Annotated in this window: 35 protein-coding genes, 2 tRNA genes and 1 pseudogene (1 of these 38 running past the window's edge); 18 read left to right on the plus strand and 20 right to left on the minus strand. The window is 69.9% G+C overall.

All coding sequences use genetic code 11. From position 1 onward, the window contains the following. The 5 genes from ABZT17_RS25980 to ABZT17_RS26000 form a co-directional block, all read left to right on the plus strand. Positions 1 to 974: sugar ABC transporter permease (locus ABZT17_RS25980; RefSeq protein WP_356351995.1), on the plus strand; the 974-nt coding region annotated here is incomplete at its 5' end. Then, on the plus strand, positions 971 to 1852 hold the full coding sequence (locus ABZT17_RS25985) for a carbohydrate ABC transporter permease (protein ID WP_356351996.1): 882 nt from the start codon (positions 971 to 973) through the stop codon (positions 1850 to 1852). The genes ABZT17_RS25980 and ABZT17_RS25985, both read left to right, overlap by 4 nt. Before the next feature lie 41 nt (positions 1853 to 1893). Next, entirely contained in the window at positions 1894 to 3399 is a 1506-nt protein-coding gene (locus tag ABZT17_RS25990) for a glycoside hydrolase family 32 protein (RefSeq protein ID WP_356351997.1), read from the plus strand. Next, on the plus strand, positions 3396 to 4367 hold the full coding sequence (locus ABZT17_RS25995; RefSeq protein ID WP_356351998.1) for a carbohydrate kinase: 972 nt from the start codon (positions 3396 to 3398) through the stop codon (positions 4365 to 4367). The genes ABZT17_RS25990 and ABZT17_RS25995 overlap by 4 nt, the downstream gene beginning before the upstream one ends. 35 nt (positions 4368 to 4402) lie before the next feature. Beyond that, positions 4403 to 6013: a glycoside hydrolase family 13 protein gene (locus ABZT17_RS26000; RefSeq protein WP_356351999.1), complete on the plus strand. Its 1611-nt coding sequence runs from the start codon at positions 4403 to 4405 to the stop codon at positions 6011 to 6013. Positions 6014 to 6274: 261 nt separating this feature from the next. Here ABZT17_RS26000 and ABZT17_RS26005 read toward each other — a convergent pair whose 3' ends face one another. Beyond that, positions 6275 to 10003 (minus strand): helix-turn-helix domain-containing protein, encoded by a 3729-nt coding sequence (locus ABZT17_RS26005; RefSeq protein WP_356352000.1) that lies wholly within the window; start codon positions 10001 to 10003, stop codon positions 6275 to 6277. 420 nt (positions 10004 to 10423) lie between these two features. Here ABZT17_RS26005 and ABZT17_RS26010 point away from each other — a divergent pair, with 420 nt between their 5' ends. Next, positions 10424 to 11632, plus strand: coding sequence for an acyltransferase (locus tag ABZT17_RS26010; protein WP_356352001.1), 1209 nt, complete (start codon positions 10424 to 10426; stop codon positions 11630 to 11632). A gap of 930 nt (positions 11633 to 12562) precedes the next feature. Here ABZT17_RS26010 and ABZT17_RS26015 read toward each other — a convergent pair. Next, positions 12563 to 12922 (minus strand): helix-turn-helix transcriptional regulator, encoded by a 360-nt coding sequence (locus ABZT17_RS26015; protein ID WP_356352002.1) that lies wholly within the window; start codon positions 12920 to 12922, stop codon positions 12563 to 12565. A 661-nt stretch (positions 12923 to 13583) separates the two neighbouring features. Between ABZT17_RS26015 and ABZT17_RS26020 the strand changes: the two are divergent. Beyond that, positions 13584 to 14336: pseudogene (locus ABZT17_RS26020) on the plus strand (IS481 family transposase); the annotation flags it as partial. A 415-nt stretch (positions 14337 to 14751) separates the two neighbouring features. Here the strand turns inward: ABZT17_RS26020 and ABZT17_RS26025 are convergent. Beyond that, positions 14752 to 21447 (minus strand): RHS repeat-associated core domain-containing protein, encoded by a 6696-nt coding sequence (locus tag ABZT17_RS26025; RefSeq protein ID WP_356352003.1) that lies wholly within the window; start codon positions 21445 to 21447, stop codon positions 14752 to 14754. A gap of 632 nt (positions 21448 to 22079) precedes the next feature. Here ABZT17_RS26025 and ABZT17_RS26030 point away from each other — a divergent pair. Next, entirely contained in the window at positions 22080 to 26252 is a 4173-nt protein-coding gene (locus ABZT17_RS26030; protein WP_356352004.1) for a hypothetical protein, read from the plus strand. Between the two features lie 154 nt (positions 26253 to 26406). On the opposite strand, the gene ABZT17_RS26035 is transcribed toward ABZT17_RS26030, so the two are convergent. From ABZT17_RS26035 to ABZT17_RS26045, 3 genes are all read right to left on the minus strand, one after another. Continuing rightward, positions 26407 to 26685 (minus strand): hypothetical protein, encoded by a 279-nt coding sequence (locus tag ABZT17_RS26035; protein WP_356352005.1) that lies wholly within the window; start codon positions 26683 to 26685, stop codon positions 26407 to 26409. An 839-nt stretch (positions 26686 to 27524) separates the two neighbouring features. Further along, positions 27525 to 27598: transfer RNA gene (locus ABZT17_RS26040), tRNA-Ile, on the minus strand. Between the two features lie 177 nt (positions 27599 to 27775). Next, a tRNA-Asn gene (locus tag ABZT17_RS26045) sits at positions 27776 to 27848 on the minus strand. A gap of 143 nt (positions 27849 to 27991) precedes the next feature. Here ABZT17_RS26045 and ABZT17_RS26050 point away from each other — a divergent pair. The 4 genes from ABZT17_RS26050 (at position 27992) to ABZT17_RS26065 (ending at position 34000) form a co-directional block, all read left to right on the plus strand. Further along, positions 27992 to 28297 carry a YtxH domain-containing protein gene (locus ABZT17_RS26050; protein WP_356352006.1) on the plus strand — a complete coding sequence of 102 codons (306 nt, stop codon included), beginning with the start codon at positions 27992 to 27994 and terminating at the stop codon, positions 28295 to 28297. 416 nt (positions 28298 to 28713) lie between these two features. After that, positions 28714 to 30156, plus strand: a complete 1443-nt coding sequence (locus tag ABZT17_RS26055; RefSeq protein WP_356352007.1) for an FGGY family carbohydrate kinase — start codon at positions 28714 to 28716, stop codon at positions 30154 to 30156. Positions 30157 to 30335: 179 nt separating this feature from the next. After that, positions 30336 to 32069 carry an ABC transporter ATP-binding protein gene (locus ABZT17_RS26060; protein ID WP_356352008.1) on the plus strand — a complete coding sequence of 578 codons (1734 nt, stop codon included), beginning with the start codon at positions 30336 to 30338 and terminating at the stop codon, positions 32067 to 32069. Beyond that, positions 32069 to 34000, plus strand: a complete 1932-nt coding sequence (locus ABZT17_RS26065) for an ABC transporter ATP-binding protein (protein WP_356352009.1) — start codon at positions 32069 to 32071, stop codon at positions 33998 to 34000. The genes ABZT17_RS26060 and ABZT17_RS26065 overlap by 1 nt, the downstream gene beginning before the upstream one ends. A gap of 48 nt (positions 34001 to 34048) precedes the next feature. On the opposite strand, the gene ABZT17_RS26070 is transcribed toward ABZT17_RS26065, so the two are convergent. The 5 genes from ABZT17_RS26070 to ABZT17_RS26090 all read right to left on the minus strand — a co-directional run bounded on the left by ABZT17_RS26070 (position 34049) and on the right by ABZT17_RS26090 (position 41214). Continuing rightward, positions 34049 to 35371 carry an RNA polymerase sigma factor gene (locus tag ABZT17_RS26070; protein WP_356352010.1) on the minus strand — a complete coding sequence of 441 codons (1323 nt, stop codon included), beginning with the start codon at positions 35369 to 35371 and terminating at the stop codon, positions 34049 to 34051. 270 nt (positions 35372 to 35641) lie between these two features. After that, positions 35642 to 37549: a DNA primase gene (dnaG, locus tag ABZT17_RS26075; RefSeq protein ID WP_356352011.1), complete on the minus strand. Its 1908-nt coding sequence runs from the start codon at positions 37547 to 37549 to the stop codon at positions 35642 to 35644. Between the two features lie 29 nt (positions 37550 to 37578). After that, the gene (locus ABZT17_RS26080; RefSeq protein ID WP_356352012.1) at positions 37579 to 38844 is read right to left on the minus strand and encodes an FAD/NAD(P)-binding oxidoreductase; all 1266 of its coding nucleotides are present in this window, start codon (positions 38842 to 38844) and stop codon (positions 37579 to 37581) included. A 162-nt stretch (positions 38845 to 39006) separates the two neighbouring features. Continuing rightward, positions 39007 to 40269 carry a deoxyguanosinetriphosphate triphosphohydrolase gene (locus tag ABZT17_RS26085; RefSeq protein ID WP_356352013.1) on the minus strand — a complete coding sequence of 421 codons (1263 nt, stop codon included), beginning with the start codon at positions 40267 to 40269 and terminating at the stop codon, positions 39007 to 39009. 87 nt (positions 40270 to 40356) lie between these two features. Then, a complete protein-coding gene (locus ABZT17_RS26090; RefSeq protein ID WP_356352014.1) occupies positions 40357 to 41214 on the minus strand; it encodes a sirohydrochlorin chelatase in 858 nt (285 codons plus the stop codon). 216 nt (positions 41215 to 41430) lie between these two features. Here ABZT17_RS26090 and ABZT17_RS26095 point away from each other — a divergent pair, with 216 nt between their 5' ends. Continuing rightward, positions 41431 to 42102, plus strand: a complete 672-nt coding sequence (locus ABZT17_RS26095; RefSeq protein WP_356352015.1) for an ElyC/SanA/YdcF family protein — start codon at positions 41431 to 41433, stop codon at positions 42100 to 42102. A gap of 111 nt (positions 42103 to 42213) precedes the next feature. Next, positions 42214 to 44553 carry a molybdopterin oxidoreductase family protein gene (locus tag ABZT17_RS26100; protein WP_356352016.1) on the plus strand — a complete coding sequence of 780 codons (2340 nt, stop codon included), beginning with the start codon at positions 42214 to 42216 and terminating at the stop codon, positions 44551 to 44553. Here the strand turns inward: ABZT17_RS26100 and ABZT17_RS26105 are convergent. Beyond that, positions 44546 to 44980 (minus strand): gamma-glutamylcyclotransferase family protein, encoded by a 435-nt coding sequence (locus ABZT17_RS26105; RefSeq protein ID WP_356352017.1) that lies wholly within the window; start codon positions 44978 to 44980, stop codon positions 44546 to 44548. The genes ABZT17_RS26100 and ABZT17_RS26105 overlap by 8 nt on opposite strands. Positions 44981 to 45107: 127 nt before the next feature. On the opposite strand from ABZT17_RS26105, the gene ABZT17_RS26110 reads away from it, so the two are divergent. Then, the gene (locus ABZT17_RS26110; protein WP_356352018.1) at positions 45108 to 46772 is read left to right on the plus strand and encodes a M4 family metallopeptidase; all 1665 of its coding nucleotides are present in this window, start codon (positions 45108 to 45110) and stop codon (positions 46770 to 46772) included. A gap of 81 nt (positions 46773 to 46853) precedes the next feature. On the opposite strand, the gene ABZT17_RS26115 is transcribed toward ABZT17_RS26110, so the two are convergent. From ABZT17_RS26115 to ABZT17_RS26130, 4 genes are all read right to left on the minus strand, one after another. After that, positions 46854 to 49088: a glycosyltransferase family 39 protein gene (locus ABZT17_RS26115; RefSeq protein WP_356352019.1), complete on the minus strand. Its 2235-nt coding sequence runs from the start codon at positions 49086 to 49088 to the stop codon at positions 46854 to 46856. A gap of 174 nt (positions 49089 to 49262) precedes the next feature. Continuing rightward, positions 49263 to 50207, minus strand: coding sequence for a fumarylacetoacetate hydrolase family protein (locus ABZT17_RS26120; RefSeq protein ID WP_356352020.1), 945 nt, complete (start codon positions 50205 to 50207; stop codon positions 49263 to 49265). Further along, the gene (locus ABZT17_RS26125) at positions 50204 to 51805 is read right to left on the minus strand and encodes an MFS transporter (protein WP_356352021.1); all 1602 of its coding nucleotides are present in this window, start codon (positions 51803 to 51805) and stop codon (positions 50204 to 50206) included. The genes ABZT17_RS26120 and ABZT17_RS26125 overlap by 4 nt, the downstream gene beginning before the upstream one ends. 59 nt (positions 51806 to 51864) lie before the next feature. Continuing rightward, the gene (locus tag ABZT17_RS26130; RefSeq protein ID WP_356352022.1) at positions 51865 to 52803 is read right to left on the minus strand and encodes an MBL fold metallo-hydrolase; all 939 of its coding nucleotides are present in this window, start codon (positions 52801 to 52803) and stop codon (positions 51865 to 51867) included. A 141-nt stretch (positions 52804 to 52944) separates the two neighbouring features. Between ABZT17_RS26130 and ABZT17_RS26135 the strand changes: the two genes are divergently transcribed. The 3 genes from ABZT17_RS26135 to ABZT17_RS26145 all read left to right on the plus strand — a co-directional run bounded on the left by ABZT17_RS26135 (position 52945) and on the right by ABZT17_RS26145 (position 55136). Then, the gene (locus ABZT17_RS26135; RefSeq protein ID WP_356352023.1) at positions 52945 to 53592 is read left to right on the plus strand and encodes a TetR/AcrR family transcriptional regulator; all 648 of its coding nucleotides are present in this window, start codon (positions 52945 to 52947) and stop codon (positions 53590 to 53592) included. 246 nt (positions 53593 to 53838) lie between these two features. After that, positions 53839 to 54363 (plus strand): hypothetical protein, encoded by a 525-nt coding sequence (locus tag ABZT17_RS26140; RefSeq protein ID WP_356352024.1) that lies wholly within the window; start codon positions 53839 to 53841, stop codon positions 54361 to 54363. A gap of 149 nt (positions 54364 to 54512) precedes the next feature. After that, positions 54513 to 55136 carry a class F sortase gene (locus tag ABZT17_RS26145; protein WP_356352025.1) on the plus strand — a complete coding sequence of 208 codons (624 nt, stop codon included), beginning with the start codon at positions 54513 to 54515 and terminating at the stop codon, positions 55134 to 55136. On the opposite strand, the gene cpt is transcribed toward ABZT17_RS26145, so the two are convergent. The 4 genes in view from cpt to ABZT17_RS26165 are tightly spaced (at most 44 nt apart) and all read right to left on the minus strand, a layout consistent with a single transcriptional unit that may run on beyond the window. Continuing rightward, positions 55117 to 55650 carry a chloramphenicol phosphotransferase CPT gene (gene cpt, locus ABZT17_RS26150; RefSeq protein ID WP_356352026.1) on the minus strand — a complete coding sequence of 178 codons (534 nt, stop codon included), beginning with the start codon at positions 55648 to 55650 and terminating at the stop codon, positions 55117 to 55119. The two genes, ABZT17_RS26145 and cpt, sit on opposite strands and share 20 nt — an antisense overlap. Before the next feature lie 44 nt (positions 55651 to 55694). Next, positions 55695 to 56348 carry a response regulator transcription factor gene (locus tag ABZT17_RS26155; protein WP_356352027.1) on the minus strand — a complete coding sequence of 218 codons (654 nt, stop codon included), beginning with the start codon at positions 56346 to 56348 and terminating at the stop codon, positions 55695 to 55697. A gap of 32 nt (positions 56349 to 56380) precedes the next feature. Further along, entirely contained in the window at positions 56381 to 57616 is a 1236-nt protein-coding gene (locus tag ABZT17_RS26160) for a sensor domain-containing protein (protein WP_356352028.1), read from the minus strand. 5 nt (positions 57617 to 57621) lie between these two features. Beyond that, on the minus strand, positions 57622 to 57671 hold the end of the coding sequence (locus ABZT17_RS26165) for a hypothetical protein (protein ID WP_356352029.1). It continues 472 nt past the right edge of the window; only the last 50 of its 522 coding nucleotides appear in the window; its start codon lies beyond the right edge, outside the window; the stop codon is at positions 57622 to 57624.

Here is a 57671-nt window from a genome sequence, read left to right on the forward strand (position 1 = left end):
TGCTGACCGGCGCCCCCGCACGCCGGGTGGTCGTCGCCGAGCCCCGCCGGATCGCGGCCGGTGACCCCGCTCTCGTGCGGCGCCGCGCCCAGGCCCGCCGGGCCCGCCGCGAGACGCTGTTCGGCTACGGGATGGTGTCGCTGTCCCTGCTCGTGGTCGTCGTCTTCACCGTCGGGCCGATCCTGGCCTCCTTCGTCCTCGCGCTGTTCAAGTGGGATGCGATCTCCGACCCGCAGTTCGTGGGCCTGGACAACTTCCGCACGCTGTTCAGCGACACATCGGTCACACACTCCTTGCTGGTGACGGCCGGCCTCGCCGTGATGATCGTGTTCCTGCAGGTCGTCCTCGGACTGGGCCTGGCGCTGCTGGTCGCCCAGCGCGCCTCGAAGATCGTGCAGAACCTGTTCCGGGCGGCGTTCTTCCTGCCGATGCTGGCTTCCGCCGCGTCGATCTCGATCGTGATGGCGTACGTCTTCAACGACCAGTTCGGCGTCATCAACTACTACCTGGGCCTGCTGCATCTGCCCGAGGTGTCCTGGCTGAGCTCCACCGGCGGGGCGACGGCCACCATCGTGATCGTCGCCGTGTGGCAGCAACTCGGCTTCACCTTCATCCTGTTCGTCGCCGCCCTCGGCTCCGTGCCGCGGGACGTCCTGGAGGCCGCGCAGATCGACGGCGCCTCCTCGGCCCGCATGTTCTGGCGGATCAAGCTGCCGCTGATCAGCCCGACCGTGCTGTTCGCCTCGACCGTGGGCCTGATCAACACGATGCAGCTGTTCGACCAGCCCTATGTGATGACCAAGGGCGGCCCGGGCGACTCGACATACACCACCGTCCTGCTCGTCTACCAGACGGCCTTCCAGAACCTGCAGTTCGGCTACGCCTCGGCCATCTCCGTGCTGCTGTTCGCCGTCCTGCTCGTCATCACGGCCGTGCAGTTCACGGTGAGCCGAAAGTGGGTGTTCTACGCATGAGTGCCATTCTCGACAAGCAGCCCGCGCCGGCCCTTCCCGCACCGCGCCGCCGCCGTCGTCGTGTCAGCGCCGGACGGCTGCTGTCCCTCGCCGTGCTGACCGTGGCGGCCGTACTGGTCGTCGCCCCGCTCGTGTGGGCCCTGTCCACCTCACTGCGCACGCCGGCCACCTCCTTCGACCAGCCGCCCAAGTGGTTCCCCACGGATCCGATCTGGTCGAACTACACGGCCGTGTTCGACAAGGTCCCGCTCGCCACGTTCTTCCTCAACAGCGCGATCGTCACCGGGCTCATCGTGGCCGGCCAGCTCATCACCTCGACGATGAGCGGCTACGCCTTCGCCATGGTCCGCTTCCGCGGCAGCAAGCCCCTGTTCTGGGTCATCCTGGCCACCATGATGGTGCCGGTCCAGACGACCATCATCCCGGTCTTTTTGATCATCAAGTACCTGGGTCTGACCGACAGTCGCATGGCCCTGATCCTGCCCGCGGTCGGCGGCGCCTTCGGCACCTTCCTGATGCGCCAGTACTTCCTGCAGATGCCCCGCGAACTCGGCGAGGCGGCACGCGTGGACGGAGCCTCGCACTTCCAGGTCTTCGCCCGCATCTACGCCCCCATGGCCCGCGCCCCGATGGCCACTCTGGCAGTGCTGACCTTCTCCGCCTACTGGAACGAGTTCTTCCGCCCGCTGATCTTCCTGCAGACCACCGACAAGTTCACCCTCCCGCTCGGCCTGGTGAGCCTGCAGGGCAGCAACGGCACCGGCAGCGTCTCGATCGTCCTCGCCGGGGTGATCATCGCCCTGATCCCCAGCGTGCTGATCTTCCTCGCCGCCCAGCGGTACTTCGTCGAGGGAATCGTGGCCGGCTCCTTCCGCTGAGCCCTTCCCCCCGCTCTTTGCACTCCCTGAAAGGCACGCGTGTGTCCACCGCGCCCTCTGACACCCATGACCCCCACCGTCCCGTCGCGCACCTGCGCCCACCGGCCAACTGGATCAACGATCCCAACGGGCTGGTCTTCCACGACGGCACCTATCACGTCTGCTACCAGTACAACCCCTACGGCACCCGGCACGCGAACATGCACTGGGGCCACTTCCGCAGCCCCGACCTGGTCAGCTGGGAACCCCTGCCGATCGCCCTGACCCCCACCCCCGGGGGCGTGGACGAGGACGGCTGCTTCTCCGGCAACGCCGTCTCCGACGGCGACCGCATCGTCGCCTTCTACTCCGCCTACCGCCGCGACCGCTGGGACCAGCCGGTCACCACCGCGACCTCTCACGACAACGGCCGCACCTTCGCCCCCCGCGGGCAACTGCTCATACCCGCGCCGCCCGAGGGCACGACCATGTACCGCGACCCCTACGTGTGGCGGCACGGCGAGGGCTGGCGGATGCTGGTCGGCGCCTCCCTCGCCGACGGCCGCGCCGCGGTCCTCCTCTACGCCTCCCCCGACCTGGAGACCTGGACCTACCTCGGCCCCTTCCACACCGGCGCCCCCGAGCCGGTCGGCCCGCCCGGCGCCGGCCTGCTCACCGGCGAGGGCTGGGAGTGCCCCCAGTACCTCCCGGCCGCCGACGGCTTCGGGCGCGGCGCCCTCATCGTCGCCGCATGGGACGACCACGACGGCCCCCGCTCCGTCCTCGCCCTGGCCGGCCAGGAACACGACAACGTTCTCCACCCAACCGCCCCCCAACTCCTCGACCACGGACCCGACTTCTACGCCCCCGCACTCCTGCCCGCGCCCGGCGGGCGATGGCTGCTGTGGGGCTGGTCCTGGGAGGCCCGCCAGGAGGAGTGGTCGGACGCCGACGGCTGGGCCGGCACGCTCACGCTGCCTCGCGAGATCACCCTGACCGAGGACGGCCGCACACACCAGCAGCCCGCCGAGGAACTGTTCGCCCTGCGCGGCCGGCACACCATCCACGCCACGGGACAGGTACCCGACCCGATTCCGGTGGAACTGGGCCAGGTCGCCCGCAGCTTCGACCTCACAGCGCGCCTGGAAGCCACCGGCACAGCCGGCCTGCGACTGATCACCGCCCCGGACGGCACCGAATACCTCGACATCCAGCTCGACGCCGACGCGGGACGGCTGGTCGTCAACCGCGACCACGCCTCCCTCGACCCGCGCGCCCGCGGCGGCACCTACACGATCCCCTGCCCCAGCGGGCAGCCCGTCGACCTGCGCCTCGTCGTCGACCACTCCATCGCCGAGATCTTCCTGTCCACCGGCGAGGCACTCACCGTGCGCTTCTACCCCGTCGGCGAACGCCACTTCTACCCGGTCCGCGACCACTGGCACCTCGAAGCCCGCGCCACGCGGGGCGCACTCCTCGACTTCACCGTCGACGTCTGGGAGCTCCAGCCGCTCCAGATCAAGGAATCCGCCGTCGCCGCCCCGGGCCGCAAAGGACGTACCTCATGACCACCGTCGTCATCGGCGAGGTCCTGGTGGACCTCGCCTGGCACACCGGCACCGCCCACATCGTCCCGCACCCCGGCGGCAGCCCCGCCAACGTCGCCGTCGGCCTGCACCGGCTCGGGCAACCGGCCACCCTCATGACCTGCTGGGGCGACGACCCTCCCCCAGCCTTCGGCCGGGGGGACCCCCATGGCGACCTGGTCCGCGCGCACCTGGACTCCATCGACGTCCAGGTGCACCGCCTGCCCAGCGCCTCCGGCCGCACCACCATCGCCCTCGCCCACCTCGACGACGCCACCGGCAGCGCCCGCTACGACTTCCTCGCGGCCTGGGACCCACAGGACATCCACCTGCCGGAGCAGGCCATGCTGATCCACACCGGCTCACTCGCCGCTGTCGTGGAACCCGGCGCGACCCGGATCGTCGATACCTGTCGCGCCCACCGCGCCCGCCCGGGCCGCTCCGTCTCCGTCGATCTCAACGTCCGCCCGGCCGTCCTGCCCGACCGCGACGCCTACCGCACCAGAGCCGAACGGCTGGTCGCCACCGCCGACCTGGTCAAGGCCAGCGACGAGGACCTGGCCTGGCTCTACCCCGGCCTCACCCCCGAAGCAGCGGCACGGGCCCTGCTCGCCCTCGGCCCACGCCTGGCCGTCATCACCCGCGGCGCCCAGGGCGCAACCGCCCTCACCGCCGAACACCAGGTCACCGTCCCCGCACCGCCGACGCACGTCGTCGACAGCATCGGCGCAGGCGACGCCTTCCAAGCCTGCCTCCTCGACACACTCCTCCAGCCCGACGGCACCATCCGCCTCCCCGGCACACCCGCCGAACTGGAAGCCGTCCTGCGCCGATGCGTCCTCGCCGGCGCCCTCACCTGCGCCCGCGCAGGCGCGCAGCCTCCCACGGGCGAGGAGATCACCGCGGCGCTGACAGCCCCGTCCCCCTCCCCGGCACCCACCACACGGTGAGCCCCATGCAGCCCCCTCCGCCGAAGGACCCCGCCATGTCCACCACCAGCCCCTGGTGGCGCAGCGCCGTCATCTACCAGGTCTACATCCGCAGCTTCGCCGACGGCAACGGCGACGGCGTCGGCGACATCGCCGGCCTGCGCTCCCGCCTGCCCTACCTGAAATCACTCGGCGTCGACGCCCTGTGGATCAACCCCTGGTACAAGTCCCCTATGGCGGACGGCGGCTACGACGTCGCCGACTTCCGCGCCATCGACCCCCTGTTCGGCACCCTCGCCGACGCCGAACAGCTCATCACCGACGCCCACCGGCACGGCATCCGCATCATCCCCGACATCGTGCCCAACCACATCTCCGACCAGCACACCTGGTTCCGGGCCGCCTTGAGCGCCAGCCCCGGCAGCCCGGAGCGTGAACGCTTCGTCTTCCGCCCCGGCCGCGGCCCCGACGGCGCCGATCCGCCCAACAACTGGGTGTCCTGCTTCGGCGGCCCGGCCTGGACCCGCGTACCCGACGGCGAGTGGTACCTGCACCTCTTCACCCCCCAGCAGCCCGACCTCAACTGGCAACACCCCGAGGTGCATGCCGAGTTCGAGTCCATCCTGCGGCTCTGGTTCAGCCGGGGCGTCGACGGCTTCCGCATCGACGTCGCCCACGGCCTCATCAAGGACCCCGAACTGCCCGACCTGGCGGACAGCCAGACCCCGCACCCCCACTGGGACCGCGACGACGTCCACGCCATCTACCGCACCTGGCGCAAGATCGCCGACGAATACCCCGGCGAGCGCACCTTCGTCGCCGAAGCCTGGACCGACACCCCCGACCGGCTCGCCGCCTACGTCCGCCCCGACGGCCTGCACACCGCCTTCAACTTCGACTTCCTCATGGCCAGCTGGAACGCCAAAGACCTCCGCGCCGCCATCGACGACTCCCTCACCATGCTCAGCAGTGTGGGCGCACCGGCCACCTGGGTCCTGTCCAACCACGACGTCATGCGCCACACCAGCCGCTACGCCCGCAAGCACGTCAAGCGGTGGATACCCAACGTGCTGTACGAACCCGACGGCCCCGCCGACCTCACCCTCGGCACCCGCCGCGCCCGAGCCGCCGCCCTCCTCATGCTCGCCCTCCCCGGCGGCGCCTACATCTACCAGGGCGACGAACTCGGCCTCCCCGAAATCGAGGACCTCCCCGACGCCGTACTCCAGGACCCCGTCTGGGAACGCTCCGGCCACACCAACCCCGGCCGCGACGGCTGCCGCGTCCCGATCCCCTGGTCCGGACAGACCGCCCCCTTCGGCTTCAGCCCCGAGAACGCCTCCACCGCACCCTGGCTGCCGCAACCAGCTCACTGGCGCGAGCGCAGCGTGGAGGCACAGACCGGCGACGAGACATCCATGCTGGAGCTGTACCGCACCGCCCTACAGCTCCGACACGAGCACCCCGCCCTGGGCGCCGGCACCATGACCTGGCTCGACACCCCGCCAGGAGTCCTCGCCTTCCACCGCGACCCCGGTCTCGTGTGCGCCGTCAACCTCTCGACCGAGGCATTCCAGCTGCCCGACCACACCAAGATCCTGCTGGCCAGCGGCCCCTTCCAGGACAACCGACTGGAACCCGACCACGCGGTCTGGATCAAGAAATAGCGGCCTCCATCGGAGGCACCCCTCAATCCGCCAGGGCCTGTCCGGTGTCCACTCCCCGCCGATCGGCCAGGCCCTGGCCCACCACACAGCTCCGCGACCGCCAACACCCAGAGGCTCGGCCTAGGTCAGGCAGGCAGGCAGAGGGCCATAATCTTCGCCCAGACGACGAGCACCAGCCACCCTTTCTCAGCCTGCCCCCACCCACCGAGGTCGGCTCCTCGGCCCGGTGCTCGCATGCGGTGGTGATGCGATGGAGTCCTGTCACGCGGCCGGCCGGCAGCCGGTTTCAGCAGACTGGTCCTGCAGGTAGCGGGACTTTTCCAGCGGAGTGAGAGGGGTGTCGATGGCCTCGCAAATGTTATGGATTGCGCGGGCCGGGTCGGGCAGGTCGACGTTCCACAGCCCGACGGAGCTGCCCGTGCTGATGGCCAGGGTCCGTCCGTCCGGGCTGAACGCCACTGCTGCGAGCGAGCGGGTCGGCAGGGTGATCCTGGTCTGACTGGTGGCGAGGTCCCACAGCTTGACACCGCTTACGCTGCTCGCGGCCAGGGTGCGTCCATCGGGGCTGAAAGCCAGAGACCCCACCTCACCGTTGACACGGAAGCTGTCTCGGAGCTCACCGGTGCGCGCATCCCACATCTTCACGAATCCGCTACTGCCGCTTGCGGCTGCCAGGGTGTGTCCGTCTTTGCTGAACGCGAGGGACAACGGGCTCCCAGTGCGCGGCTCGATGGTGCGCTGTGTGCCGCCGGTCGCGGCGTCGAGCAGTGTGATCTGTTCATCGGCGGCCCCGATGTACACGACAGCAAGGGTGCGGCCGTCCGGGGAGAACGCCACCGTCCTGACGGGTCGACCGTGGCCGGTGTGGGCGGTGCGCATTGCGCCGGTTGAAAGCTGCCAGATGCGCACCGATCCCTCCATGCCGACGATGGCGAGCCGTGTCCCGTCGGGACTGAAGACCGCCGTCTTGACGACGCCCAGAGCACGGCTTTGACGAAGGCGGCCCGTGGCAACATCCCGGACCTCGATCACCCTGTTCCTGATGTCCCTGTTATGACTCCAACGGGAGGCCGATGAGGAGGCCCCGGCGGCTCTGGCAGCCAGGGGTCGACCGGTCGGGCTGAACCCCACAGCCCCGAGTCGGGAAACCGTGGGCAGCCGTTTGTCTCGGCGTGCCACGCCGGTGTCGAGCGCCAGTGTGGCTTCGCGATCGCCGGATGTGGCATCCCAAAGCTGTACCGACCCTAGGCCGGGCGGCCCTTGGTGAACCGTGGCCACCATGCGCCCGTCCCGGCTGAAGGTCATGTCGGCGACGTACGTGCCGGTATGGCCCGGCAGAGTGATCCGCGGATCAGCGGGCAGGCGGTGAACGCGGACGGCGGGGTCCAAGGTGCTGCTGGTGACCAGGGTGCGGCCGTCCGCGCTGAGGGCCACGTTCATGATCCCCCGTCCGTGGTGCCCGGCGGCCACGGTGGCCCGCGTTGTGCCGGTGACCGTGTCCCACAGTCGCACCGTGTCTCCGGGGCCCGGGATGGCGAGGGTTCGCCCGTCCCTGGTGAATGCCACCTCGGTCGACCCACCGGGGCTGTCCCTGATGGTGCTCTGGACGATGCCCGTGGTCACGTCCCGCAGTTGCACCGAACCGTCGGTGCGGACCACCGCGTATGTACGGCCGTCAGGGCTGAAAGCCACCGTGGCGCCCTTCATTTGGCTGTCGTGGACGGTCCGGGTGCGGGTGCTGGCCATGTCCCACACACGGACCGTTCCGCCCAGGCTTGCCGCGGCGAGAGTACGTCCGTCAGGGCCGAAGACGACCGCCTCCGGGTCAGGGGCGCTGAAGCTGTGCCGCTTGCGACCGGTGGCCACGTCCCACACCCGTACAGCCATCAGAGAGGAGGCGGCAACAGTACGACCGTCAGGGCTGAAGTCCATCCCGCGCACCGCACCGTCGGGGACAGCGAGGGTTCTGAGTTTCCTGCCGGTGACCGGATCCCACAGACCTATCTCCGCGTCGGCACCAGCGGCGCCGGCGACGGCAAGGGTGCGTCCGTCGGGGCTGAACGCCATGACTTCGCTGGTGTTGTAACCCCTGAACGTCTGTCGGAGCCGGCCATCGGTCGGATTCCAGATCCGTATTCTGCCGTCTCCGCTGTGGGTGGCGAGGGTGTGTCCGTCGGGACTGAGCGCGATGGAGTGCACGGGTTTGGTGCCGCTGAGCAGGCGCTTGCGCAGCGGTAACGCCGCAGCGGCATACAGGGCGGCGGTGGCTTGGCGGGTCGGGCTGGTTCGGTAGGCATGGACAGCGAGCAGGGAGGCGAGTTCGGGGTCGGAGTCCAGCAGTGCGCTGGACTGGGCGGCCAGTTGTCGGGATTGGGCCAGGTGTTGGGCGGTGACCGCGCTCTGCCATTGCCCCAAGGCGAGGCCGGCAGCGACGAGGGCGAGGCACAGGGCGGCGGTGACCGCGGTGAGCACCAGCCGGTACCGGCGACGGCCCTTCTGCTCGTGGCCGCGGCTGGCGTCGAGGTAGGCGTGCTCCAGATCGGTCAGATCCTTGCACGGTGCGTCACCGAAGTGCTCATGGGCGGTGGCGAGCCGGCTTCCCCGGTACAAGGCGCCTTCTTCGCGGCCCAGTTCCTGCCAAGCGTGGGCCGCTTCGGTCAGGTTTCGGTGCGCGCGCAGGCGTTCGCGGTCGTCCTCGATCCACCCGCGCAGCCGGGGCCAGGCCGCGATCAGGGCCTCGTGAGCCAATTCGACTGTGTCACCGTCCAGGGTGAGCAGCCGCGCCCCGGCGAGTGCCTCCACCACTCGGGCGGTGTCATCACTGCCGGTGTCGGGCAGTTCCGCGCGCTCGACGGGCCGGCGGGTGTCGGGGGTGCCGTCACCGGGGGCGACCATGCGCAGCAACACCCGGCGGGCGGCGGCCGCCTGGTCGTCTGTGAATCGGCCGTAGATCTCCTCGGCAGTCTTGGCGATCGCGCCGTCCAGGCATCCGGCCGCCTCGTACCCCGCCATGGTCAGCGTCTTGCCGCGGCGGCGGCGCCAAGTCTCCAGCAGCACATGGGAGAGCAGCGGCAGCCCGCCTGGCGCGTCGGCGACCTCATTGACCAGCCGGGTGGTGAGGGCGCGTTCCACGGTCAGTCCGGCGGCCGTGGCCGGCCTGACGACAGCGTCCCGCAGTTCCGCCTGGCTCATCGCTCCGGCCAGGACGTTGGCATCGCGCAGTGCGTCGGCCAGGTCACGGTGCTCGGCGCAGCGGCCGTAGAAGTCGCCGCGCACCGCCAGCAGCACCCGCAAGCGGCTCTTGGGCTGCCGGGCTGTCAGCAACAGATCGATGAAGTGAGCGCGCTCAGCCGCATCGTGACAGAGGGTGAAAACCTCCTCGAACTGGTCGACGATCACGAACGTGTCCGCCCCGGCACTGCCGTCGTCAGAAATTACGGGTGTGAGGAGGGATGCGTGGCTGCGGGCTGGGTGTTCGCCCGGTGTCAGGATCCGGATCGCGGCCGGACGCAGGCCCGGTTCCTGAGCTCGCTGGAGGACGGGTATCAGGCCGGCCCGCAGCAGGGAGGACTTGCCGCTGCCGGAGGCACCGAAGACCGCGGCGAACCGCTGACGGCGCAGCAGGTCGACCAGGTCGGCGGTGAGCCCGTCCCGGCCGAAGAAAAGGTCGCTGTCCCCGGTCTCGAACCGTGCCAGACCCCGGTACGGCGTACATGATCCGTCCTCGTCCCGAGAGCCGTCACCGGCGGTCTCCTCCACCGCTTCCTTCCACCGGGACTCCCAATCCACCAGGTCTCCACCGCACGCCCCCACATAGGCCAGGGTTACCGGCAGCGTCGGCAACTGTTCGCCGGCCGCCGCCTGCGACAGCGTGGTCACCGAGTAGCCCGCCCGCTGGGCCAGCGACCGGTAGGTGATCCCGTCCGCCTCAGCCCTCAGCTTGCGTAGCTCGAACGCGAACCGCTGCACCGGCCCCGCCGCCGGATCCACTGGCACCTCACGACGCCCCGCCACGCCTTCACCCCCTCCAGCCGCCCCCGCATCAGAGGGGGCAGCCATTCCACGCACCTCTGTGACACCCCAACGGCTTGCGCGCTTCGTTCCATTGTTCAGCCGCCAGAACGGTACTGCCGAACAATGCTGCGGCCGCTGAACTCGGTGATGCGAGCGGCGGGGGACCTCTCTGCAGACCGCGGGTCCACTCCGCTCGCGGGGAGCTGCCTGGGTCCCCTTCAAGTCAAGACCACATCGGAAGAAATGAATCAGTGCACGGCACTGCGGACCACGCCCGCACCCGCCTTACGACCAACCCGATGAACACCTCACCGAAGAGGACTCTGTCCACGCATGGAACCCCCACCCCGCGTCCCCGCTTCACCGGACCGTTCACTGTCCACTACTGCACGACTGATGAAAATCATCGCGACGGCCGGTCCGTCGCGGTTGGGCTGGCTGGACGCGTTGCGCGGCATCGCCGCGCTCGTCGTGGTGTTCGACCACGCGTCGTACACCTTCATGGCGGACTTCCGGCGGGAGTTGATGCCACAGTTCAACACCAGCCGCTACGGCATCATGGTGTTCTTCCTGGTCAGCGGCTACATCATCCCCGCGTCGCTGGAGCGCCGGGGCTGCGTCCGGACCTTCTGGATCGGACGGATCTTCCGTGTATACCCGTTATGGGCGGCTGTCGTCGCTCTCTTCCTTGCCCTTGACCTCTTGGGCATTGCGGAGATGCCAGACTTCGGTCAGCAGAGTGCGGCCGCCGTGACTGTCGCCCACGCCACGATGCTCCAAGAGTTACTGGGAACACCGAATCTGCTGCTCGTCCTGTGGACGCTCTCCTACGAAATGTCCTTCTACCTGCTGGTAGTCGCTCTTTTCACGGTCCGCCTTCACCAGCGGTCCGCGGCGACCGCGGTCATCCTTGCCACGCTCGCCGCCCTGAGCGTGACGACAGGAGTAGTCCTGCCAGCATCTGCCCTGTCCGGCCTGGTCGGCACCGGCCCACTGATCGCGTTCGCCTCGATCACCATGGGAGCGGCCCTCTGCTGTGCGAGCGCCAGGTCACCCGTGCTCAGATGGTTCGGAGGCGTGCTGGGCGGGGTGCTGGCTCTGGCCCTGGTTCCGTTCAACGGCACGGTCCCGCTGTGGGAGGGCCTGGTGATCCTCGCCGTGATGTTTCTCGGCACCGCCGTCTACCGTGCCGAGAACGGTCAGAGCACCTGGCGCTGTGCGGCCGGCACTGCCGTCATGGTGGTCGCCTGTGCCGTGGGGAGTGCCTTCTGGTACGGCGACGATGACCACTTCACGCGGCGCGGCTGGATAGTCGCGTTCCTGTTGGCTGTGCTCAGTTTCGGCGCCGGACTGGCGTCGCGCCGCCGACACGTCCCCCGGCTGCTGACGGGATTGGGAACGATCAGCTACTCGGTCTATCTGATGCATCCGGTGCTGCTGGCGGTGATCGACAGCACGATGGGCCGACGGCGACAGGACAGTGTCGCGCTCGAGGTGGCGTTCTACGCCGTACTACTGCCCCTGTGCCTGCTGACCTACCGTTACGTTGAAGCGCCGAGCCAGGCCTGGGGCCGCAGGCTGGCCCGCCGCATGCAGCCGCCATGACAAGCGCGCCGCGTCCACGCGTGCCGGCCAGGTGACGTCGAGTTCCTATCGAGCCGATTCGCGGCCGGGCCTCCACACACCAGGACCGGCTGGCTGTGACCGGATCCAACTCGCAGACACAGCTGGTCGGGTACCGCCGACGACAGACCAGCAACTGTCGTAACGAGCGGCTCAGCAACAAAGCGTTCGGAACCCCCTGAGAGGGGGGCGATTCGGGCCTGGCTGAGCCCGCAAGCAAATCAACACGCTTGGGATGGTCTGCTGGCCCCCGGCCTGGCCCCTGGGAGCGCTTCCACGCCTTGGGCGACAACTCCTCCTGCTCGCCTGCCTTGCGCACCATCGCACGGGCGTCGCCGACGACCATGTCGTCTTCAAGTGCCTTGACCGCGACGGTAACCGGTCCGAAGACGGACCAGTGCCGAGAGACGTTGCGATGCGCCGTCCCGACCGCGGTTGCCGCGACCCGTGCGGCTTGACGGTACTCCTTCGCCTCGGCGGGACGGTTGTTCCTCGCGGCTGCGGCGGCGGCCTCCATCGCCAGGCCGCCCCACACCGCGTAGTGGTCCGGCTCGGCACCAGTGATCTTCGGCTCCACCGCGTCCATGCTCTGGGCGGCGACCTGTTCCGCCTCGTCCAACCGGCCCTGGCGCACCAGCAGCCAGCACATGCAGCCGACCCCGGAGCCCGCCGCAAGCATGTCTCCGGCCTGACGGGCATCCATGATGGCGCCACGCAGAGCGGCGTACGCGATGTCGTACTGCCGTACCTGGGTGAGGTAGGTGCCGGCCAGGCGCAGCGCCTCGGTGCGGGCCAACAGGGCCTGCCGGTGCTCGTCCCCGCTGTCGTAGTAGGCGACGGCTTGTGCGGCATCATGCAGCAGGCCCGGCGTTGGGCCGCCACGCTCTTATAGCTGTCGGAGAAGTACAGCACTCATGCGTCTTGCAACGTCCGCCGGAAGGTGCGCAGGTTCGGTTCCTCGGCCACGGCCTCGGCGTCCTGGTCGATGAGCCCGACGGCCGGGGTGAGAGCGGCGCGGAGCTGGATCAGGTTGACGCGGTTCGGCTCCTCGGCCCGCCCGACGGGCTCCGGGGCATCGGACGCCATCAAGGCGGCGGTGGTAACCCCCAGTGCTCGGGCGAGAGCGTGCAAGGTCTCCATGCGGAGAGTGCCGCCCTGTTCGGCCTTGCGTACCGTGCCCGGCGATACGCCTGCGGCGTGGGCCAGTTCCTCCTGGCTCATCCCCGTACGACGCCGGTACTTGCGGACGTTGTCAGCCAGCTCCGTAGTCATCAACTCACCACCTCCCACTCCACGGTACGCCCCGTCGGCACATCAACCGGGGGCGATCCAGCAGACACCCGCCCACAGGGGTGCCCCACCACGTGGCGGGCGGAACTCCGGCAGGATCGGGGCCCGAGCGGGAGGGGGTCCCTCGTCGGTCGGGCAGCTTCGCCGGACCAGGGTTCCCCGGGGGCCGCCAAGGCTCACACCGTGACGCGTGCGCTCGGCCTTGGCGGCCCCCGGGGGTTCCTGGTACGCCTCCGGTGACCGGGCGGCGAGGGACCCCCTCCCGCGACCGCAACCCCACACCACGACGAAGCCGCACCCGTCCACTCGCCCTCCACCCTCTCGGAGAGAGGGCCGGGGTCTGGGGCAGAGCCCCGGAAGTGGTTCGCTGTGCTGGCTGTTGCGCGCCCGGACCGGCGGGGTCGTCGGCGAGCGGGGCGGAGACAGGAGCGGGCGGCGGCCCCAAGGGGCCGGGCGCGCGCGGGCCGCGCCAGCGGGCCGCCTTGATCAAGTAAGGAAACTCTGAACAGCGCACCCACTGGCCGAGTGTCCTACTTCGTTTGATGCTTGACGCGTTGACGTCACTTGATGCTTGACGGTTCCGTCCTCGGTTTGCTGTCTGCGACTGCTGTCGCAGAGGGGGCCGAGGCCGGTGTTAGTGGAGCTGAGCGTGGTCGAGCAGCGCTATCACGCAGTCATGGAGGTGCTGGCCGCCGGCGCGTCCAAGACGGAGGTCGCGGCCCGGTATGGGGTCTCGCGGCAGTCGGTGCACTCCTGGGTGCGCCGCTATGAGCAAGGCGGTCTGCCAGGTTTGGCGGACCGGTCGCATCGGCCCAGGTCGCATCCGTGGCAGATGCCGCCCGAGGTGGAGGCCGCGGTGCTGGAACTGCGGCGGCTGCATCCCCGGTGGGGTCAGCGCCGGTTGCGTCATGAGCTGGGGCGGCGGGGTGTCGAGCCGCTTCCGTCGGAGGCTTCGGTCTATCGCATCCTCGTGCGTCACGAGTTGATCGTGCCGGTGCAGCGACGAAGACGCCGGGAGGATTACCGCCGGCGGGAGCGCCCGGGGCCGATGCAGTTGTGGCAGCTGGATGTGATGGGCGGGGTTTATCTGGCCGACGGCCGGGAGCTGAAGCTGGTGACCGGGGTGGACGACCACTCCCGGTTCGGTGTGATCGCCTCAGTGGTGGAGCGGGCGACCGGCCGGGCGGTGTGTGCGGCTTTCATCGCTGCCCCGAGGGCCTTCGGGTGTCCGGAGGAGGTGCTGACCGACAACGGCAAGCAGTTCACCGGCCGGTTCGGCACTCCGGGCCCGTCGACGGAGGTGCTGTTCGACCGGATCTGCCGGATGAACGGCATCAAGCACCGGCTGACCAAGCCGCGTTCGCCGACGACCACGGGGAAGATCGAGCGGTTCCATCAGCCGAAGACGGTCCCATGCTCGAGAATCCGCAGTTCCTCAGTCACCGATGAACCACATGAAATTTCGCGACCTCGCGCATTCTAGGCAGTCAGCGGAGAAGCGATCGAGAAAGTCTCGCCCGCCCAGCTTCATAGCGAGACCATCTTCGAGTTGCGCAACTTCCGCAACAAGAGTGGGGAGCTGATATCCGCTCAAGACCGTGGTTCCGTGGGGATCTAGGTGCCCAAGGAACGGGAAGTCGGATTTCTTGACTCCACAGAGCACCGGGTCGAACTGCCACGGCACTTCGATCGCTCTTACCAGTTCACCGTGTTGCGATCTAATAGAGACTCTTAGCATTGGTCCACTTGTCCACAAAGAGAAGAGAGAACGATAGGGTGCCTGTCTTCGCGGACAGGCACCCTACCTGCAGCTATAGCAGGTCTCGCGGTAGCCCTGGATGCATGGTCACCAGTTCGCCGAATTCGTACATGTAGTCACCGCCGAGGTCGTGGCCCAAGCCGCGAACCACGGTGTAAATCTGAGTCGGCATACCGTTGAAATCCGTTCCAATTACTCTGCCTGCGTCAATGATGTGACGGACTCGTCCGGTTTCCTGCTGGATCCTACCGACACGGCCCTCGGTCGCGCTTGCCAGTTCTGCCAGGTCGACACCATCGTCGAACAGGGACTTCGTCTCATCGGCTTCTTCCCCACCATGGGTGTGCCGCGGCATCACATGGTCTTCGATCTGCTCCGCGTCGGACTCTGCCTGGCAATTGTGAACCAGGACCGGCGTCTCGCCTGCCAGCACATAGTACGTGTGGAGGGTGCCGACGGTGAGGTCGTAGGTGGTCTGGTGCTGGTGGAAGTTGTGGACCTCTGCCACCGTGACGGTGGTGCCGTCCGTGGTGCGGAGTTTGGTGCCGGGGGTGAGGTCGTGGGCGTTGGTCCACCGGCGGTGGGTGACGTCCCAGAAGGGGTGATGCCAGGTCGTGGTGAGGGACTGCCTGGCGGGTGCGTCAGCCTTTGCCTTCTGCGGCGGTCCACGGACCGGTGCCGTGTCCAGGGTGAGGGTGGTGAAGTCCTTGTCCGTCTTGGTGACGATGACGTTCTGGACCTTCTCCGGGGCCGTGACGCTCGTCTGCGGGTCGGTCGCGAGGACCGTGTCGCCGACCTTGACGCTGCTGATCGGTTTGGACGTACCGTCTGCCAGGCGGACTCCGGTACTCGGAGCGAAGCTGTGTGTCGCGCAACTCGCTGCATCTTCGGCTGCGTTGGTCCCCGCACTCTCCGCCTCTGCAACCGCGTGTTCCGCCTTCACCGCGTCCTCGGCCAGTTTCGCGGCCTCCTCCGCGTCCTTCACCGCCGTGTAGGCGCGGTCCAGGGAGCGCCAGACCTTGAAGGCTTCGACGCCGACCTTGATGGCTTTGAAGACCTTGCCCCATGGGACCGCTGTCAGGGCTGTGTTGATACAGCCCATCACGTCGCCCTTGGTGAAGCAGTTATAGGCGTCGGTCAGGCCGAGGACATCCGCGACCAGGCTGAGGAGTTGGTGCTTGAGGCCGGACGCCTGCTTCTTCGCCGCGGCGGCGGACGCGTCTGCGGTCGCCTTGGCGCGCTGTAGGGCTTTGGCCTCGGCCTGGGGGTCGTAGGTCTTGCTGCTGATGTTGCCGCCGGCCGCGCCGAGCGTGTGGCCGTCGGAGCAGCGGCCCTGGTGGCAGACGGCGTGGTTCTGGCCGCCGGGGTCGACCGGACCGGTCTCGACGTAGCGGGTCGGGTTGCTCTTGCTGGTGCCCGTGCCGCCGATGGGGTAACCGACGCCGCACTGGTCGGCCATGCACAGGCCCGACGGGTCGGACTCGGTGATCGGGGAGTCGCCCGCGTAGTCGTAGGCGTTCCAGGTCTGCGGTGAGCCTGGATCCATGACCGGATCGGGGCTGAGGAATCGGCCGATGGACGGGTCGTACTCGCGAGCGCCGAGGTTGGTCAGGCCCGTGTTGTCGTCCTGGGTGCCGCCGACGTAGCCCTGTTGCCCGATCCACGTTCCGGTCTGGTCGCGTGACTCGCCGAAGGGCTTGTACTGGCGGCGGACCACCTGCTGGGTCTGGGAGTCGATCTCCAGTGTCCCGGTGCCCTGGCGGTCGGGTACCAGGTAGGTGAACTTGCCGTCGGAGGAGTGGGTGGCCACGGTCTGGCCGGCGATGGAGATGTAGCGCACGCCCTCGGCGGTCGTGGCACCGGTCTTGAGGGTGATCTCCTCATCGCCCGTGTAAAGGGTTGTCCCGTCCGGGCTGTGGCGGATCAGCAGGCCGCCGTCGGCGCCGTAGAGGTACTTCGTGTCGCCGGCCGAGCCGGTCGAGGCCAGTTCGGAGAGGTTGCCCTCGTTGTTGTAGGTCAGGGTGTCGGTGCCCGCGCGGGTGGTGCGGGTGAGGACGTTGCCGTCCTGGTCGTAGGTGTAGGTGTTGGTGGTGCTGGCCGTCGAGTCGCCCGGCACCACCGTCTTCACCGTCGACACCGCGTGAGCCGGTCCCTTGCCCGCCGCGAACGGGGTGTACGAGGCCGTCGCGTCACGGGAGGTGTTGCCCGTGGTGTCGTGGTCTACCTGGGTGGAGCGGGCGCCCGTCGCGTCGTAGGACCAGGACTGCCAGTACGGTGACGGGCCGCCCACGGTCGTCGACACGCCGGTGGCCGGGGTGGCCGCGCAGCTGTCCGTGGCCGTCCAGGCGTCCTTCAGACGCTGTGCCCAGTCGTAGTCGAAGCACTGGGTGTCGGTCGAGCCGGTCTCCAGCTTGTCGGTGATCTTCGTGACGTTGCCGGAGGGCTGGTAGGTGTAGCTGGTCTTGTCGGCGATCGCCGCACCGGACTGGGAGATGGTGGTGGAGTCCGTCAGGCGGTGGGTCTGGTCGTCGTAGTTCAGGGTCTGCTGGGCGAAGTTGCCCGAGGTGCCATAGGTGAACTGGTACGGCTCGCCGAACTCCGTGTAGCTGAGTTTGTCGACGTAGTCCCAGCTGTTCGTGGTACCGCCGACGGAGGTGGGGCGACCGTAGGCGTCGTAGTTGTAGGAGACGGTCTCCTGCGGGAGCTTGACGGCCGTCGGGTCCTGGTCGGTGTAACTCTTCAGCGTCCCCGTGAGGTTGTACGTGTTCTGGTGGATGTAGTTGCCCTGCAGCGCCCCCTCGGCGGCCGGAACGACGAGTTCGCTGGCCTGTGCCCAGCCGTGGCTGTCGTAGCCGAGGACCTTGTCGGTGTAGGCGGAGCCGCCCGTGCCGCCGACGTAGCGGATGGACGCTGTGGGCTTGCCCTTCTTCAGCGTGTCGTACGTCCACGCGGCCAGTTCGTTCGCCGTCGACTGCGCGACGCCGCCCGTGGTGTCGAACTCGGCCTTCTTCCGGCCCATTTCGTCGTACGTGTAGCTGATGGTCTTGCCGCGGGCGTCGGTCGCCGTCTGCAGCTGGCCCGCGTTGTCGTAGGTCGAGCTGGAGGAGCCGGTGTCGGGGTCGGTCTGCGAGGTCCGGCGGCCGAGAAGGTCGTAGCCGTTGGACCAGGTGTGGCCCTGGCCGTCGTCCTGGCCGATCTGGTGGCCTGCTCCGTCGTAGGAATAGGTGACGGTGTCGGCGGCGCCGGTGGGTGTGGTTCCGTGGTACCGCAGCAACTTGACCAGTTGGTCGCGGGCGTCGGTGTACGTCGTGGTCGGGGTGGCTCCGGCGGGCGGGGTGACGTCGACGCGGTCGACGCCGGGGTAGGCGGTGGTCGTACGCCAGGACTCGGAGGCGAAGTGGTAGGCGATCGAGGCCGTCACCCGGCCCGCGCCGTCGTAGACCGTCGCGGTCTGGGACGGGGTCTTGTTGTCGGGCGCGTCGACCAGCGTGCCGGACGGAGCACCGGTGTTGTAGTACGCGTCGGAGGTGCTGACCGCCCAGCCGTGCGAGTCGTACACGGTGTCGGTGATCGTACGGCCACCGTCGACGGTCGCCGTCTGCGTCTCGCGCGGGCGCAGCATCGCGTCGTAGATCGAGATGGAGGTGCGGTACGCGTTGTCGTCGTCGAGGGTCTGAGTGGTGACCGTGGACGGCGCCGAGGGCGTGAGGTTGTAGCTGTACTTGATGTTGGGGTTGTTGTCGGTGGGGAAGCCCGGGCTCCACACCGCGGTCAGGCGGCCCAGCGGGTCGTAGGTGCTGGTGGTGGAGTAGCCGGCCGCGTCCGTGGTCTTCAGGTCCAGGCCGCGGGCCGGGTCCAGCGTGGTCGTGGTGGTGAAGCCGGCGGTCTGGCCGGTGACTTTGGGCTGAGTGACCGCGATGGAGGTCGGGTTGGTGCCGGTTGTGGGGGTGTAGGCCGTGGTCGTGACGCGGCCGTCGGCATCCGTCTCGGTGAGTTCGCGGCCGTAGGAGTCGTAGGTGTTCTTCAGCGCCGTGATGTAGTGCGGGGTGCCGTCGGCCGCCACCGAGTCGGCCTTCTGGACCATCGTCACATCGCCCTTGGTGGGCGTGGCGGTGTTGTCCGTGGAGCCGTCGAAGAAGGTGAGGTCGTCGCTGAGCACGTCCTGCGGGTACTTCGGGGTTGCGGAACAGGAGACGGCGACCTCCTGCACGCGGCGTGGGATCGGCAGCAGGTTGCCGGAGGCGTCCGTGGCGTACCAGGTGCGGGTGCACTTGTCATCGGTTGATGTCGCCGTGTCACCTTGGTCGTCCACGGTCTTGGGGAGACCGGTGGTGGCGTCGATCGTGTAGTCGATCTCGGTCGTGCGTTTGGTGCCGTCGGCCTTGGTGGTCACGGTGCGGGCCCGCTGGATGTTCGTGCGGCGGGCGACGAGCGGGTCCAGACCAGCCTTCGTACGGGACTGCGTAGCCGTCGCCGCCGAACTCCAGGGGTCGGTGACACCGTCGGAGAGTAGAGCGCCGCCATCACCGTTGTACGACTGCGCCTCGAAGGTCTGGCCTGCCAGCCAGTCGGAGTCCTTCTGCGGATCGTCGTTGGCGGTGTCGTTCAATGTGATGCTGCGGGTGCCGGTGGAGGTCTTGTCGCCGTCCAGGCCGCGGAAGAACGTCTCCCGGGAGAGCGTGATGGTCGCGGGAGCGGTGCCGGTGCGGGTCTCGACCGTGCCGTAGCCGCGCCACTGGTTCCAGGTGCGGTACTTGGCCTGGGTCAGCGGGTCATCGGCGAAGTGCCAGGCCGGGTCGCCGACGTACTTGTACGACGTCTGGACCGGGAGCCCATCGGCCCTCGGGTCCTGTGTCGTCACGGAGTTGACGACGAACTTGTTGAACCAGTCCAACTGCGGCGAGGTCTGCCCCGGCGGCGTCCAGTACTGCGGATAGCAGCGGAGGGTGTTGTTGTCCACGCTCGACGGGAGTACCGCCGTGCCCGTGCGATGGCACTGGGGCCCGGTGTAGTTGACAGTGATCACTTCACCGGACTCGGTGGTGACCGTGGTCATCCGGTAGCGGGTGATCGGCTGGTAGCCGTCGAGGCCGTCCACACGGTTGGCGAGTGCCTGACCGGCGAACTGCACCGGCGGCAGGTCCAGGCTTCCGCCGTCCTTGCCCGTGTGGACGATCTGGCTCAGCCACAGCGACGGGGTGGTGGTGTCGCCGGTCGACGGGAAGGTCTGGGTGAGGGTCCAGGCGTCGACGTTCTGGTAGCCGGTGCCGACCAGGGACTGGGTTCGGATGCCCGTCAGACGCTGGGTGGTGAAGAAGGCCGGGCCGTGGTTGTTGCAGGTGCCCGTGGAGGCGCAGGTCTGGTCGACGGGAACGTCCGGCCAATGCGAGGCGTTGGCCGTCGTCATCTTCGACGTCGCGCAGTCGAAACTGGAGTCGGCCAGGCAGCGCTCGGAGGTGTCGAAGAAGACCTGAGCGGCGGCCGGGGCGGTGGTGTCATAGACCTTCCCGGCCAGCTGCCCGTACTGGATCTTGGTGAGGTATCCGCTGCGGGCGTACGCGGTCGGGGTGGTGGAGTTGTCACGGCCGTAGTAGCCGGTCTCGGGCGTGTACCAATAGCTGATCGCGTTGCCGTGCGGGTCGACGGTGTAGTCCAGGTTCCACCGGTAGCCCTGCTGGCACCAAGAGTCGGCGAAGGTCGCGGCATGGCACGGCTCGCCCGTGTCGTTGCCGTAGACGGGCGTGGTGAACACCGAATTGGTGGTCGCGTTGCCCGACGCCCAGCCCGGCAGCCGGTTCTTGCCGAAGTAGTACTGGGTGCCGTCGGCAGTGGTGACGACGAAGTACTCGTTGTCGTTGTCGCCGTTGACCGTGTCGGTCTTGGCCTCGATCTTCTCGCCGCTGTCGTTCTGCGGGTGCCAGGTGTTGGTGTTGTCGTCGTGCACCAACGTGTTGGACGAGCCGTTGAGCGACAGAGTGAGTGAGTCGACGTCGTCCGACCAGCACTCGTCCGAGGTCTTCGGGCTGCCGCCCGCCGTGTCGTCGGAGCAGGACGCGTAACTGCGCTCGACGAAACCGGGCGAGTAGTCCCAGCCGTCGCCGATCCAGGAGGACTGGGCGTTCGTCGAGGAAGTGCGCCCGTCCACGGTCTGCGAGCTGTAGTCGAGGGACACGCTCGGGGCCAGGCTGCCGGGGACGTCCGGCACCGAGATGGGGTACGAGTAGCTGAAGGCGCCCGTCGAACCGCCGGCCGTCCACTGACCCGACGGGGCAAGGGAGGTGGCCGCGTAGCTGCCGCCACCGCCCGAGGCGGCAGCCTCCGCCGCGAGGACCGTTGGCTGCGCCGTGGTGGAGGCGGACAGTGTGACCTGCGCCGAGACCGTCTGCGTCTTGGCGTCGTTGGTCGAGGTCAGCGGGGTCTGCTTACGGCAGGCGGCGGCTTTCGGGGTGGTCAGGGCGCAGGCAGGCAGTTGGACAAGGCGCAGTCGGCCGGCCCAGTCGCCGCCATAGGCGTCCTTGAACGCCGAGTAATCCAGCCCTACTTGGGTGGTCCCGCCTGACGCGGTGCTGTCCGGCTGGACGGAGAGCACGACGCCGTGCAGAGCGAGTTTCTGCGCGGCCGTCTGCCCTGGCAGCGACACATGGACGCGGGTGCCCGCAGCCGCCCGGTGTGCGCTCTTCGCCGCCGCAATCGTCACCGGGACGCCGTCGGCTCGCTTGGCAGCGGCGCCACGTGCGGGAACCGCCACGTCGGCGGCTCCCTTGGCTGGCCAGGTCTTGTGAGCCTGGGCTGCGCTCCAGCGCGCCATGCGCGGAGCTTTGGCAGCCTTCCCCTTGACCGGGGAGACGGGAACCGACTGTTCCTTCTTCGCCTTCACGAGGTAATTGGCGTGCTGCCCGGACGCCAGCGCGTCCGCCGGGGCGATAAACCCGGCAAGCAGGCAGAGTAATCCGATTGCGACGATCCACAAGGCGGGCACCCTGCGTATGCGCATGGTCTTTCTGTATATCCGCCAACGTGAATTGCGACGCACTCCGGACCCCCCATTCCAGCACGGCTGTCGAGGAGTCATTGGATCAGATCAAAACGTCACACCACAGGCCCTTCACATGCTCAAAAGGTATAGAGATCACCATGCATCGCCCTTCATTCGACCAAATATCGAGGTCAAATCCATCAACTTCAACATGAACATGGTCGTTCACTTAACAAAATCCCCAACCCGTTCATCGAGTGGCAAAGTTGTACACCTCATCCACCCGTCCGGCGGGGCCATTCCGTGGAGTTTCCCCTTGGGACTGTTGTCGTCTTGTGGCGATTACAGGTAGCCTCCCTCGCGCCCGTAGGCGCTTTTCACTCGGACTCAAATTGGGGGGGAAGATGTCCGACCGTTTCCGCCGACTCTCCACCGGCGGCCCGTTCAGAAAAAGCCCGCGAATACCGAGCAGATTCCTGGTCCTTGCCACGATCAGCGCGCTCTGCCTGGCACCGCTTGCCGCCCAGCCGGCCGCCGCGGATTCCGGACTGGGCTTCGTCGCAGATGTCAACACCGGCACGCCGGACCTGACTCCGGCACCGAAGGACGACACGAAGTCACCGGATCCGACGGGCTCTCTGCGGCCGACCGACACCGGCGACGGCCTGACGCCGGCCGAGGAGTCAGCGCTGGCCAGTGCCCAGAAACAGGCCGCGGCTACCGGCGCTCCGGTCCGGGTCGACTCTCTGACCACCGAGACCGCGACCACCACGGCGAACCCCTCGGGCACCGTCACCTACGACTCGAACCTGCTGCCCGTACGCATCCGCAAGACCCACAACTGGGTCCCGGTCGACGCCACGTTGAAGCGCAAAGCGGACGGCACATGGAGCCCCACCGCGGCCGCCGAACCGCTCACCTTCTCCGGCGGCGGCACCACCCCCCTCGCCACCATGAGCAAGGGCCCGGCCTCCCTCGCCCTGACCTGGCCGCACGCCCTGCCCACCCCGCACGCTTCCGGCGCGAGCCTGACCTATCCGGACGTTCTGCCCGACGTGGACCTGCGCGTCACCGCCGACACCCAGGGCGGCTGGTCACAGGTCCTCGTCGTCAAGACCGCCCAGGCCGCCACCGACCCCGCCCTCGCCCAACTAGCCCTGACCACCCGGGCCAAGGGCGTCACCGTCGCCGACGACGGCCACGGCAACCTCTCCGCAACCACCCCCGACGGCAAGGTCCTCTTCAGCGCTCCCCAACCGGCCATGTGGGACTCCAGCGGTACCGGCCCGACCACCGGCGCCCCGGAGTCAGGCCCCGCACCCAAGGCCCGAGTCGCCCGCGTCCAGGGCCACTTGCACGGCCAGAGCCTCTCCCTGGTCCCCGACACCAAACTGCTCACCGGCGCCCACACCAGGTTCCCCGTCTACATCGACCCGACCTGGAACCCGCACTACGCCACCGGCACCAAACAGCACTACGTCGAGACCCAACAGGGCTGCCCCACCGCCAAGAACTACGACTCCACCCAGTACGGCGACCCCGGCGTCGGCTACAACAGCTGGTCCGGATGCATCGGCAGCGAGCGCTCCTACTTCCAACTCGCAGTCCCCTCAAGCATCTACGACGCCCATGTCGTCTCGGCCACGGTCGACGCCAAGGAGAACTACTCGGCCAGTTGCAGCCTCTCCTCCGACATCTACCTCTACTGGTCCGACGCGATGAGCTCGTCGACCACCTGGAACAACAAGCCGGCACTGACCAAGAAGCTCTGGACCAAGAGCTTCGGTCCGGCCTGCAGCAGCGAACCGTCGGGCGGCTTCACGGTGACCGACACGATCTCCAAGGGCGCCGGAGCGCACTGGAAGAACTGGACCTTCGCCCTGGTCAACAGTCAGAACGGCAGCGGCGACGGCAACTACTTCAAGCGGTTCGACAACAACCCCTCGCTGTCGATCACTTACAACCACGTACCCAACAAGCCCGGCAGTCTTGCCACCAAGGTCGGCTCCACCTCACTCGGCTGCGGCACCGCCACCCCCTACCCCATCGTCGGCAAGACCCTGGCCACCACCCCGCCCACCCTCAACGCCACCATCAGCGACACCGACAAGGACGCGCTGGCAGCCACCTACTCGTACTGGGTCGGCAGCGGCACGGCCACCACGACCACCAGCGCCACCGTCGCCAGCGGCGCCAACGCGCCCAAACAGCTGTCCTCGACCTTCATGAGCGGCCTGGCCGATGGCAGTGTGGTCAGCTGGAAGGTCACCTCGACGGACGGTGAGGACACATCAGCGGTCTCGGCGACCTGCCACTTCACCGTCGACCTGCACAGCCCCGCCCAGCCCACCGTCAAGACCGCGGACAGTCTCTACCCCGAGGACTCACCGGGCATCACCGCAGCCGGCACCGCAGGCAAGTTCACCCTCTCCGTGAACCCGGGCACGAACGGCAACAACGCGGCCAAGTTCCTCTACGGCCTCGACGCCGCCCCGCCCACCTCCAGCACCCCCGCCGCACAGACCGCGCCCGCGACCAGCAACACCGCCACGATCACCGTGACCCCGGTCGCCCCCGGCACCCACACCCTCTACGTCTACGCCGTCGACTCGGCCGGCAACGTCTCCTCCCAGCAGCAGTACGAGTTCACCGCGCTCGGACACGCCACCAAGACCTACGCCAACCTCCAGGCGGCCTTCAACAACACCGCCACCACCGACGACAGCAACCGCACCACCGCCGACGCCGACGGAGTGGGTGACAGCCTCTCCCTCCAGACACTCAAGGCGGCGGGCTGGCAGCCCGGCGGCAGGATCACCGTCGACGGCGCCGTCTTCACCCTGCCCAACTGGGGTGCCTCCACCGGCGACAACGTCCTCGCCGCCAACCAGACGATCCAGATGAACGGCACCACCGGCCAGGCCCTGGTCTTCCTCGGCTACTCCACCTACGGATCCGTCGGCTCCCAGCACCAGGACGGCGACACCACCAACCCCGTCGTCCCCGACAACACCAACACTTCCGCGACCAACTGCAGCCTGGGCAACGGCACCTACGAGGACTGCACCACCCCGAAGGGAACCATCACCTACGGAGACGGCACCTCACAGCCCTACTACCTGACCATGCCCGACTGGGTGAACGGCCCCGACACCCTGGCCGCCGTCACCCTCCCCTACCGCAACATTCCCAGCAACCCGGTGACCCACAGCACCAACATCTATGCCTTCGCCGTCCCGTTGAAGGTCGGCGCCACCGTCAGCTCTGTCAGCCTGCCCGACGTGGCCGACGCCGCGCGCAGGTACGTGCCCGGGATGCACATCGTCGGCATGTCCGTCCGCGACACCACCAATGCGGCCAACAACGCTACCTGGACCGGCAGTTGGAGCGCCCCCACCGAAGAACGCTTCCAGTTCTCGTCCATGGGCGCCTTCAGCAACCAAACCTTCCGCGAGGTCAGCCAGATAAGCGCAGGCGGCGACCACGTGCGGCTTCGCCTGTCCGACGCCCTGGGCACCGACCCGCTCACCATCGACCACGTCACCGTCGCCCCGTACGGCAGCGGCGCGGCAACCGCCTCCACACCGGTAGACGTGACCTTCGGCGGAGCCAAATCGGTGGTGATCCCAGAGGGCGGCGAACTCTACAGCGACCCGATCCCCATGACGGTCGCCCCCGGCGGGGTGATCACCACCAGCATCCACCTCGTGAACCAAGTGAGCTACCTCGTCATGCACCCCTGGGCAGCCACCGACTCCGTCGGCTACGTCAGCGCCGTCGGCAGCGGCGACCACACCACAGACACGGCCAACACGGCGTTCACCGGCACTGGCACGATCGCGGGCCGCTCCACCGACATCCTCACCGGAGTCGACGTCACCACGGCCGAACACCAGCCCACCGTCTCCGTGCTCGGCGACGGTCTCGTCAACACCCGCACCACGGGCAACACCGCCGGCTACAGCACGCCCCGCTTCAACCAGTACCTGGCGAACCGTCTGATCACCAACACCGACGGCGTACCGATCTACGGCGTCACGGCCTCCGGCATCGAGAACAACTACCTCGGCACCGACCAGGGCGCCGGCGCCGGCGGCCGAGCCGCCCTGACCCGCCTGGACCGGGACGTCCTGGACGTCCCCGGCATCAAGACGGTTGTGATCACCCAGGGCCTGGAGGACATCGTCGCCGGCCACGACGACGTCGACATCGACAGCGCCCTCGGCCTCCTACGGGACCAACTCAAGGGCTGGGGCATCAAAGTCATCTTCACCACCCTGACCCCCTGCGACGGCAACAGCGCCTGCACGGCGGCCGTCGACCAGAACCGCATCGACACCAACACCTGGATCACCGACCAACTCGACTTCACCACACCCACGGTGAGCTACGTCGACGCAGAAGCGATCGTCGCCGTCACCGACACCGCGAGCACGGCAGACCCGCAAGCCCTGAAACTTGGCAACGACGCGGCCCCGGCCGACTTCGACTCCGGCGACCACCTCAACCTGACCGCGGACGGCTACAAAACCATCAGCAGCGCCTACGACCTGACCGCGCTCGGGCCCGACGCGTAGCGCGAAAACGGCGGCCGGGTGTGCCACAGCAATTCCCGTGGCATACCCGGCCCGAGCCGCTGACCTGCGTGAGCGATGCGTGAGCAGACGGCCCAACCCAGCCACGAAGACCAGGCCGAGCCAACACACCAGACGCCGATGACCTGCGCAAACATCAGCCTCCAGCATTAACAAACACCACCGGCAAAGATCCCATCCCTCTCCAAAGGCGGTGCCCACCACACCAGCCCTCAACCTCGACGAGAACACACCGTCCACCACACGCCCCGCTGCCGAGGAACTCCCCCAACACCACCGGATACACCGCCAGCGCCGCCACCAGCCTCAGCACCAACAGCGGCAACGCCATCGCCTCGCTTTCCGGCGACGTCCCCATCGGCAACTCCGGAACCATCTCCGTCCACGCCAACTCCACCGCCGTACTCGCCGACATCTCCGGCTACTACACCACCAGCACCACCGGCCAGAAATTCCACACCGTCAACCCCACCCGCCTCGTCGACACCCGCAGCGGCATCGGCGGAACCACCACCCACGTCGCCGCCAACAGCACCTACACCCTCACGCCCACCCAGCACGTCACCACGGCGACCGCCCCCACCATCGCCAACCTCACCCTCACCCCCACCGACACCAGCGGTTCCATCACCCTCTACAACGACAGCACCGGCACCACCGACCTCGTCATCGACTCCAGCGGCTACTACACCTGACAGACACACCCTCGTGAACGCTGGGGTCGGGGGCGCTGCGCGCCCGACCCATGCCGCTCCCTACAGGGCAGCTAAGGGCAAGGCGACACGCGGCACGACGGTCGATCGAGGCCGGGCAGGCTTGCCCATCACGGCCCGCCCTTACGTTCCTACGGGAACGAGTGAGGGTCCTCAAGGACCGCTACACCTGCGTTCCGGCCTGTTTCCTGTTGGGGTAGTTCCTTGGTGTCGCCGTTCGCCAGACGTACTGCCCGCAGGCCCCGGGCCCCCGGCCGTCACACGAAACACCTTGACCCACGGGCAGACGACTCGTCGGACAACGCATGGGCGTACTCCGCGAGTACCTCCGGCCTCAGGACGGCCTCAATTCATGCCCAGTCACAGTGGCGCCAGGCAGAGCACCTCTGGACTGATGCACATCCACGCAGGTCAGAAGGACGTCAACTTACGCAGACCAAGCTGGCGCGAACCCACGCGCAGCGGATTCAGTCCGTTCAGGCAAAGTTGACGATCCGACAGGACAAATTGAACGTTTCCGCAGGTCACAGCCCTGCACAGGTGGGGCGGGTGGGACTCGAACCCACGGCCGACGGATTATGAGTCCGCTGCTCTAACCGGCTGAGCTACCGCCCCATAGCGGCGTGTCGCGTACATGTGTGCGCGCCGTCTGCCGCAGCATAGCCGCTCATACGATCTCCTGCTTCGTATGGTCGACTTCGCATGCCCTTCAAGACTCCGCCCTGACCTGCACGGTTCCCAGGACAGGGGCCGACATGAAAAAGGACCCCGTCGGGGTCCTCGTTCAGCATGCTCCCCCGACTGGACTCGAACCAGTAACCTGCCGGTTAACAGCCGGCTGCTCTGCCAATTGAGCTACGGAGGAATGCCTCGTTGCATCGAACGTACCTACCTGGGTATTCGCCAGGGGGCGGGCGCTCGCTGCGACACATACATTAGCGCAAGCAGGGGGGTGCTCCGCCAATCGGTTCCCCCGGCACCGGCCTACACGAGGGAAGGGTGGCCTCCATGCGCTACAAGCTCACGTTCGTCGTCGGTCTGGCACTGGGTTACGTGCTGGGCACGCGTGCCGGACGCGAACGCTACGAGCAGCTGAAGAAGTCGGCGCGCCATGTCGCCGAGAACCCCGCGGTCCGCAACACCGCGGAGTCGGCCGCCCAGCAGGGCCGCCAGTTCGCGGGCAAGGCGTACCACGTGGTGAGCGACAAGGTCGGCGACCGGGTCCCGGACTCGGTGGCCCAGCGGGTGCGCTCGCTGCGGGACCGCAACACCGACGGGACCGGCGCGGACGACTGGGGCACCAGCAACACCTAGCCGGGCCGACAACACGACGACGCCCGACCCACCGACGGGCCGGTGCGACTCGCCTGCGGGCCAGCGCCCGGCCAGTACTCCTCGCCCTGCACGTCGGCGCCCAGCTGGCGCCACTCACCCCTGCACGTCGGCGCCCAGCCGGCGCCACTCACCCCTGCGCGCCGGCGCCCGGCCAGTACGACTCCCCCTGTCCGCCGTCGCCCGCACCCCCGCCACTCGACCGAGCGTTTTGGATCGGCGGCACAGCGGCACCCGCCCCCGCCCCGGGTCGGCGCCGCGGCGGCACTCACCCCGCCCCGGATCGACGGCACAGCGGCACCCGCCCCCGCCCCGGATTCGGCGGCGCGGCGGCGGCCCGTGTGGTCGGCTATTGACGCCACGCGCTCCCGCGCCGCCCGACCCATAGAATTTCGGTCATGGGGATAGTCGCCGGGCTGGACAGTTCGCCCGATTTCACTCGCATCGTCGTCTGCGACGCGGACACAGGTGCCGTGCTCAGGCAGGGGTATGCCCCCCACCCGGTGGACGGCGACCGACCCTCCGACGTGGATCCACAGGCCTGGCTGCTCTCCCTCGGTGAGGCGGCCGGCGGCGGACTCCTGGAAGGTGTGCAGGCCATCGGCGTGTCCGCCCAGCAGAACGCGGTGATCCCGCTGGACTCGCAGGGCAACACCGTGCGCCCCGCGATGGTGGGCGGCGACCGGCGCACCCAGATCGCGGCGGCGGACCTGATCGACGCCCTGGGCGGGCGGGAGGCGTGGGCGCAGGCCGTGGGATGTGTGCCGCAGGCCGCCCAGCCCGTCACCAAGCTGCGCTGGCTCGCCAAGAACGAGCCCGACGCCGCCCTGCGCGCCGCGATCCTGATGCAGGCCCACGACTGGCTGGTGTGGCAGCTGCTGGGCCGGCCCATGAGAAGGACCACTGATCGCGGCGGGGCCTCGGGCACCGGCTACTGGTCGGCGGCCACCGGCGGTTACCGTCCCGACCTCGTCGAGCTGGCACTCGGTCACCAGGCCATGCTGCCCGAGGTGATCGGGCCGGCGGAGGCGGCCGGTACGACCCCGGAGGGGCTGCTGATCTCGGCCGGCACCGGCGAGACCATGGCCGCCGCCTTCGGGCTCGGCATCGGCCTCGGCGACGCGGTCGTCTCGCTCGGCGCCTCCGGGTCCGTGATGGCCGTACACCCCGAGGCGCTCGTCGACAGCTCCGGGATGATCACCTCGCTGGCCGACGCGACCGGCATGCATATGCCCGTCGTCACCACGCTGAACGCCGTACGGACCCTGCGCGGGACCGCCGAGTTGCTGGGGCTGCCGGATCTGGAGGGCCTCTCCGACCTGGCGATGAAGTCGACGCCGGGGTCGCACGGGCTGGTGCTGCTGCCCTATCTGGAGGGTGAGCGCACGCCGAATCTGCCGCACACCGCGGGGACGCTGGCCGGGCTGCGGCGGGAGTCGATGAAGCCGGAGCATCTGGCGCGGGCCGCGTTCGAGGGCATGCTGTGCGGCCTTGCCGACGCGCTCGACGTGCTGCGCGGCCGGGGTGTCGACGTACGGCGGATCTTCCTGCTGGGGGCGGCCGCCGAGCTGCCGGCCGTGCAGGCCGCGGCGCCGGCGCTGTTCGGCGCGCAGGTCGTCGTACCGCAGCCCGCCGACTACGCGGCGATCGGCGCCGCCCGGCAGGCGGCCTGGGCGCTCGGGGCCTCGCAGGGCACCCTCGACCCGCGCAATCCGCCTGCCTGGCAGGGCGCGGCGGCGCAGGTGCTGGAGCCGGGTGAGGAGCTGGCGGTGGGACAGGCCGTACGGCAGCAGTACGTGTCGGTGCGGGAACAGACACATCCCGGGGCGTTCCGGGCGTGAAAGGACGGGCGGACGGGTGCCGCGGAAGGTAAGGGTCCGGTAGGAGCGGCACCCGGAAGGCTGGACCGAACACTGCTCTCGGCTTAATCGGTTGAGGTAACGCGGGGGGAATGTTCGACGATGGGTGCCACGGGCAACGTACCCGCCCCGCCCCCACCGCCGACTCCGAGAGACGTAGCGTGCTCATACGACTTCTGCGGACCTATCTCAGGCCCTACAAGAAACCCATCGCCGTACTGGTGCTGCTGCAGTTCCTGCAGACCTGCGCCACCCTCTACCTGCCCACGCTGAACGCTCACATCATCGACAACGGTGTGGTCAAGGGCGACACCGGCTACATCCTCTCCTTCGGCGCCCTGATGATCGGCATCTCGCTGGCACAGGTCGTGTGCAACATCGGTGCCGTGTACTACGGCGCCAAGACCGCGTCGGCGCTCGGCCGGGACCTCAGGGCCGCCGTGTTCGACCGGGTGCAGTCCTTCTCGTCGCGCGAGGTCGGGCACTTCGGGGCGCCCTCGCTGATCACCCGTACGACGAACGACGTGCAGCAGGTCCAGATGCTGGCCCTGATGACGTTCACCCTGATGGTGTCGGCGCCGATCATGTGCGTCGGCGGCATCGTGCTCGCCCTCGGCCTCGATGTGCCGCTGTCGGCGGTGCTGGTCGCCGTGGTGCCCACGCTGGGCATCTGTGTGACCTTGATCGTACGGCGGCTGCGGCCGCTGTTCCGGAAGATGCAGGTCCGCCTCGACACCGTGAACCGGGTGCTGCGCGAGCAGATCACCGGCAACCGCGTGATCAGGGCCTTCGTACGGGACGAGTACGAGAAGGACCGCTTCCGGAAGTCCAACACCGATCTCACCGAGATGCAGCTGGCCACCGGCAACATGCTCGCGCTGATGTTCCCGATCGTCATGACGGTGGTGAACCTGTCGTCGATCGCGGTGGTGTGGTTCGGCGCCCACCGCATCGACAGCGGCGGGATGCAGATCGGCGATCTGACCGCGTTCCTCGCCTACCTCATGCAGATCGTGATGTCGGTGATGATGGCCACCTTCATGTTCATGATGGTGCCGCGCGCCGAGGTGTGCGCCGAGCGGATCGAGGAGGTCCTGGGGACCTCGTCGAGCGTGGTGCCGCCTCTCGCGCCGGTCACCGAGCTGCGCCGGCACGGGCATCTGGAGATCCGGGACGCCGGGTTCCGCTATCCCGGTGCCGAGGAGCCCGTCCTGAAGTCCATCGACCTGGTCGCCCGGCCGGGTGAGGTGACCGCCGTCATCGGTTCCACCGGCAGCGGCAAGTCCACGCTGCTCGGGCTGGTCCCGCGGCTCTTCGACGCGACCGACGGCGAGGTGCTGGTCGACGGCACCGATGTGGCGAGCCTCGACCCGAAGCTGCTCGCCAGGACGGTCGGAATGGTCCCGCAGAAGCCGTACCTGTTCGCCGGGACGGTGGCGACCAACCTCCGCTACGGCAACCCGGACGCGACGGACGAGGAGCTGTGGCACGCGCTGGAGGTGGCGCAGGCCAAGGACTTCGTCACCGGGCTCGAAGGCGGGCTGAACGCGCCGATCGCCCAGGGCGGCACCAATGTCTCCGGCGGTCAGCGGCAGCGGCTCGCGATCGCCCGGACCCTGGTCCAGCGCCCCGAGATCTACCTCTTCGACGACTCCTTCTCCGCCCTCGACTATGCGACGGACGCGGCGCTGAGGGCCGCGCTCGCGCAGGAGACGGCCGAGGCGACCGTGGTGATCGTCGCCCAGCGGGTGGCGACCATCCGGGACGCGGACCGGATCGTCGTCCTCGACGAGGGACGGGTCGTCGGCACCGGCAGGCACCACGAACTGATGGCCGACAACGAGACATACCGGGAGATCGTGCTCTCCCAGCTGACGGAAGCGGAGGCTGCCTGATGGCCGGGCCGATGGCGCGGATGATGGGGCAGGGCGGCGGTCCCGAAAGCCGTTCGATGGACTTCAAGGTGTCGGGCAAGCGCCTGATCGCCCAGTTCAGGCCGGAGCGGCTCACCATCTGTGTGCTGCTGCTGTGCGTGGTGGTGAGCGTCGGCCTGAACGTGGTCGGGCCGAAGATCCTCGGCAACGCCACCGACCTGGTCTTCTCCGGGATCATCGGGCGGCAGATGCCGTCGGGTGCCACCAAGGAGCAGGTCCTCCAGTCCATGCGGGACCGCGGCCAGGGGCAGGTCGCCGACATGCTCCGCTCCACCGACTTCACCCCGGGCAAGGGCATCGACTTCAGCGCCGTGGGGAACGTACTGCTCCTCGCGCTCTGTACGTTCCTCGTCGCCGGCCTGCTGATGGCGGTGGCGACCCGGATGGTCAACCGGGCCGTCAACCGCACGATGTTCCGGCTGCGCGAGGACGTCCAGGCGAAGCTGTCCCGTCTGCCGCTCTCCTACTTCGACAAGCGTCAGCGCGGCGAGGTGCTCTCCCGCGCGACCAACGACATCGACAACATCGGCCAGACGCTCCAGCAGTCGATGGGCCAGCTCATCAACTCGCTGCTGACCATCATCGGCGTACTCGCGATGATGTTCTGGGTCTCCTGGCTGCTGGCGCTCGTCGCGCTGGTCACCGTGCCGCTGTCGTTCGTCGTCGCCACGCGTGTCGGCAAGCGCTCGCAGCCGCACTTCGTGCAGCAGTGGCGCTCGACGGGCAAGCTCAACGCCCATATCGAGGAGATGTACACCGGGCACACCCTGGTGAAGGTGTTCGGACGGCAGGACGAGTCGGCGCAGCAGTTCGCCGAGCAGAACGACGCGCTGTACGAGGCCGGGTTCAAGGCGCAGTTCAACAGCGGGATCATGCAGCCGCTGATGATGTTCGTCTCGAACCTCAACTACGTGCTGGTGGCGGTCGTCGGCGGTCTGCGGGTCGCGTCGGGCGCGCTCTCCATCGGTGACGTCCAGGCGTTCATCCAGTACTCGCGCCAGTTCTCGATGCCGCTGACCCAGGTCGCCTCGATGGCGAACCTGGTGCAGTCGGGCGTCGCCTCGTCCGAGCGGATCTTCGAACTCCTGGACGCGGAGGAGCAGGAGGCGGACCCGAAGGAGGGCGCGAAGCCGCAGGAGCTGCGCGGTCTGGTGGAGCTGGAGAACATCTCCTTCCGCTACGACCCCGAGAAGCCGCTCATCGAGAACCTCTCCCTGAAGGCCGAACCGGGCCACACGGTCGCGATCGTCGGCCCGACCGGCGCGGGAAAGACCACGCTGGTCAACCTCCTCATGCGGTTCTACGACGTCTCCGGCGGCCGTATCACCCTCGACGGCGTCGACATCGCCACGATGTCCCGGGACGAACTGCGCGCCGGTATCGGCATGGTGCTGCAGGACACCTGGCTGTTCGGCGGCACGATCGCGGAGAACATCGCGTACGGCGCCTCGCGCGACGTCACACGCGGCGAGATCGAGGAGGCGGCGCGGGCCGCGCACGCCGACCGGTTCGTGCGTACGCTGCCCGACGGGTACGACACCGTCATCGACGACGAGGGCACGGGGGTCAGCGCCGGTGAGAAGCAGCTGATCACCATCGCGCGGGCGTTCCTGTCCGACCCGGTGATCCTGGTGCTCGACGAGGCGACGTCCTCGGTCGACACCCGTACCGAGGTGCTGATCCAGAAGGCGATGGCCAAACTCGCCCATGGGCGCACGTCCTTCGTGATCGCACACCGGTTGTCGACCATCCGGGACGCGGACACGATCCTGGTGATGGAGAACGGTTCGATCGTCGAACAGGGCGCGCACGCGGACCTGTTGGCGGCGGACGGGGCGTATGCGCGGCTGTACAAGGCGCAGTTCGCGCAGGCGGTGGCGGAAGTGGACTAGCGTCGGGCGGAAGGCGGGCAGAAGGGGCCGCCGGGAGGCGGCCCCTTTCTAGTCCAGGTAACCCCTCAGCTGGTCCGCGAACGCGTGGTCCCGCAGCTTGTTCAGGGTCTTGGACTCGATCTGCCTTATCCGTTCCCGTGTGACGCCGAAGATCCGCCCGATCTCCTCCAGTGTCCGGGGGCGCCCGTCGGCCAGCCCGTACCGGAGTTGGACGACCTTTCGCTCCCGCTCCCCCAGGGTGGAGAGCACCGCCTCCAGATGCTCCCTGAGCAGCAGGAACGCCGCCGACTCCACCGGACTCGCCGCGTCGCCGTCCTCGATGAGGTCACCCAGCGCCACATCGTCCTCCTCGCCCACCGGGGCGTGCAGGGAGACGGGTTCCTGGGCGAGCCGCAGGACCTCGGTGACCCGCTCGGGCGGGAGATCGAGGTGGGCGGCCACTTCTTCCGGGGTGGGCTCGTAGCCGCGCTCCTGGAGCATGCGGCGCTGGACACGGACGACCCGGTTGATCAGCTCGACGACGTGGACCGGGACCCGGATGGTGCGGGCCTGGTCGGCGAGGGCCCGGGACATGGCCTGGCGGATCCACCAGGTGGCGTACGTGGAGAACTTGTAGCCGCGGGCGTAGTCGAACTTCTCGACCGCCCTGATCAGTCCGAGGTTTCCCTCCTGGACGAGGTCGAGCATGGTCAGTCCGCGCCCGACGTACCGCTTCGCCACGGAGACCACGAGCCGCAGATTCGCCTCGATGAGACGGCGCTTGGCCATGCGGCCCATCACGACCAGCCGGTCGAGGTCGAGGGCGAGCCGGCTGTCCAGGTCGGCCGCGGTGCCGAGCCTCTCCTCGGCGAACAGGCCGGCCTCCACACGGCGTGCGAGTTCGACCTCTTCGGCGGCGGTGAGCAGGGGGATACGGCCGATCTCGCGCAGGTACTGGCGGAACAGGTCGGAGGAGGGGCCGCCGGTGTCGGCGCGGGCGCGGGCCGCGGCGGGTGTCTCCACCGGCTCGGCGGCCTCGGTCTCCAGTGCCTCGGCGGGCGGTTCGGCGGGCTCGGGCGGCGCCTCGGCGTCCGCCGGGTCGGCCTCGGGGTGGTGCACGACACGGGACTGCGGGGGGACCGCGACGAGTACGTCGGTCTCCGCTTCCGGTTCCGTGCCGTCCGTACGGGTCTCGCTGATCTGTGTCTGGGTGAGGGTCTGGGTCTGCACGGGGGCGACCTCCAGGATGATCGCTGCTGAGGGGTGCGGCAGCGCTGCTTCGGGGGCGGAGTCGGCGGCCACGCCGCTGTCCGTCCCGTACGCGATGAGCGGAACCGCGGGGGTGTGGGACCCGCTGTGGACGGATCGGCCGCGCTCCGAGGACTCAGGCACCGGAACCCAGTGTGGAGTACGACACATCGCCGCCACGAGGGGCGTGCGGTGACTTTTTGAGTCCGGTCCGTGACCACGTGGTTACCCTGGCGGAAAGCTCGGGTGCCGCTGTGTGCCCTGATCTGCCACGATCCCCGTGGGTCCACGGCGGGGGCGGGTCCTGAGCCGACGCACATCGTGCCGGGCGGGAGAGGGCGGCGCGGCAACCGTGCGGCCATCGGCGGCACTTCGGGCATCGCGTGCCGCTGCGGGTCGCCTCACGCGGGCCGCTCAGAGGGCGGCGGCCCCGTGCTCCCGCAGTGCCTGGTCGTACTGTTGCAGTACCCACAACTCGTTCTGTACGGCGGCCAGTTGGGCGGGGTCGCCGCCGGCGGCCAGGCGGGTCATGGTGGACTGGACGTCGCGGATGCGGCGCTCGACGGCACGGCGGCGGACGGTGACCAGCTGGGCGCCCGCGTACACCTCGTCGACCGTCTTGCGCATGATCGCCTCGACGGCCAGTTCCGTGACCATCGCGCGGACCGCGTCGTCCGGGGCGGCCTCGCGGACGCGGACCAGATAGTCCTGCGGGTCCTGCGTGCCGTACTCGGCACCCCCCGCGTCCATGACCGCCTGGCGTACGGCGGCGTAGGGCACGGCGGTGAACTCGTCGACGCCGTACGCGTCGAAGGCCGGGGAGACCAACTCGGGGCGCTGGAGGGCGAGTTTGAGCAGCTCGCGCTCGGTGGCGTAGACGGGGTTGCGCAGGGTGAGGGCCGGGCCGGTGGTGGTGGGGCGGGGGGCCGCGTCGTACTGCTGCTGCGGGCCGCGGCCGCTCGGCGCCGGGGCCCCCTTGCCGCCCCGGTCGCGGGCCCAGCGGGCCAGCTGGGCGACGCGCTTGACCACGAACTGGGTGTCCAGGATGCCGAGCATGCCGGCGAGCTGGACGGCGACCTCGTGCTGGGCGCCGCTGTTCTTGATGCGGGCGACGATGGGGGCCGCCTCGTCCAGCGCCGCCGCCCGGCCCGCGGGGGTGTCGAGGTCGTAGCGGACGACGATCTGGCGCAGGGCGAACTCGAAGAGGGGGGTGCGGGGTTCGACGAGGTCGGCGACCGCCTCGTCGCCCTTCGCCAGGCGGAGTTCGCAGGGGTCCATGCCGTCGGGTGCGATGGCGATGTAGGTCTCGGCGGCGAACTTCTGGTCGTCCTCGAAGGCGCGCAGGGCCGCCTTCTGGCCGGCCGCGTCGCCGTCGAAGGTGAAGATCACGCGGGCCGAGCCGTTGTCCATCAGCAGCCGGCGGAGGATCTTGATGTGCTCGCCGCCGAAGGCCGTGCCGCAGGTCGCGATGGCGGTGGTGACGCCGGCGAGATGGCAGGCCATGACGTCGGTGTAGCCCTCCACGACGACCGCGCGGGACGCCTTGGCGATGTACGGCTTGGCCAGGTCGATGCCGTAGAGGACCTGGGACTTCTTGTAGATGGGGGTGTCGGGGGTGTTGAGGTACTTCGGGCCGTTGTCCGCCTCGTAGAGCTTGCGGGCGCCGAAGCCGACGACATCTCCGGCGATGTCGCGGATGGGCCACATCAGCCGGCCGCGGAAGCGGTCGATGGGGCCTCGGCGGCCCTCCTGGGCGAGACCGGAGAGGAGGATCTCCTTGTCGCTGAAGCCCTTGCCGCGCAGGAAGCGGGTGAGGTGGTCCCAGCCCTGGGGGCTGTAGCCGACGGAGAAGTGCTGGGCGGCGGCCTGGTCGAAGCCGCGCTCCGCGAGGAAGGTACGGCCGGTGTCGGCCTCCGGGCTGGTCGCCAGCTGCTCGATGTACCAGTCGGCGGCGACCTTGTGGGCCTCGACCAGGCGGATGCGCTCGCCGCGCTGGTGGGAGGGGTTGTAGCCGCCCTCCTCGTAGCGCAGGGTGATGCCGGCGCGGGCCGCGAGCCGCTCGACCGACTCCGAGAAGGTGAGGTGGTCGACCTTCATCACGAACGTGATGGTGTCGCCGCCCTCCTGGCAGCCGAAGCAGTGGAAGAGTCCCTTGCTCGGGCTGACCTGGAACGACGGCGACTTCTCGTCATGGAAGGGGCACAGGCCCTTGAGGTTGCCCCCGCCCGCCGGGCGCAGCTGGAGATACTCGGACACCACGGCGTCGATCGGAACCGCGTCCCGAACCGCCTTCACGTCCTCGTCGTTGATCCGTCCAGCCACAGGGTGATTCTACGGGGGCGGGCCGACACTCAAGAGACGTGGCTTTCGAGCGGAACATGCGGGTCCGCCAGGGACTCCGTGTTCACCGGTGTCCTGGAGCGGATCAGCTTCTGGATGGGGTCTGTGACGTCCCACACGTTCACGTTCATCCCGGCCAGCACCCGTCCGTCCTTGATCCAGAAGGCGATGAACTGGCGCTTGCCCGCGTCTCCCCGGATCACCACTTCGTCGTACGACCCCGGGGGCGCCCAGCCGCTGTACTCCATGCCCAAGTCGTACTGGTCGGAGAAGAAATAGGGCACACGGTCGTAGGTGACGTCCTGGCCGAGCATCGAGCGGGCCGCCGCGGGGCCGCCGTTGAGGGCGTTGGCCCAGTGCTCGACGCGCAGCCGGGTGTCGAAGAGGGCGTGCGGGAAGGAGACGACGTCACCGGCGGCGTAGACGTCGGGGTCGGAGGTGCGCAGCCCCTCGTCGACGACGATGCCGCCGCCGTACCGCCGGTCGGCGATCTCCAGGCCCGCCGCCTCCGCGAGAGCGGTGCGGGGGGCCGCGCCGATCGCCGCGAGGACGTCGTGGGCCGGGTGCTCCTCGCCGTCGTCCGTACGGGCCGCGAGGACCATGCCGTCCTGGCCGACGATCTCCGTCAGCTGCGCGCCGAAGTGGAAGCGGACGCCGTGCTCGCGGTGCAGCTCGGCGAAGAGGTTGCCGAGCTCCGGGCCGAGGACGGCGTGCAGCGGTGTCGGGTGCGGTTCCACGACGGTGACCTCGGCGCCGTACTCCCGCGCCGCCGCCGCGACCTCGAGGCCGATCCAGCCGGCGCCCGCGATGACGAGGTGGCCGTTGTCCCGGCCGAGCGCGGCGAGGACGCCTTTCAGCCGCTCGGCGTGGGCCAGCCGGCGCAGATGGTGGACGCCGGCCAGGTCGGTGCCCGGGATGTCGAGACGGCGGGGCTCGGCGCCGGTCGCCAGGAGCAGCTTGTCGTAGTGGACGAGGGTGCCGTCCTCACCGAAGCGGACCGTCTTGGCGCGGCGGTCGATGGCGTCGACGGTCTCGCCGAGGTGCAGCTCGATGTCGTTGCGCGCGTACCAGGCGGGTTCGTGGACGAAGACGCTGTCGCGCTCCTCCTTGCCCAGCAGATAGCCCTTGGAGAGGGGCGGACGCTCGTAGGGGTGGTCGCGTTCGTCGCAGATCAGTATCACGCGGCCACTGAAGCCCTCCGCTCGGAGCGTCTCGGCCGCCTTCGCGCCGGCGAGGCCGCCTCCGACGATGACGAATGTCTGGTCCGCGTCGACCACTTGATGCCTCCTACGGGGTGGCCGAGGGGTGTCCCCTCGGAAAACACAGCAGGTGCCGCCATAGGCGAGCCTCCCGCACGGAGCGTGATGGGGGAAGAGGGAGTGGCCCGATCAGGCCACGGAGTGTCACATTCGGGCTCATTTCTCGTCACCCGCGCCCCCTCAGTCTCTCGTCTGCCCCGTCAACCCGGCGTGAAGCGAGCGGGCCGAGGCGTCGGTGAGGGACGCGATCTGGTCGACGATCACCCGCTTGCGCGCGCGGTCGTCCGGGGCCTGGTCGAACAGGGCGCGGAACTGGGGGTCCAGACCGTCCGGGGCGCGGGCGGTGAGGGCCTCGGCGAGTTCGGCGACGACGACGCGCTGGTCGGCTCGGAGCCGCTCCTGCTCGGCACGCTGCATCACATAGCGGTCGGCGACGGCCTTGAGGACCGCGCACTCCAGCCGGGTCTCCTTCGGTACGACGAGTTCGGCGCCGTATCTGGTGAGGCGGCCGGTGCCGTACGCGGCGCGCGTGGCGGACTCGGCGGCGAGGGCGAAGCGGCCGATGAGCTGACTGGTGGCGTCCTTGAGGCGGGCCTGGGCGACGGCCGTCCCGTCGTAGCCGTGCGGCCACCACTCCTGGTCCTGGAGCCGGTCGAGGGCCGCGGCGAGTTCCGCCGGGTCGGTGTCCCCGGGCACGTATCTGCCGAGGGCGACCTCGAAGACCGCTCGGCGCTCCGGCTCCGCGTGCAGATGGCCGGGGTCGACATGGCCCGCGTGCAGGCCGTCCTCGACGTCGTGGACCGAGTACGCCACGTCGTCCGACCAGTCCATGACCTGGGCCTCGAAGGTGGTGCGGGTGGCGGGGGCTTCCTTGCGGAGCCAGTCGAAGACGGGGCGGTCGTCCTCATAGACGCCGAACTTGGGGGAGGCCGGGTCGGTGGGGTGGGCGCCCCTGGGCCAGGGGTACTTGGTGGCGGCGTCGAGGGAGGCGCGGGTGAGGTTGAGGCCCACGGAGCCCTCCGGGGTGAACCGCTTGGGCTCGATGCGGGTGAGCAGCCTCAGGGACTGTGCGTTGCCCTCGAAGCCGCCGCAGTCCTGGGCGAATTCGTTGAGGGCCTGCTCGCCGTTGTGACCGAACGGGGGGTGGCCGAGGTCGTGGGAGAGACAGGCGGCCTCCACCAGGTCGGGGTCGCAGCCGAGGGCCGCGCCGAGTTCCCTTCCGACCTGGGCGCATTCCAGGGAGTGGGTGAGGCGGGTGCGGGGGCTGGCGTCCCAGGCGGTGACGCTGCGCTCGCCGGGCGGGACGACCTGGGTCTTGCCGGCCAGCCTTCTGAGCGCGGAGGAGTGCAGTACGCGGGCGCGGTCACGCTGGAAGGCGGTGCGGCCGGGGCGTTTGTCGGGTTCTGGGGCCCAGCGTTCTGTTGAGTGCGCGTCGTACGACATGTCTCGACAGTAAGGGCAAGGACTGACAATCCGCCGACGCGTCCGCCGGGTTCCGTCGTACGGCTGTCCGGCTATACGGCCGTCCGGCTATACGGCCAGTGCGCGGTGGGCGGGGCCTGCCGTGCCGTTCAGGTCGGACATCCGACCCCGTGTCGACAGGGACTGGTCGTAACGGTGGAGGAGGAGCTCGGCCATCGCCGGGTGGGTGCCCAGGGGGGCCGAGGCGATCCAGGGGGCCGCCTGCGCGCACTCCGTCGCGAAGCGGCCCGGGGCCGTGAAGTACGAGGCGACGGCCACCCGGTCCCGGCCCCGCGCCGTCAGGGCCTCGATCGCGTCCGGGACCGTCGGGGCGGCCGTCGTCGCGTAGGCGGGGACCACCGGGACGCCCAGGCGCTCGGAGAGCAGATGGGCCGTGCGGTTGGTGTCGAGCTTGGACTCCGGGTCCCGGGAGCCCGCCGCGGCGAGGACCACCGCGCTTCTGCCGCGGGTGGGCTCGTCCATGCGGGTGCGCCAGCCGGCCTCGACCAGACGGGCGTGGAGGGCGTCCACGATCAGGGGGTGGGGACCCAGGGCGCCGGCCACGCGGGCGCGGACCCGGGACCCGGCCGCCATCTCGGGGATGTCCCGCTTGATGTGGTAGCCGCGGCTGAGCAGGAGCGGGACCAGGACCGCCTCCTGGGTGCCCAGGGCGGCCAGGGTGTCGGGGAGCAGGGGCTCGTTCAGTTCGATGTGGCCCAGGTGGACCGGGAGGCCGGGGCGCCGCTCGCGGACCTTGTCCAGAAGCGCGCGGACCGTGCCGAGGGCGCGGGGGTCGCGGCTGCCGTGGGCCACGACCACCAGGGCGGGCGGGCCGGGGCGGCGCCTGCCGTTCAGGGAGATCAGGCTGAGCTGGCTGGCGAGCTGGCTGCCGATCTGGCTCATGAGGTGCGCCGTACTGTCCGTCATGCACCGATCCTGGCGGCGGGAGGTTGCCGCCCCGTTGCATGGGAATGACGGGCTTTTTCCGGCGGTTCACGGTGGGGTGGGTGGGGTTTGTGAGGTGGCGTGACCTGCGCTTTCCTCGTCCGGAGTGAGTCTGCTCACGTAGGGTGTGCCGAACCGTGGGGGCCGACGGGACGTCTCTGACTGTCGAACACACGGGCCACAGAGGGGGGACGTCCGATGCGCAGACCGCGTCTGCCACGCACGCGTACCGGGCAGCGGCGGCTGGTGCAGGCGGTGATGGCCGTGTGCGTGCTGGCGCTGCTTCCGGCCTCCTGGATGTACGTGGTGACGGCCGGCCTGCTGCGTACGACGGCCGACGCGCCCCGCGCCGACGTCGCCGTGGTCTTCGGGGCCGGCCTGTGGGACGGGGAGCCGTCGCCGTATCTCGCCCACCGGCTCGACGCCGCCGCCCTGCTGTACCGCGAGGGGCGCGTCAAGGTCGTCCTCGTGACGGGGGACAACAGCCGCAAGGACTACGACGAGCCCGACGCCATGCGCACCTATCTGACGCGGCACGGGGTGCCGGGCCGGCGGATCGTCAGCGACTACGCCGGGTTCGACACCTGGGACTCGTGTGTCCGGGCCAGGAAGATCTTCGGTGTCGACCGGGCCGTGCTGATCAGCCAGGGCTTCCACATCCGGCGGGCGGTGGCGCTGTGCGAGGCGGCCGGTGTCTCCTCGTACGGGGTCGCGGTGTCGGACAAGCACGACATCACCTGGTACTACGGCGGTACCCGCGAGATCTTCGCGGCCGGCAAGGCGGCGCTGGACGCCCTGTTCCAGCCCGACCCCCAGTTCCTCGGCCCCAGGGAACCCGGGGTGGGCAAGGCGCTCGCCGACGCCCGGTGAGACGCGGAGCGCGGCCCTCACCGCCCGTCGGGTCCGGTCGGGAGGCCGTCGTCTTGGCCGCGTAACAAGGAGCCGCCCCGCACGTAACACGCCGGAAGCACGCTGAAGGGCATGCAGAACTCCGTGACGCCCACGCACTGCCCCTACTGCGCCCTGCAGTGCGGGATGAACCTGACGCCCGCACCGGACGGCACGGTCGAGGTGAGTGAGCGCGCGGACTTCCCGGTGAACCGGGGCGCGCTGTGCGGCAAGGGCCGTACGGCGCCGGCCGTGCTCTCGTCCCGGGTGCGCCTGACCTCCCCGTTGGTGCGCTCCGAGGGAGAGCTGACGCCCGCCACCTGGGACGAGGCACTGGACCGGATCGCCGAGGGCCTGGCCCGGACGCATACGGAGCACGGCCCGGACGCGGTCGGCGTCTTCGGCGGTGGCGGCCTCACCAACGAGAAGGCGTACACGCTCGGCAAGTTCGCGCGGGTCGTCCTCGGCACCTCGCAGATCGACTACAACGGGCGCTTCTGCATGTCGTCGGCCGCAGCGGCCGGCACGAAGGCGTTCGGCCTTGACCGGGGGCTGCCGTTCCCGCTGGAGGACATCCCGAGGACGGGCTGTGTGATCCTGGTCGGCTCCAACCTCGCGGAGACCATGCCGCCGTCCCTGCGGTTCTTCACCGAGCTCAAGGAGAACGGCGGCACGCTGATCGTCGTCGACCCGCGGCGGACGCGGACGGCCGAGCAGGCCGATCTGCATCTAGCCCCCAGGCCGGGGACCGACCTGGCGCTCGCGCTGGGTCTGCTGCACCTGGTCGTCGCCGAGGGCCGGGTCGACGAGGAGTACGTGGCCGCGCGGACGGCCGGTTGGGAGGACGCGCGGGCGGCCGCGATGGCGCACTGGCCGGAGTACGTGGAGCGGATCACGGGGGTGTCCGTGCCTCAACTCCGGGAAGCCGTCAGGCTGTTCTGCGAGCCGGAGCACGCGATGGTGCTCACCGCGCGCGGGCCCGAGCAGCAGTCCAAGGGCACCGACACCGTGGGCGCGTGGATCAACCTGTGTCTGGCGACGGGACGCGCGGGACGGCCGCTGAGCGGTTACGGCTGTCTGACCGGGCAGGGCAACGGACAGGGCGGGCGCGAACACGGCCAGAAGGCCGACCAGTTGCCCGGCTACCGCAAGCTGGACGATCCGGCGGCGCGGCGGCATGTGGCCGAGGTGTGGGGCGTGGACCCGGACTCGCTCCCCGGGCCGGGGCGCAGCGCGTACGAGCTGCTGGACGCCCTGGGTTCGGACATCAGGTCCCTGCTGCTGATGGGGTCCAACCCGGTCGTCTCGGCGCCGCGTGCCGCGCACATCGAGGAGCGGTTCAAGTCCCTTGATTTCCTCGCCGTCTGCGATGTCGTGCTGTCGGAGACGGCGGCGCTGGCGGACGTCGTGCTGCCCGTCACCCAGTGGGCGGAGGAGACCGGCACGACGACGAGCCTGGAAGGCAGGGTGCTGCTGCGGCGTCGCGCGATCACCGCTCCCGCGGGCGTCCGCAGCGACCTGGAGGTGATGCACGAACTGGCCGACCGGCTCGGTGTGGAGAAGGGCTTCCCGACCGATCCCGAGGAGGTCTTCGAGGAGCTGCGCAGGGCGAGCGCGGGCGGCCCGGCCGACTACTCGGGGATCACCTACCGCAGACTGGCGGAGGAGAACGGGGTGTTCTGGCCGTGTCCGGCGGACGCGGGCGCGGGCGCGGCAGCAGGCGCGGACACGGCGGCAAGCGCGGAGGCGGACGCGGGCGGTGGCGCGGACGCGTGCGCGGCAGCAGGCGCGGAGGCGGCGGCAAGCGCGGAGGCGGACGCGGACACGGCGGCAAGTGCGGACGCGGCGGACGGCGCGGAGGCCTCGGTGGCCGCACCCGGCTCTCCGGACACACTCGGCTCTCCGGACACACCTGGCTCTCCGAGCACGCTCGGCGACGGCTCCGCGGCCCGGGACGGCTCCGCGGGCGGCCACCCCGGCACCCCCCGCCTCTTCCTCGACCGTTTCGCCACCCCCGACGGCCGGGCCCGCTTCGTCGCCGTCTCGCACCGGGCGTCCGCCGAGGAACCGGACGACGAGTACCCGGTGCTGCTGACCACCGGTCGGGTCGTCGCCCAGTACCAGTCCGGTGCCCAGACCCGCCGGGTGGACGAGCTGAACGCCGCGGCGCCGGGCCCGTTCGTGGAGCTGCACCCGCGGCTCGCCGCGCGGCTCGGGGCGGCGGAGGGCGACCCGGTGGCGGTGGTGTCCCGCCGGGGACGGGCCGTGGCACCGGCCCGCATCACCACCTCGATCCGCCCGGACACCGTCTTCATGCCCTTCCACTGGCCGGGCGAGGGCCGCGCCAACACCCTCACCAACCCGGCGCTCGACCCCACCTCGCGGATGCCGGAGTTCAAGACGTGCGCGGTGCGGCTGGAGACGCTCACCTGATCCGCCAGTCGCCGCTCTCGATCAGCTTCCCGCGGGCGCGCAGACGCGCGGCGACGGCGGGGGCGGCGACGTACACCCAGGCGCGTACGGTCATGCCCGTGCCCTCGGCCGTGCCGTCCCCGGCGGGGATCACCTCGCGCTCGACCCGCTCGTAGAGGTTGCGCGGGTCCCCGGGGGCGTAGTCCTCCAGCCGGTCGAGGGCGACCAGCAACTCCTCGTACCGTTCGGGCAGGGCGGTGACGAGGTCGCCGTGCACCAGTCCGCCCGGCTCCTTCACGGCCCAGGGGTAACCGGGGCCGTCGTAGAGGACGGAACCGGTCAGGCGGCCCGGTTCCTCGGTGCGGGTGCGGCCGCGGAGGAAGAGGGCGTGGTTGGGCTCACCGGGGCGGAGGGTGCCGTAGACGAAGAAGGGCAGCTGGGGAGTCACAAAAACGATTCTCTCTCCACACACACCTCCCCATCCGCGGTCTTTACGCCCGGCTGTCATGCCCTCTTAAATCTTGGTCAACGTCAGGCCCGTCCCCACGCGCGCCCGCGCCCAATTGAGGAGACCGATGAGTCGGATACGGCTGCACCCGAGCACCGCCCGAAGGTCCCGTCGTCTCGCCGCCGCCACCGGCGTCGCCGCCACCACCGCCGCCCTGCTGGCGTCCGCCCTCTCCCCCGCCGCCGTGGCGGCCGACCGGCCGTCCAGGTCCTCCGCGCTCGAGAACGCGGCCTCCGCCCTCCTCGCACACGCGGCGAGCCTCGGCCTCACCCCGGCCGAGGGCACGTCGGTCCGGGACGTGATCGTCGACCGCGACGGCACACAGCATGTCCGCTACGACCGTACCTACCGCCAACTTCCGGTCCTGGGCGGTGACTTCGTGGTCCACCTGGCGAAGGACGGCTCGTACCGCTCCGCGAACCGGGCGACGTCGGGGGAGATCTCCCTCGCCTCGATCGTCCCCTCCATATCGGCCCCCAAGGCCGCCGACCTCGCGGCGAACGCCCTGCGGGCGGTGAACCTCGGCGAGACCCTGAGAAAGCTGACGGCCAGGCCCCAGTTGGTCGTCGACGCCCTGCACGGCACCCCGAAGCTCGCCTGGCGAACCCAGGCGACGGCCCAGGACACACTGGGCAACCCGGTCGCACGGACCGTGCTCACGGACGCGAGGACCGGCCGGCAGATCGACGCGTGGGACGACATCGAGACGGCGACCGGCGACGGCAAGTCGCTGTACAGCGGCACGGTTCCGCTGGAGACCACCCTGTCCGGGTCGACGTACCAGCTCAAGGACCCCACGCGCGGCGGCACTTACACGGGCGACGCCGCCAACAAGACCGACCTGTGCTTCCTGACGAGCATCTGCATCAGCCGCGCCCCGTCCACGGTCTTCACCGACACCGACAACCACTGGGGTTCCGGGGCGGCCTCGGACCGTTCGACCGTGGCCGTGGACGCCCAGTACGGCACGGACGTCACCTGGGACTTCTACAAGAACACCTTCGGCCGCAACGGCATCGGCAACGACGGCAAGGGCTCCTACAACCGCGTCCACTACGGCAACGCCTACAACAACGCCTTCTGGGACGACAGTTGCTTCTGCATGACGTACGGCGACGGCGACGGGACGAGCCTCGGACCGCTGGTGTCGCTGGACGTGGCCGGCCATGAGATGACACACGGCGTGACGTCCAAGACGGCCGCCCTCACCTACTCGGGCGAGTCCGGCGGCCTCAACGAGGCGACCTCCGACATTCTCGGAACGCTCGTGGAGTTCTACGCCGACAACCCCTCGGACCCCGGGGACTACCTGATCGGCGAGAAGATCGTCCGCTCCGGCTTCGGCCGTGACGCGCTCCGCTACATGGACAAGCCCTCCAAGGACGGCAACTCCGCCGACTACTGGAGCTCCTCGGTGGGCAACCTGGACGTCCACTACTCGTCGGGCGTCGCCAACCACTTCGCCTACCTGCTGGCCGAGGGAAGCGGCGCGAAGACCGTCAACGGCGTCAGCTACAACTCCCCCACGTACAACGGCTCCACGCTCACCGGGATCGGGCGGGAGAAGCTGGGCCGGATCTGGTACCGGGCCCTGACCGTCTACATGACGTCGTCGACGAACTACGCGGGAGCGCGCGCGGCGACGCTCAACGCCGCCAAGGACCTGTACGGGGCGGGCAGTACGGAGTACAACGCGGTGGCCGCGGCCTGGAGTGCGGTGAATGTGAACTGAGGGGCGCGGTGCATGTGAACTGAGCACGGATGTAGGGGTGTCGGGCCGGCCGGCCGGCGGTCGAGTCGGCCGGCCCTGCGGTCATGTCGCAGGGGTGCAGCGGTACAGCACCTGGGTGGCGGCCGTCACGGTCCCTCCCGCGGCCGCCGCTGTGTCCGTGCCGCCGTAGGCCGACGCCGGGACGCGGGTGCAGGCGGACTCGACCCACCGGGTGATCCGCGCGGTGGTCGTCGTACCGGAGCCCGTGCCGCCGCCCGCCCCGCCGGACCGGAAGCCGCCCCTACCGCGACCGCCGCCCACCAGCACGTACCGCAGCCTGCCCGTGTCGACGAGCTGCCGGAACTGCGGCTCCGTGGGGAACGGCACCCGGCCGCTGAAGCCGCCGAGCGGCAGGACATGGGCGCCGGCGGCGAGGATGAACGGGGACGCGCTGTTCCAGCCGGTGGTGGCGAAGGTGTACGAGGCCGAGCCCTGGTGCGCGGTGGTGTAGGCGAGCAACTTCCGCTGGACCGTGGTGAGTCCACCGTCCGAACCGATACCGCCGAAGCCACCCGCGCCACCTGTACCGCGGACACCGCCGAAGCCGCCGAAGCCGCCCGCTCCGGCGCGGCTGCCGTCCCTGCCGGCTCCGCCGCCCCAGCGCGGTCTGCCGGTCCGGCCGCCCGCCGAGGTGAACGGCGACGACGACCTCGACGCCCCGGCCGCCGCGAACGCCGCACGTCCGCCGTTCGTGGCGGACGGGCCGACCGCTCCCATGCCGGTATCGCGGTAGTCGGGACTGAACACCTGCGCCGCCCACGCGCCCGGCGCGATCAGCACCGCCGCCAGGGCCGCCGCCGGCCCGGCCAGGGCGAACCTTCGTCCCGACGGCACCCGGGCTCGGCCACCGGGGCGGGCCAGGGCCAGCAGGACCACGGCGACCGCACCGAGCACCCCCACCGCGGGCGCCAGCCACGGCAGGAACGAGGGGAACTCCCCCGCGAGACGGACGTCCCACACCGCCGTGGCCGCCACCGCGGCCGGCAGCGCCCAGGCCCGTCGGCCCCTCGCCCGGTAGGCGCGCCACATCAGTACGGTGCCGCCGCCCGTGAGCGCTGCCAGCGGTACGGCGATCACGCCCATGTAGTAGGTGTGGCCGCCGACGCTGCCCGCGCTGAAGACCAGGAAGAACGTGGCCAACCAGGTGCCCCAGAGCAGGAATCCGGCCCGGACGCCGTCGGTGCGCGGTCGTCCCCGGCGCCACAGCAGGCCGCAGACGACGGAGACGGCGGCGAAGGGGTACAGCCAGCCGGTCTGCGAGGCGAGCGACGCGCCGAACATCTTCGACCAGCCGTCCTGGCCACCCGCACCGAAGCCGGCACGGCGGGTGACGGTACCGGTACTGGCGCCCGCGCCCGTGAAGCCATATCGGCCGGCCGGGCCTCCCGCAGGGCTTCCCGCCCCGCCGCCTCCCCGCCCGCCCTGGGTCGCGCTCACGCTGCCCGTGGAGGCGGCGCTGATGCCGAGCGAGGAGAAGCGGTTCAGGAAGTTGTAGCCGATCACCATGCTGAACGCGGAGTTGTTGGTGGTGCCATCCACATAGGGCCGGTACTTGGCCGGGGTGAAGGTGACGGCGAGCATCCAGGACAGCGAGACGGCGGTCATCACCGCGGCGGACACCCCCAGATGCACCAGCCGCCGGCGCAACGCGATCGGCGCCGACAGCAGGTACACCAGGGCGAGGGCGGGCAGTACCGCCCACGCCTCCAGCATCTTGCTCTGGAAACCGACGCCGACCCATACTCCGGCGAGCACCAGGGTCCGCAGCCGGCCCTCCCTGGCGGCCCGCTGGGTCGCTTCGGCGGCGAGCAGCACGCACAGCGTGAAGGCCGGGTCCTCCACCGCCGTACGGAACAGCCCCACGGCGACCGGCGTCACCAGGAACGCCACGTCGGCGACGAGCGCGGCCTCGATCCCCGCCCAGCGGCGTACCAGGCGATGCAGCACGAGCAGGCTCGCCACGCCCTCGAGGACCTGGGGGAGGACCAGCGCCCACGCGTGAAATCCGAAGATCCGGGCGGACAACGCCTGCGGCCAGAGGAATCCGGGAAATTTATCGAGCGTGATGGAATTACCGGGGTCGAAAGAACCGAAGAAGAACGCCTTCCAGCTCTCCGTCATACTGCGCACGGCATTGGCGTAGAACGTGTGGTACTGGCTGTGGTCGATGCCCCAGGTGTAGAGCACGGCGGCGAGCACGACGATGACCAGCATCGCGGGGCGGGCGTACGCGGGCTGGTGCTGGGGCGCGGTCGCATCATGGACGGTCGTGGCCATGCACAGCAGTGTTCGGCACGATTCGGGCCCGGCGTCGCTTCACGGCCCGCTTCAAGGGAATTCTCATCGTCCCCAGAACAGCCCTTTAAAGACCACGGCAGGAATTTCAACCTGTGAAGAGGCTTTCATTACCGGGTCTTCAAAGTTGAGCGTACCGGCGGGCGAACTCCTTGGTCATCGCCTGCGGCGGGCAGGTGGCAGAGGCACCGGGGCGACGCCCTCGACGACGGTGTTGCTGATGGTGCCGATGCCCTCCACCGTCATGGTGACGCTGTCGCCGGGGACGAGCGGCGGGGGTTCCAGGACGCCGCCTCGGCCCCAGAGTTCGGCCAGGCAGCCGCCGTTGCCGCAGGTGCCGGAGCCCAGGACGTCGCCGGGGCGGATCCAGGTGCCGCGGGAGGCGTAGGCGGCCATCTCCTCGAACGTCCAAGCCATGTTGGCCAGTCGGTCCTGGCCGACCGACTTCCCGTTGACGGCGACGGTGAGGGCGAGGTCGAGGAAACCGTCGGCGTCACGGTGGGGTTCGAGTTCGTCGGCGGTGACGAGCCAGGGGCCGAGGGTGGTGGAGGTGTCCTTGCCCTTGGCCGGGCCCAGTTTGACCCTCATCTCGCGGCCCTGGAGGTCGCGGGCGGACCAGTCGCCCAGGATCGTGTAGCCGAGGATGTGGTCACGCGCCCGCTCGGGCGTCAGATCCCGGCCCGCCTTGCCGATGACGGCCGCGACTTCCAGCTCGAAGTCGAAGCGCCCGCAGCCCGGCGGTACCGGCACGTCGTCGTGGGCGCCGATCATCGCGTACGGGTTGGTGAAGTAGAACGCGGGCGCGGCGTACCACTCCTCGGGGACGGTGTCGCCGTATCCCCGGGCGACGCCCGCGACATGGCTCTCGAAGGTCATGTAGTCGCGAACGGTGGGCGGCTGCAGCGGGGGCAGCAGCCGCGCGTCGGCGAGGGGCACGGGCAGGGAGGCGTGCAGGGCTCGTTCTCCCGCACCGCGCAGAGCCTCCTCGCCCGCCACGATCAGGTCCAGGAGGTCGACGGGGTGTTCGAAGGGGTGGAGCTGGTCGTCGGCGACGACTCCCGACTGCCGCTTCCCGTCGTGGACGAAGCTTGCGACCTTCACGCCGCGCTCCTCTCCGCCTCGGCCGGCCCGGTGCCGCCGCGTCGGAAGCCGACGAAGACGGCGGCGATCACAGCGGCGGTCACGCAGGCGGCGGCGGTGAGGATCAGCCCGTTGTTGTAGCCGCTTGCCAGCGCGTGCTCGGTGAGCGGGGCGAGCTTGGCGCTCAGCGGGCCCAGGTCGGCACTGTGCAGGGCGAGCGGGCCGCCCTCGTGCAGGACGGCGGAGGCGATGCCGTGCTCCTTGGGGGTGAGGCCCGCGTCGGAGAGGCTGCCGGTGAGCCGGCGCGTGGCCATGCCGAGGGCGACGGCGCCGACGACGGCCGGGCCGAGGGTCTGACCGAGGTCGCGGACCAGGCTGGTGGTGGCGCCGGCCATGCCGGTCAGGGCGGGCGGTACGACGTTGACGGCGGCCGCGGTCAGGGCGGCGACGACCAGGCCGAAACCGACACCGTTGAGCACCAGCGGCCCGAGCAGGGGCACCAGGCCGCTTTCGTGGATCGGCACCGCCCGCAGCCACAGTTGCGCGCCGGCCAGCGAGACGAATCCGGTCACGAGCATGGGGCCGGGGCCCACGCGGTGCAGCAGCCGGACCAGCAGCGGCCAGATGAGCGGGGTGACGCCCTGGATGACCAGGAAGGGCACCGCGGCCTGGAAGGGACTTCGGTGCTGGATGACGCCTAGGCGGATGCTCAGGTCGTACGCGCCGCCGAGGAAGCCGAACATGCCGATCACCGCCATCGCGGCCGACGCGGCGAAGGCCGTATTGCGGAACAGCTCCAGGCGCAGCATCGGGGCCGCGCCGCGGTTCTCCACCGTCACGAACGCGACGATGAACACGGCGAAGGCGACGAAAGAGGCGACGACGGGTGCCGAGCCCCAGCCGTCCGAGGGGCCCTGGATGATGCCGTACAGCAGGGCGAGCATGGCCACGGCGATGGTGATCTGGCCAGGCCGGTCGAGTGAGCGGCCCTGGGGGGCGCTGGACTCGGCAGCCAGCAGCCAGGCACCCACCGCGGTGATCACGGCGAGCACGCCGGTCACACCGAACGCCCACTGGAAGGAGGCGTGTTCGACGATCCCGCCGGACATCAGCGGGGCGAGGAAGGCACCCAGCGACAAGGCCGTGGTCCAGGAGGCCAGGCCCTTGGCTCGCGCGGCCGGTGTCGGCGTGATCGCGGTGATCATCGACAGGGATGCGGGGAAGAGCGCGGCGGCTCCGACGCCGGAGATCGCCTGCCCGGTGATCAGCTGGGCTGCCGAGTGGGAGGTGGCGGACACCAGGTAGCCGACGGCGGACAGCAGCGCCGCGCCGACCAGCAGTTTCCTGCGGCCGTACAGGTCGCCCACGACGCCGAAGGTCAGCGCGAATACGGCGGCGGGCACCAGGAAGGCGTCACTGATCCAGGTCAGTTCTCCACCGGACGTCTGGAGGGTGCGCTGTATGACGCCGTTGATCGCGGCGGGCAGGACCAGCCCGATCTGGGCCAGGCAGACGGCCAGACAGCCGGCGATGATCGTGCCGGTGTGGCGCGCCGTGGCGGCCGGTGCGACAGCGGACGGCGGGGCGGCAGGTGGGTCGTAGGCAGGGGTGGAGACCATGTCTCCTCCTTGGAGGGTTGGCGGGACGTACGGCCCGAGAGGGATGGTGGGAAGCGCTGTCAGACGCGGGGGCGGAGCTCGGCCATGCAGCCGAACAGTCCGGGGCCGTCGAGCGGGCGCAGTGCGGGGTCTAGCTCCCGGTAGACGGTGTGCACGTTCACGGCCAGGCGTTCGCTCTCGTCCAGGTCGGCGAAGCGGCCGAGGCGGATGTCGCGGGCCGCGTCCATGGCGGGCATGCCGGCGGTGAAGCGGGCGGTGGCCTGCTCGTGGACGTATTCGAGGTAGTCGCGGATCTCGCGGACGGCCTGTTTGGTGGTGACCGGGCCATGGCCGGGTACGACGATGTCGGCGTCGAGGCCCAGCAGCAGGTCGCAGGCGGCGAGCCAGCGGGCGAAGGGACCGTGCCAGACGACCGGCGCCGCCCCGGCGAAGACGATGTCGCCGGTGTAGACGGTCCGGGCCCGCGGCACGTGGACGATCGTGTCGCCCGCGCTGTGCGCGGGGCCCACGTCGATGAGGCGGACCTCCGTCCCGCCGATGTCGAGGGCGGTCTCGCCGTCGAAGACGCGGTTCGGGAGGACGGGTTCGATGTCGGTGTGGTCGAAGCGGCCGAAGATCCGGCGGGCGAAGTGCCCGGCAGGGCTGTCCATGCCGGTCAGCGCCCGCATCTCCGCGGGGCCCACCTGCCGCATGTCCGCCACGGACCCGCGGGCCGCGATGATCTCGGCGTGGGACAGGAGCTGGTTGCCGAACCAGTGGTCGCCGTTGCCGTGGGTGTTGACCACGGTGGAGATCGGTGCCCGGGCGGTCAGCGGCGCCAGCGCGTCCAGCATGGTCTTGGTCAGCCGCAGGTCGTAGAGGGTGTCGACGAGCAGTGACGCGCCCCGGCCGGTGATCAGCCCGGCGTTGCTCATGCCCCATCCGACATCGCCCGCGATCCAGGCGTAACAGCCGTGTCCGAGCTCGATACGGCCCGTCCGGGATGTCACGGAAGCCACGTTGCCTCCTCGTCGGAGTCCCGCGATCAACAGCGCGAGACTTCCATCCACTGGTGGACTTGAGTCCAACAATGGAGAGGAATCTAGATAGATGCCGGGAAGGCGTCAAGAGTCGTGCGGCCCTGTGTTGTACTGGGGGCCATGAAGATCCGGGACGCGGCAGCCGCCTCCGAGGGTGGCGCGGCCGTGGGGCGCCAGGAGCGCAGGCGTCGGAAGCTGCACGACCAGCTGTATGACACGGCGGTCGGTCTCTTCGTCGCCCAGGGATACGAGGCGACCACCATGGAGCAGATCGCCGCGGCCGCCGATGTCGCCCGGGCCACCGTCTTCAACCACTTCACGCAGAAGGTCGGCTTCCTCGAGGAATGGGGAGTCCGCCGCCGCGCCCGCGTCGCTGAGATCCTCGGAGCGGAGCACGCCGAGGACCTGCCGGTCGGCGACCGGCTGCGCCGCTACCTGAAGGAGATGGGCGACCTCAACGTCGCCTCCCGCGCGGAGACCACCGTCCTGATGGACGCCTCAGCGCGTTACGGGTACCTCCTTCAGGACCCGTCCCTGGACATCGAACTCGCCAGGATCGTCGAGCGAGGGCGGCAACGCGGGGAGACCAGGGCAGGCGTCGACTGCGACCAGGCCGGCCAACTGCTGGCCGCCTGCTACTTCTCGACGATCCTGCGCTGGATCCGCGAGGAACCGGCCCCGTTCGACCTGCACGAGCGCCTCGCCGGGGCGCTCGACATCATCCTGCTGGGCCTTCTTGCCGACGAGGCACATGCCGGGGAACCCTGACGGTTCCCCTCACCGCCGCCCGGCGTCACCCGTTCACCCCCGCGCCCTCCGTCCTTCGGGTGCTCTTGCAACCGGACCTCGCCACACGGCGGTGACCTGCTGAAACATCCTCGAATCGGCTCACCCTTCCGCCCTTCTGACACCCATTCACCCCATTTCTGACACACGCTCAGGAAGCGCGCTCGGCTCGCTGCGACTTACCTCGGAAGGGCAAGGGGACATCAGTGAGAGCTCGAGGGAGCACCGATGCGACGTACCGCCCGTCTGCTCGCGGGTACCGCGCTCGCCGTCGCAGCCGCGGGGTTCCTGGCCGCGCCCGCGTACGGCGAGTCGGACGGCGGCGGTCTGGAGGTGTACCCGTCCTCGGTCGTGCCGGGCGGTCAGGTCACCGTGAACACCTCGGCGTGCGGCGACGGCGGTACGGCGGCCGGCGACGCGAGCGCGGTGGGCGCGGGCGCCTTCACACTGGCGCCGACCACGCACGCGGGTGACGCGATCGGGCAGTTCCGGGTGCCGCCCAGCGCGCAGCAGGGGACGTACGAGATCGACGCGACCTGCGCCGAGGGCGGCCGGGAGGTCTCCGGCGACCTGGTGGTGACACTGACCGCGGCGCGCGGGCAGGTGCAGCCCCGGGGAAGTGTGAAGACGGGGGTCGGCGGCGTGATGGGCCCCGACCCCGTGCAGACCGCGGCCGGTGTGGCGGCTCTCGCCGTCGCCGCCGCGGGCGGTACCTGGCTCCTGCATCGCCGGGCGAGAGGCGACGGGATCTGACGGACACCCTCCGCTGTCCGTCCGCCGGTACCGCATGTCCCTCCCCCTCCGGGTCCGACGCCCCTCGCGGCCCGGAGGGGGACCGGGCCGACCCCGGGACGCCGTCCGCTCCCGGATCCCGTCGGCCCCCGGATCCCTGGGAGGCTCGCGTGCGCAGAGTCAGCAATGCCGCCATAGGCGCCGTCACGGTGGCCGCCCTGTGCAGCGGCGCGTGGCTGCTGCGCAGCGGCGCCGAGACCCACGCACCGCCGCAGCCCTCCGCCGCGCAGGCTCGCTCGGCCGCACACGCCGACGTCCGGTCCGCGCCCGCGCTGCCGCCCTCACCGCCCGACCGCATCCGCATCCCCTCGATCCATGTGGACGCCCCCCTCATGGGCCTCGCCCTCACCTCCACCGGCAGCCTCGACGTGCCGCCCGCGGCGAAGAGGAACCTCGCCGGCTGGTACGAGGCCGGCACCACGCCCGGGGAGACGGGAACGGCCGTGGTCGCCGGGCATGTCGACAACGCCGACGGCCCCGCCGTCTTCTACGATCTCGGCGCCCTGAGGAGGGGCAGCCGTATCGAGGTGGACCGACGGGACGGCAGCGTCGCCGTGTTCGGTGTGGACGCGGTGGAGGTGTACGACGCCCGGCGCTTCCCGGACCAGAAGGTGTACGGCGCGGCGGACCGGCCCGAGCTACGGGTCATCACCTGCGGTGGCGGGTACTCCCGTTCGACCGGCTACCAGGGCAACCTGGTCGTGTTCGCGCACCTCACGGGCAGCCGTCGCTGACCGCCCGCGCGACGGTCCGCGCGCAGTCCGCGGGCTCGGTGTGCGTGGTGTCGACCACCAGGTCGTACTCCACGCCCCGGTGGACCAGTTCCGCCTGCTTCCGTGCCATGCCGGGCGGCCGGTCGCCCCGTCCCCTCTCCCGCTCGGCCGCCACGGCGGGCTCGCAGCGCACGCCGACCCACAGCACGTCCAGACCGGCCAGCGACTTCCGCCACCGCTGCTGGGAGTCCGGTCCGCCGAGGAAGACGTCGTCGATCAGCGCGGGAGCACCCGCCCGCACGGTCGCCGCGACACCCTCCCGCCAGGCCGCCTCCAACCTGCTGAACTCCGGCCCCACATGGACGTCTCCGTCGTCCGAGACCAGCGCGTCCCGCATCGGCACGGGCAGCAGCTCGACGAACCCGTCGATCGAGAAGGCCAGCCACGGCTCGGGCAGCACCGTCTGCAGGGCGCGCACAAGGCTCGACTTGCCCGAGCTGGAACCGCCGTTGAGCACGATCACCTGAGTCGTCATCAGGGCACCGTAGCCCGGGACGGTCTGCTGCCCGTAGGCGGTGTTCACGACGCCTTCGTGCTCTCCAGGTACCGCAGCACCGCCAGCACCCGCCGGTGTCCCTCCTGCGACGGTGGCAGATCGAGCTTGGCGAAGATGTTGGCGATGTGCTTCTCGACCGCCCGCTCGGTGACGGTGAACGTCGTCGCGATGGTGTGGTTGGCGCGGCCTTCGGCCATCAGGGCGAGGACCTCGCGCTCGCGGGGCGTCAGCCGGTCCAGGGCGGTCGTACGGCGGCTCGCCCCGAAGAGCTGGGCGACCACCTCGGGGTCGAGCGCGGTGCCGCCGGCCGCGATCCGCTCCAGCGCGCCCACGAACTCGCCGATGTCGGCGACCCGTTCCTTGAGGAGGTAGCCGAACCCCGAGGGGTCGGCGAGCAGACGGGAGGCGTGGGCCGTCTCGACGTACTGGGAGAAGAGCAGGATCCCGGTGCCGGGGTGCTCGGCACGCAGACGCAGGGCGGCCCGCACGCCCTCGTCGGTCTGGGTGGGCGGCAGGCGGATGTCCACGACGGCCACGTCCGGGGCGTGTTCGGCGACGGCGGTGAGGAGGGCCTCCGCGTCCGGCACGGCGGCCGCCACCTCGACGTCCCGCAGCTGGAGGAGCTGGGCCAGTCCGTCGCGGAGCAGGGCCGAGTCCTCGGCGATGACGACACGCATGGCACTCCCGTTCCGGCCGGTGGCCGCCCCTGTCACAGGGGCAGCCCGACGGTGACCACCGTAGGGCCTCCGGGCGGGCTGACGCAGGTGAGCGTGCCGTCGACGGTACGGACACGGGCGAGCAGACCGGTGAGCCCGGAGCCGGCCCCGACGACCGCGCCGCCCCGGCCGTCGTCGGTGACGCGGAGGCGGAGGAGCCCGTCGTGGGTGTCCACGTCGACGGTGACGGCCGACGCCCCGCTGTGCTTGGCCGCGTTGGCGAGGAGTTCGGCGGCGCAGAAGTAGGCGATGGACTCGACGGCGGGGGTCGGCCGGGCGGGGACGTCGGTGGTGAGGGTGACGGGGAGGGCGCTGTCGGCCGCGAGGGTGGTCAGGGCGGCGGGAAGGCCCTCGTCGAGTACGGGGGGATGGATGCCCTTGACCAGGGCGCGCAGGTCGGTGATGGCCTGGGTGGCGTTGGTCTGGGCGGTGTCGACGACGGTGAGCAGCCGGGACGCGTCCGCACCGGAGCCGATCAGCTCGCGGATCATGGTGAGGTGCATGGCGACGCCGACCAGCCGGGCCTGGGTGCCGTCGTGAAGATCGCGTTCGATACGGCGCAGGGTGGCGACGGCGTCCTCGACGGCCTGGGCGCGGGTCTCCTCCAGGGTGCGGATACGGCGATCGGCGGCGCTGGGACCGAGCAGCGCCGTCAGCAGGGCGCGGTGGGGGGTGAGCGCGTGCCGCAGGAGCCGGGGCGCGACGGCGAGAAGCAGCAGCCCGAGGAGGAACGGGATCAGCGTGTACGGCCCCGTGTCGGCCTGCCGGCCGAAGAACTCCAGGGAGTCGAGGGACCCGAGCAGCGGATGGAGGGTGAACAGGACGCCGTAGACGTATCCGACGAACACCGCGATGTACGGCAGAACAGCGGTGAACGGGGTCAGCAGGGCCGATGCAACGGCCCGCCACCCGGCCCGCTCCCCCAGCACCGCCCGCCGCCACCCGAGGACTCCGCTCCCGCGCGGCGGCACCGGCTCCCCGATCTCCACCCCGAGCAGCCGCCGGGCCAGCCCGCGCTGCACCGCCCCGAGCGCCGACGCTCCCCGCACCGTCCCGGCCACCAGCCACAACCCGAGGGTGGTGACGGAGAGCAGCCCGCCGAACGCGAGCCCCGCCACCGTCAGGAAGCACCCGAGGAGCGCGAGCGGGAAGGCGATCACGCCGTAGAGCAGCGCGGCCAGGGCGTGGGGGCCGAAGGAGGCGGAGAGGAGGAGCCGGAGGCGTTTCACGACGGTCAACGTAGAACAGTCCCGGGACTCAGCAGCCGCCGCGCCACTCGCGTCT

Origin of the sequence: Streptomyces sp. NPDC005648, assembly GCF_040605395.1 — a bacterium.
GTDB lineage: Bacteria > Actinomycetota > Actinomycetes > Streptomycetales > Streptomycetaceae > Streptomyces.

Excerpts from the sequence above, each read along its gene's own strand:
- ABZT17_RS26110 (WP_356352018.1), top strand. The coding sequence starts at position 45,108 with ATGAGTCGGATACGGCTGCACCCGAGCACCGCCCGAAGGTCCCGTCGT.
- ABZT17_RS26100 (WP_356352016.1), top strand. The coding sequence starts at position 42,214 with ATGCAGAACTCCGTGACGCCCACGCACTGCCCCTACTGCGCCCTGCAG.
- ABZT17_RS26050 (WP_356352006.1), top strand. The coding sequence starts at position 27,992 with ATGCGCTACAAGCTCACGTTCGTCGTCGGTCTGGCACTGGGTTACGTG.
- ABZT17_RS26035 (WP_356352005.1), bottom strand. The coding sequence starts at position 26,685 with ATGTCGGCGAGTACGGCGGTGGAGTTGGCGTGGACGGAGATGGTTCCG.
- ABZT17_RS26095 (WP_356352015.1), top strand. The coding sequence starts at position 41,431 with ATGCGCAGACCGCGTCTGCCACGCACGCGTACCGGGCAGCGGCGGCTG.
- ABZT17_RS26055 (WP_356352007.1), top strand. The coding sequence starts at position 28,714 with ATGGGGATAGTCGCCGGGCTGGACAGTTCGCCCGATTTCACTCGCATC.
- ABZT17_RS26065 (WP_356352009.1), top strand. The coding sequence starts at position 32,069 with ATGGCCGGGCCGATGGCGCGGATGATGGGGCAGGGCGGCGGTCCCGAA.
- cpt (WP_356352026.1), bottom strand. The coding sequence starts at position 55,650 with ATGACGACTCAGGTGATCGTGCTCAACGGCGGTTCCAGCTCGGGCAAG.
- ABZT17_RS26125 (WP_356352021.1), bottom strand. The coding sequence starts at position 51,805 with ATGGTCTCCACCCCTGCCTACGACCCACCTGCCGCCCCGCCGTCCGCT.
- ABZT17_RS26155 (WP_356352027.1), bottom strand. The coding sequence starts at position 56,348 with ATGCGTGTCGTCATCGCCGAGGACTCGGCCCTGCTCCGCGACGGACTG.
- ABZT17_RS26090 (WP_356352014.1), bottom strand. The coding sequence starts at position 41,214 with ATGACGGACAGTACGGCGCACCTCATGAGCCAGATCGGCAGCCAGCTC.
- ABZT17_RS26135 (WP_356352023.1), top strand. The coding sequence starts at position 52,945 with ATGAAGATCCGGGACGCGGCAGCCGCCTCCGAGGGTGGCGCGGCCGTG.
- ABZT17_RS25985 (WP_356351996.1), top strand. The coding sequence starts at position 971 with ATGAGTGCCATTCTCGACAAGCAGCCCGCGCCGGCCCTTCCCGCACCG.
- ABZT17_RS26010 (WP_356352001.1), top strand. The coding sequence starts at position 10,424 with ATGAAAATCATCGCGACGGCCGGTCCGTCGCGGTTGGGCTGGCTGGAC.
- ABZT17_RS26015 (WP_356352002.1), bottom strand. The coding sequence starts at position 12,922 with ATGACTACGGAGCTGGCTGACAACGTCCGCAAGTACCGGCGTCGTACG.
- ABZT17_RS26030 (WP_356352004.1), top strand. The coding sequence starts at position 22,080 with ATGTCCGACCGTTTCCGCCGACTCTCCACCGGCGGCCCGTTCAGAAAA.
- ABZT17_RS26085 (WP_356352013.1), bottom strand. The coding sequence starts at position 40,269 with ATGTCGTACGACGCGCACTCAACAGAACGCTGGGCCCCAGAACCCGAC.
- ABZT17_RS26115 (WP_356352019.1), bottom strand. The coding sequence starts at position 49,088 with ATGGCCACGACCGTCCATGATGCGACCGCGCCCCAGCACCAGCCCGCG.
- ABZT17_RS25995 (WP_356351998.1), top strand. The coding sequence starts at position 3,396 with ATGACCACCGTCGTCATCGGCGAGGTCCTGGTGGACCTCGCCTGGCAC.
- ABZT17_RS26000 (WP_356351999.1), top strand. The coding sequence starts at position 4,403 with ATGTCCACCACCAGCCCCTGGTGGCGCAGCGCCGTCATCTACCAGGTC.
- ABZT17_RS26140 (WP_356352024.1), top strand. The coding sequence starts at position 53,839 with ATGCGACGTACCGCCCGTCTGCTCGCGGGTACCGCGCTCGCCGTCGCA.